The sequence below is a fragment of the Psychrobacter immobilis genome (assembly GCF_003148585.1).
Classification (GTDB): domain Bacteria; phylum Pseudomonadota; class Gammaproteobacteria; order Pseudomonadales; family Moraxellaceae; genus Psychrobacter; species Psychrobacter immobilis.
Genome location: NZ_QGGM01000005.1, coordinates 115,344 through 173,014 on the forward strand (window position 1 = coordinate 115,344; position 57,671 = coordinate 173,014).

Here is a 57,671-nt window from a genome sequence, read left to right on the forward strand (position 1 = left end):
CATGGGCTCATGGTGGTATGCGCTAAAAGATACCACTGGCATGTAAACGTATAAAAGCTTTGAATAATAAATATTGAATAAGGTGTTTTTATTTTAAAAGCGGTCGTTACAGTGACCTATCATAGCAACGGATTGTTGTGATAGGGCGCGATAGACAATTGATTCGCTACTGTCTGTCGCGCGTCAACCATAGAATAGAGCTTGTTTAAAAAATAATGAGGTTTTACAGGGAGCGTAAATATGAACATGAAGCTCAATGATGCTGTCGAAGGACAGTATCATAATAAGCGAGTATTTCTCACCGTCATAGTAGCCGTCGTCATCTATCTGGCTTTTGCTTGGCTATCTACCAGCCGTGCCCCAGACCAATCTTGGGGCGCCTTATCTTTACTACCAACATTACTAGTATTAGTCACTGCCATTGTCTCTAGGCGACCATTCGAATCCATGATCGCAGGCTGTGTCGCTGGCCTTGTGATGCTCAATCCTTTTGATTTGGTCTCCCCTTTTGCAGACAACATGTCGATGGTGCTAGGTAATGAGACCATTATTTGGATTGTTCTCGTCTGTGGTCTGATGGGCGGTCTCATTCAGCTGCTTGAGATCAGTGGGTGTCTAGATGGCTTTAGTGAATGGCTACAAAAAATCATTAAGTCGCGCCGTCAGTCATTATTGGCCACCTTTGCTTTGGGCGTGGTGGTTTTCATTGATGATTATTTAAACTGTCTAGCCGTATCAACCTCCGTCAAAAAACTCACTGACGTCTATAACGTCTCTCGTGAGAAGCTTGCTTATATCGTCGATTCAACTGCCGCACCGATGTGTATTATCGTGCCTATTTCTACTTGGGCGGTCTACTTTGCCGGTCTTTTAGAAGAAAACGGCGTGGCTGGCGATGGTGAAGGTATTGGGCTTTATATCAGCGCGATTCCTTATATGGCATATGCTTGGTTTGCACTTTTGATTGTATTCTTGGTCGCCTATGGCATTTTGGGTGACTGGGGACCGATGAAAAAAGCCGAGGCACGCGCCAAAGCGGGTAATCCTGTTCCTGAAGCATTTGTCGAAGAGCAACTGATCTCAAACGTCCAAGCCAAGCGTAAGCTATCGTTCAAAGCCAATATCGCAAACTTTGCTTTCCCAATGATTTTGTTAATTGTCTCGACGGTCTACTTCGAAATCGATCTCTTACGCGGTGCATTATTGACCTGTTTTGTGACCGTCGTTGTCTATTGGATGCAAGGCATTTTAAGTTTTGAGACGCAAGTTGAAGCCATCTTTAAAGGCTTTAAAGTCATGCTTTATCCGCTCTCAACCGTCATCGGCGGTTTTTTCTTAAAAGCCATTAATGATGAGCTTGGTATGACCTCATATGTGATTGAAGCTATCACGCCTTATATGACGATTATTATTTTCCCTGCCGTAATTTTTGCCGTCATGGCTTTTTTAACTTTTGCCACATCATCAAGCTGGGGACTGTATGTCCTTGCCATGCCGATTGTCTTTCCAATCTCTATTGCACTAGGCGTTAGCACCCCCCTTATGATTGGCGCATTGTTATCAGCATCATCATTTGGTAGTCATGCTTGCTTCTTTAGTGATTCATCGCTACTTGCCGCGCAAGGTGCTGGCTGCTCCCCCATGCAGCATGCCTTTACCCAGTTCCCCTATGCCATGCTCGGCGCGGGCTTATCCGTCGTCACCTTCTTAGGATTGGGTTATATGATGGCTTAAGCCAACCTTAGCGCTATTATTGTAATCATTGACTAACGGGCAATGAGAGATGGTTCGTTAGTCAATAAAAACAGCCCTTTTATATGGTAGTCACTAATAAATACGATAAGGATTTAGATCATGCGAAATGTTACCGTTGCTACGACTCAAATGGCATGTAGTTGGAATATACAACAAAATATTGCCACTGCGACTGACTTGGTCACCAAAGCCGCCAAAGCGGGTGCCAATATCATTTTGCTACAAGAGTTGTTTGAGACGCCTTACTTCTGCCAAGTTCATGACTTTGATTATTTTAAACTGGCAACTTCAGTCGAAGATAATGCAGCTATCAATCACTTCAAGCAGTTGGCTAAAGACTTAGAAGTGGTATTACCGATTAGCTTTTATGAAAAATCAGGCAATACCTTTTTTAATAGCGTGACCGTGATTGATGCCGATGGCGAGATACTTGGCACTTATCGTAAAACGCATATACCAGATGGCATTCCTTATGCCGAAAAATTCTACTTTACCCCCAGCGATACTGGATTCAAGGTTTGGCAAACCAAGTATGCCAAAATCGGTGTCGGTATTTGCTGGGATCAACGGTTCCCTGAATGCGCTCGTAGCATGGCATTGATGGGCGCAGAAATACTGTTTTATCCGACTGCTATTGGTGATGAGCCAGCATTGGACATCGACTCAAAAGGTCATTGGCAACGCTGTATGCAGGGTCATGCTGCCGCTAATCTCATGCCAGTCGTAGCAGCCAATCGTATTGGCACTGAAACCATCAGCCAAAATAGCAATGACAGCACCATGCAATTCTATGGTGGCTCGTTTATCACGGATGGCCGCGGTGAGATCATCCAAGAAGCATCTAAAGATAAAGAAGAGATACTTAGTACGACTTTTGACTTAGATCAACTGGCTATCGAACGTCAGCAATGGGGCGTTTTCCGTGATCGTCGTCCATCGATGTATGGCACGTTGCTGACTCATGGATAAATTTTGTTAACAAGCAAGCTCACTCGCGCTATGGTCAAATAAGGTGCTCTATATGTCATTATTACCGAACCGATTAATCACTGACTCAACACCACAGCAAGACGGCTTTTACATGCCAGCAGAATTTGAGCCGATACAAAAAATATGGATGGTGTGGCCTTACCGTGCTGATAACTGGCGACAGCAAGCCGCTCCTGCTCAGAAATCTTATGCTGATGTTGCATTGGCAATCAACAGATTTTGTGAGGTTGGCGTACTGGTCAATCCTGATAATTATCAATCATGCCGCGATAGTCTACCTGCTGACATCGACGTCATATCCGTGCCCAGCAACGATGCTTGGGCGCGTGATACTGTCCCGACATTTTTAATCAATGATAAAGGCGAGCTACGCGCTTGTGATTGGACATTCAATGCATGGGGCGGCGACTATGACGGACTATACTCGCCATGGGATGACGATGATAAGCTGGCTGAACGCTTATGTGACCATCTAGATATCAAACGCTATCGAACGGATGACTTTGTGATGGAAGGCGGTGCATTTCATGTCGATGGTGAAGGCACCGTTCTGACCACCCGTATGTGTTTGCTCAGCCATGGACGTAACCCGCACCTAACCGAAGATCAAATTGAAGACACGTTAAAAGCCTATCTCAATGTGCAAAAAGTACTGTGGATTGATGACGGTATCGATCCTGACGAAACCACTGGTCATATTGATGATATTGCCTGCTTTGCGCGCCCTGGTGAAGTGGTTTGTTTATACACTGATGATTCTGAGCATCCGTTTTATAAAGCAACGCAAAAAGCCTATGAGCAGCTCTCAAATATGACCGATGCCAAAGGTCGCCGCCTAAAAGTCCATAAGCTTTGCTGTACCAAGCAACCTGTTACTTTACCTGAGAACTATGATATTGAGCAGTCTGACGATGCCAAGGCGCGTCATACTGGCGATGTTTGTATCGCTTCATATGCCAATTTTTTAATTTGTAATGAGGCTATCATCGTACCGCAATATGATGATGAAAATGATTCATTAGCCATCGAGCAGCTTGAAAAAGTATTTCCTCAGCATCAAGTAGTGGGAGTACGCACAAAGGAGATTGTCTTTGGCGGTGGTAATATTCACTGTATTACGCAGCAGCAGCCAAAATCATCAATTAAAAGCATTAACTAAAATCATCAATTAAAAGCACGCGCATAAAAATATAGACCCAAATGGATTTTCAACCCAATAATATTTTAGAATAAAGGACATAGCTATGAGCGATTATCAAGTTAATAACCCAGCCACTGGCGAAGTAGAAGCCACCTACCCTACGGCAACTGAGCAGGACATCCAGAACGCTATTGCACAAGCCGATACCGCTTATCAAGATTGGCGTCAGGTTTCATTGGGTGAGCGCAGTGCCATACTTCATAAAATTGCCGATATCTATCTTGAACGTCAAGACGAGCTGGCTCGCATCGTTGCCAATGAGATGGGCAAGCCCGTTGCACAAGCAAAAGGTGAAATCGGTCTAGTTGCCGATATCTATCGCTATTATGCAGACAACGCTGAGCAGCTACTAGCACCTAGTACCATTGATGTTGATTCAGGGTCAGCTTCGGTAGAAAAACGTCCTGTGGGCGCTCTATTAGGTATCATGCCGTGGAACTACCCGCACTATCAAGTGGCACGTTTTGTCGCACCAAACTTTATGGCAGGCAATACCGTTATTCTAAAGCATGCGCCGCAATGTCCTAAGACTGCAGAAGCCATCGCTGATATCCTAAAAGATGCTGGTTTACCAGAGGGTGTCTATAACAATGTGTTTGCCACCAATGAGCAAGCGGCAACAATCATCGAAGACAGCCGCGTACAAGGCGTTTCGCTAACAGGTTCTGAGCGAGCTGGGCAAGCGGTTGCTAAAATAGCAGGCGGCGCGCTGAAGAAAGTCGTGCTAGAGCTTGGCGGTTCAGACGCCTTTATCGTTGCAGCTGATGCTGATATCGAACAAGCTATAAAAGGGGCTATTTCTGGTCGTTTTGGCAATACAGGACAAGCGTGTAATGCTGCCAAACGCCTTATCGTCGTCGAATCTGTGTATGATAAATTCGTTGAAGGGTTTACTAATGCCGTAAGCAATATGGCACTCGCTGATCCACTTAATGAAGATACCTTCATTGGTCCAATGTCTTCAAAGGCAGCCGCAGTTAACTTGCAAGAACAGCTCGATAGCGCCATTCAAGCAGGCGCGACCATATTGGTCGAAGGCGGCATGGTCAAAGACAAGCCGGGTGCGTGGTTTAAGCCTGCGGTATTGACAGATGTAACTGAATCCATGGCTGTCTATCGTGAGGAGCTATTTGGTCCTGTGGCGGTCGTCTACAAAGCTTGTGATATCGATCATGCCATCAAGATAGCTAATGATGTGCCTTTCGGACTTGGCGCTTCTATCCAAACGCAAGATGCTGCGCTAGCCGCTGAGATTGCTGAGCAATTAGAAGTCGGTATGGTCACTATCAATGCGCCTTCTGGTAGCGAAGCCAATACCCCGTTTGGCGGCGTTAAACGCTCAGGATTTGGTCGCGAGCTTGGCACCCTTGGTATTACTGAGTTTTTAAACTATAAATTGATTCGTGATAAGTCGTAATCGATAGAGTCATTTTTAGAAAAATAAAAAGCCTAACATTGACTGTTAGGCTTTTTTTGTAGGACAATTTTATTAAAAATAACCCATCAAAAAAACTATTGCTTAGGTGGGTTGTCTTTTAACCACAACTGATTGACGATTTTTAATTCACGTAGCTCTTCTGCCATAATTGACTCGCTAATACCTGGATACTTCACCCTTGCATAGCCATATAACGCAATGCCTAAGACTGTCCAGCCAAAGAAAATCCACCACTCGATAGGGGTTAGTGCAGATGGCATACCTGGCATATACAGCATGAGTATTCCAAAACTTAGCGCAATCGTGACCATACCAACGAGCTTACCTGCTGGTATTCTAAATGGGCGTACCATATCAGGCTCGCGGTAGCGAAGTACTAAGAATGAGATAGCGACACAGGTATAAGCAATAACGATACCAAAACCACCAGCATCTACGATCCACACCAGCATTTTACGACCAAACAAGGGTGCTAGAGTCGCCAAACCACCAATCAATAAAATGGCATTCGACGGCGTCTTATACTTTGGATGTAGCTTGCTTAAAAATGCGGGCAACATACGTGCTTTTGACATGGCATAAAGTAGTCGGCTACCACCAATCAAGAAGGCATTCCAACTTGATAAAATACCAAGCACACCGCCAATGACTAATAAAATACCTGCCCACTTGCCATGCCAAGCATTGGTCATCGCATCCGCAGTGGCGAGCGTTGAGTTTTCGGCTTGTAAGAGTGGCAAGGTCGTGCCAACACTCCAAGCGATACCCACATACCACATTACCGCAACGACAATCGATAAAATCAAAAATTTACCAATATTGGGACGCGTTAAATCAATTTCTTCTGCCGCTTGCGGAATAACGTCAAAGCCGACAAACATAAACGGCACCATGATAATAACGGCCATCATACCGCCAATACCACCGATGAATGCAGGTGCTTGCACTGAGTTTGAGCCTTCAGGATTGAACATGACTGCGCCAATGAACAGCAACGTACCAACAAATAAGATGCCCAATACGGCCGTCTTTTGGAACCACGCACTGACTTCCATACCGCGGATATTTAGCCAAGTGACGATGACTGAGCCTAGCATCCCGACGCCCACCCAAGTGGCATAAACATCCCAACCAGCGATGGTCCAGAGATACCCTTGATTGTAATTGGGGATAAAATACTCTACGACTGTCGGCAAGGCAACCGCCTCAAACGCGACCACCGAAAAATACCCAAATAAAATACTCCATGAGCAGATAAAGGAGACATTTACCCCCAGTGCTCTATGCGTATAGGTATGCTCACCGCCCGTAATCGGCATCGATGCGGCAAGCTCGGCATACGTCACACCAATCAGTATCACTGCCAAACCGCCTATCAAGAACGCCAGCATTGCGCCCCACGTCCCGGCAGATAAAATCCAACCACCAGCCAAGACTACCCAGCCCCAACCAACCATAGCACCGAATGCTAAGGCGATAATATCTAGCGTCCCTAACGATTTTTTTAATTCAGACATAACCTGCTCCTTGTCTGTGTGTCATCCGTGTTAACCCTTGACGGTCACACTATTTTTTGTTTAGTGGGATAGTACCCATCATAATTATCATATATACCTTTTGATCCAAGCTGTTCGGCACTACTTGTTTCATATTCAAATAGTACAAACAGCAACGGCGTCTTGACTTGCAAGGCGCCGTTGTAAAAAATGTACTCAAAGCGAGTGCCATATGGGCAATCTTGCTGTGCTATTAAAGATAACCTTCTAACCAAGATCGAGGCTTGATTAAAAGTGATGTATTTCACTATAAATAAACACTGAATACCTATTAAGCGGTTAGGATACCTTTGATAATATCTAGACCTTCTTGGAGCACTTCATCTTCAACCGTCAATGGCACCATCACACGAATGGCGTTGCCATACATACCGCAAGACGCTAATAATAAACCTTGCTCAAACGCTTTGGCTTTTAGGTTAGTAGTCGCTTCCACATCAGGCTTGCCATCACTATCGATTAGCTCAAACGCTAGCATGGCGCCTTTATGGCGTATATGACCGATACTGCTTAAGTTTAAGCCCTTTAAGAAAGCTTCGATTTTGTCGCCAATCTCAATACTGCGCTCAAGTAGGTTTTCTTCTTCGATAACTTCCATGACAGCGAGTGCAGCCACACAAGCCAGTGGGTTACCAGAGTATGTACCGCCCAAACCGCCGACTTGCGGCGCATCCATGATATCGGCGCGACCGATAACGGTAGAGATAGGATAACCACCTGCCAAGCTCTTAGCACTGGTCATTAGATCTGGCTCAACGCCCAACTGCTCGGTGGCAAACAACGTACCCGTACGGGCAAAACCACACTGCACTTCATCAAAAATCAAGACAATGCCATGTTCGTCGCAGATATCGCGTAGAGATTTGGCAAATGATGGGGTGACTTGATGGAAACCACCCTCGCCTTGTACTGGCTCGATAATCATCGCCGCCACTTCGCTAGGATCGATATCCGCTTGGAAAATCATCTCAAGGCTATGCAGCGCTTGTGCTTCTGTGACATTTAGCTCTTCAGCTGGGAATAGCGCATGGAATACAGGGCCTGGCATTGGACCAAAGTTCTTTTTGTACGGCAGCACTTTACCTGTCAAACTCATGCACATTAAAGTACGACCATGCCAACCACCAACGAAAGAGATAATACCTGGGCGACCAGTTTTCGCACGAGCAATCTTGATACAGTTTTCGACCGCTTCTGCACCAGTGGTTAAAAAGAAGGCTTTTTTCTCACCGCTGATAGGCGCTTTTTCGCAAAGTTTTTCGGCAAGATCTACATAGCATTCATAGTTGATCATTTGCGCCGCAGTATGGGTAAACTTGTCAAGTTGCTCATGCACGCGCTGGGTAATTTTTGGATGGCTGTGACCAGTATTCAGTACTGAGATACCACCAACGAAGTCAATATAACGATTGCCTTCAACATCCCAAACTTCTGAGTTTTTGGCTTTTTCTGCAAAGATGGGATAGGCAACGCCAAGTCCTGTTGGTAACACAGCTTTACGGCGCTCAAGTAGTGATTTATTGGTAGTCGTCATGGGAATGTCCTTTTCTTTATTTTTAACATAAGTGCCAATGATTGAATGGCGGTTTTGAGGAATGGTTTATCTAATAGTTAACAGTTATTAGTTGCTAGCTATAAAGGGGATTCATGGTGCTGAATCCCGTTCGATACGGTGTGACAATTAAAACCTTAAAAGAGAGCGCATGTCGCTAAACGATTAGCTGACGTCAGAGCACCAGTATTTGGTCACGACATATTCTTCGATGCCGTATTTTGAGCCTTCGCGGCCAAAGCCAGACTGCTTAACACCGCCAAATGGGGCGACCTCGGTAGAAATCAGACCCGTATTATGACCAATAATGCCGTATTCAAGACCTTCGGTAACGCGCCATGAACGTGCATAATTGCCACTGTAGAAATAGGCAGCCAAGCCGTAGATAGTATCGTTGGCCTGACGAATAACGTCTGCCTCATCTTTAAAAGTAAAGATAGTGGCGATAGGGCCAAAGATTTCTTCGTGCGCGATATCCATCTCAGCACTGATATCGGTAATGACCGTTGGATTGTAAGTAAGCTCTGAGGCGTCATTGGTGCTGCCGCCAGCGATAAGCGTCGCGCCTTTGTCTAAAGCATCTTTGAGTAGCGCTTGCACTTTTTCTAGCGCCTTTTGATTAATCAAAGGACCAATATCCACGCCTTCATCCATGCCGTTACCGACATTTAATTCAGCGACTTTTTTCACAAACACATCTAAGAATTCATCTTTAATGCTATCTTGCACATAGACACGGTTGGCACAAACACAAGTTTGACCAGCGTTACGATATTTAGAGGCGATTAAGCCTTCAGCTGCTTTTTCCAGATCAGCGTCATCAAAGACGATAAATGGCGCATTACCGCCCAGCTCTAACGACAGTTTTTTGATGGTTGTCGCACATTGAGCCATCAAGGTACGACCGACTTCGGTAGAGCCTGTGAATGAAAGCTTATGAATACGTGCATCGCCCGTTAGGATATCGCCAATGGTTGATGATTTGCCCGTCACTACTTGGATAACGCCTGCTGGAATACCTGCTTGCTCAGCCAAGGCAGCCAGTGCCAAGGCAGAAAATGGCGTTTCAGTCGCAGGTTTAATAATCATCGTACAGCCTGCTGCCAATGCTGGTGCGGCTTTACGAGTAATCATCGCTGCTGGGAAATTCCAAGGCGTGATCGCCGCGCAAACGCCAACGGGCTGCTTTAGGACGACATGGCGCAGTTGTGACTGATTGGCAGGGATAACATCGCCATAAACACGCTTGCCTTCTTCGGCAAACCAGCGGATAAAGCTATTGGCATAGCCCACTTCACCGCGCGACTCGTTTAAAGGTTTGCCTTGCTCAGCGGTCATAATGATAGCCAAATCTTCTTTATTGGCATCGATGAGGTCTGCCCACTTTTGTAGTAGATCAGCACGCTCTTTTGGGGTTTTGGCTGCCCAAGTGATTTGGGCTTCATGAGAGGCGGTAACCGCGTCGTTCACATCGTTGGTCGTTAGGCTTGGTACCGTACCGATGATATCGCCGTTAAAAGGATTGCTCACATCAATAGTCGAGTCATCACTAGCGGCATGCCAGCCATCTTTGATGAAACACTGCTGTTTAAGTAGATCTGGGTTCGATAGCTGTAGCGTAGACTGTGACAGTTGTGACATTGTGACGCTCCTTGTCAATTGAGGTTTGCAAATAGGATTCGCAGATTTATAGCGATAAGTGAATGACAATAAATAGAAGGTTATGATTTAAATAATTATTGATAACTTGTTAAGTGTTCAATATACTGAACATCTATTCTATATATGAGACATCATTATAAGAATGATAGCCAGCTATTTGCAACCCCTATTCTCATTTTAATGATGATTTATCGCGTTATTTTTATATTTTCCCAATTTTACTGACTTTTATAGGTTCCTTATGAGCTCAACTGCCGTTCCTGCCTTGGACAAAACCTTTCAGATTTTAGATTTAATTACTGATAGCTCACAGCCTTTAACCGCAGCTCATATTGCTAAAGAGCTCAATCTACCACGTAGCTCAACCCACAATATTTTGCAAAGTCTTTTGACCAAGCATGTCATCTATAAAGACAGCGATAGCCGCTTTCATTTAGGCTCTTATTTGATGTATTGGGCGGGTAAGTATGAACAGCAGCAAGGCGTCATCCAGTTATTTAAAGACCTCATTGTCCAGTATCCGATTCTTCTTCAACATACAGTTACTTTATCTAAGCTTGATTTAGGTGAAGTGGTATTTTTAGCCTGTCATGAAGCTCCTGCCCCGCTTGGCTTTACCTTTCGCGCTGGTGTTCGCGTACCAGCAGTATTCTCTGCTACCGGCAAAGCCATGCTCTCAACCTTCTCTATGGACAGTATAAAATCTATCTACGCTACCGGTTTCCCCGCACCTATTACCCAACACGGTGTTGATAACTTTAGCGATTTGTCCACCGAGTTGACCGCCATTCAAAACAGTCGCATCTCACTCGATGATGGGCAACTGCGCGAAGGGATGTATTGTTTGGGTACTTATATTCGCAATGCGTCAGGCAATGCCGTTGCGGGTATGGCAGTTAGCTTTTTGCAAGGCGAATATGAGTCCAAGCGTGCTGAGGTCAGTGCTGTTCTGATTGAATTAGCGCAGCAAATTGAGCAGCGTTTGGGTTTTATCGATAATAAATAAAGTTAAAACGCTGCTAGTTTCTTGCTTACTTCAAACTCTTTCAGTTATTTTGGTGATAACTGTTAATCTTCTGAAATAAGCCCTGATAAAAATGCTTGCAAATTGTCATTGAGCTTTTGCAAGTAATACCCGCCCTCGACTAAAACAATCAGTGGTTTGTTTAACGCTTTTATCTTTTGTGCCAATATTTTAAATCCTTGCGTACTCACCGCACATCTCGCTTCTGGGTCGTTCTCGTAAACATCAAAACCTAAGACATGCACAATGACATCAGGGTCAAATAGCGTTATCGCTTCAATAGATTTATCAACATACTCAAAAAACCCAGCTTCATCGGTGCCATGTGGCATCGGGAAGTTAATGTTATAGCCTTCACCCACGCCTGTGCCCCTTTCAAACGCATGCCCTGTCACGGCGGGATAAAAGTTAACGGGGTCACCGTGAACCGAGGTATAAAGCACATCGCTGCGATCATAAAATATCTCTTGGATACCCTGTCCGTGATGCATGTCGGTGTCTATGATGGCGATTTTTGCATATTTTTGCCGCAGATGTTCAGTAATGATGGCTGCATTATTTAGATAGCAAAATCCGCCAGCGGCGCTTTTGCGAGCATGATGACCAGGAGGCCGTGAGAAGCAAAGCTGTATATGACTTTCGGCACGCTCGGTATCTGACAAATCATCGTTCAGCAATGCTTCAGCTGCATTGAGTGCAGTCTGCACCGACCAATAAATAGATGTCCAAGAATGCTCGCTGATAGGCGCGCTATCATCCGCTTGATACTTTGCTGCTTTTGCCATGATACCGATACCGGGATTGTCATACGGCAAAAAAATCCCCGTCTGTACCTGCGCGCCCAAGTCTTCCTCGACTGCTATCCAGTCATCATAGCCATGTTTGAGAAAATCCACATAACCAAAATCGTGAACCGCTAATATAGGCCCAATGCCAATATCGGTAACGGTCGTCACCTCTAACCCTAACGCTGCTGGTGCTTTTAAAAACTCGACCATGCGCTCTGGTATCTCTAACGGCTCATGCATCTTTCCATAAGAGAAATAAGGGAGTGGTCTATGTAGACTTAGATTTTCATGGCTATATATCTTCATGCTTAACACTCCTTTGTTTAACATTTTTTCCAATGGCGCTTTTCTTGATGCCTAACTAAACAATCCCATCGGCTTTAAGCTTGGCTATCATGTCGCTATCATAGCCCAAATCAGCAAGCGTACTATCGGTATGCTCGCTCAATTGTGGTGGTGGCGTACGATAAGTGACGGGTGATACGGATAACTTGATAGGATTGCCAAGTGCTCTTACCGGACTACCTTGCTCAGTGAAATTAACGACCATCTCGCGTGCCAGTGCTTGCGGCATGGCCAATGCTTCAGCGACATTATGAATCGCTCCGCACGGGATACCTGCTTGATCTAAAACCTCCAACCAATAAGTACGTGGTTGCTCGGCAAACTTCTTGCTCAGCTCATCACACAGCAGCTCGCGGTTGGCAACACGGTTAGGATTGGTCGTAAAGCGATCATCGGTATGCCAATTAACTGCAAGCACATCGCAAAGTTTGGCAAACTGACTGTCATTACCACAGGCTAAGATAAAGTGCTGCTCGCCCTGACCTGCGAATACTTGATAAGGAACGATATTGGGATGCTGATTGCCCAGTCTGGGCGGCACTTTGCCTGATGCCAAATGGTTCATACCCACATTGGCCAGCATCGCAAGCGCACTATCTAAAAGCGCAACGTCTACCTGTTGACCTAACTCCGTAGTCTCACGAGCAATCAAGGCCGCTTGAATGCCAATCGTCAGCTGCAAGCCTGCAAACAAATCGACCACTGCCACGCCGACTTTATGCGGTTCGCCATCACTAGGACCTGTGATACTCATCAGCCCTGACAACCCTTGGATAATATAATCATAACCAGGGCGCGCGGCATCTGGCCCTGTCTGACCAAACCCTGTCAATGACGCATAAATCAGGCGCGGATTGTGTTGTTTTAGACTGTCATAATCCAAGCCGTATTTTTTTAGACCGCCCACTTTGAAGTTCTCTACCAAGATATCACTATCAGCGGCCAGTTTCTTAATGATGGCCTGCCCTGCATCAGTAGTGATATCGACCGTGAGTGACTTTTTATTACGGTTAATCGTCGCATAATAAGCAGACGTATCATCGCTAAATGTTGGCGGTGCCCAGTGGCGAGTTTCATCGCCAATATGTGGACGCTCAATCTTGATAACTTCGGCACCAAGATCAGCAAGCACTTGTGTACAAGAAGGCCCTGCCAGCACTCTCGATAAATCGAGCACCTTGATGCCGTGCAATGCGCCTTTTGCCAATTCATTGCTGTTATCGCTATTGCTATCGACAGTCATAATAATCCCTTATTGTGTGGCGTATTTTTGATAATAAAATTGTTATTCATGATGTAATTGCTAAGAAATTACATCATGAACAACAACTAAAAAACGTACGCTACTGTTAATGCCCTTTTTAACAAAAAGCCAAGCTGTCACGTACGTCATAGAATACAGTTGCACCAAACATTTTTAGCTAAAAACGCTTAAAAGAACGCTTGGATACCTGTCTGTGCACGGCCTAGGATAAGCGCATGGATATCATGTGTGCCCTCATAAGTGTTGACCGCTTCCAAGTTCATGACGTGACGAATGACATGAAACTCATCAGAGATACCATTACCGCCATGCATGTCACGCGAAATACGTGCGATATCCAGTGCTTTACCGCAGTTGTTACGCTTAATAAGTGAAATCATCTCAGGTGCGGCATTGTCTTCATCCATTAGGCGACCCACACGTAGCGCGGCTTGTAGACCTAGCGTGATTTCAGTCTGCATATTAGCAAGCTTCAACTGCACGAGCTGTGTTGCCGCGAGCGGACGACCAAACTGCTTACGATCTAACGTGTATTGACGAGCCGCTTTCCAGCAAAATTCTGCCGCACCCATCGCGCCCCATGCGATACCGTAACGCGCTTTATTCAAGCAACCAAACGGTCCTTTTAAGCCACGGATATCTGGGAAGGCATTGGCTTCAGGAACGAATACTCTGTCCATGACAATCTCACCCGTGACAGAGGCACGTAATGAGAACTTGCCTTCGATTTTCGGCGCAGACAAGCCCTTCATGCCTTTGTCTAAAACAAAACCACGAATCTCACCGGCATCATCTTTTGCCCAAACGACAAACACATCAGCGATAGGACTGTTGGTGATCCACATTTTATTGCCTGTCAACTCATAACCGCCATCCACAGCGCGCGCACGTGTCGACATCGATGAAGGATCTGATCCTGAATCAGGCTCAGTCAGACCGAAACAACCGATGTACTCACCTGTGGCAAGCTTAGGCAGATATCTTTCTCTTTGTTCTTCAGTGCCGTATGCATGGATAGGATGCATGACCAAGCTTGACTGTACACTCATCGCTGAACGATAGCCTGAGTCAACGGCTTCAACTTCTTTGGCAATTAAACCGTAAGCGACACTAGACAAGCCAGCACAACCATAACCTTCGATAGTCACGCCAAGTAAGCCCATCTCACCCATTTGACGCATGATATTACGGTCAAAATTCTCATGACGATTGGCTTCAACGATGCCAGGCATCAGTTCTTTTTGAAAGAACTGGCGGGCGCTGTCCGTGACCATGCGCTCTTCGTCAGTAAGCTGATCGCGTAATAAAAACGGATCTTCCCAATCGAAACTTGGACGCGTAGATGTTGCCATGTGGATCTCCTTGATGTCAGTCTTCCTGACCGACGATTAGTAATTAATGAATAAATTAGCTTAATAGTTTATTGACTTACCAATTCCGCTGTGCGAAACTTAGTTTCATAATTTAAAACCATTTAAGCAAAGTTTTACCGCGCTGTAAACCTTTATCAAAAAAAATGAGTATAAAATGACGAAACCCTTATCAACAGCTACTCCGCTACTCGATCGAATGACGACCATTCTTGAACAAAGTAAGGACGATAATGATCGTCAGTTCGTTACGGCACTGGGTCGCGGTCTGTCTTTACTCGCAGCATTTGAACATGATGATCGACTCACCCATCAGCAATTGTGTCAGATGACAGCTCTGCCAAAGGCAACCATCACTCGCCTGATTCACACATTAATAACGCTTGGATTTTTACGCATGACCGAGCACGGACAGTATCAACTAGGCAGTAGTGCTGTACGTCTAAGTGCTACCGCATGGAGTCGCCACGATATAGTCACAGCGGCTGAGCCATTACTGCGGCAGTTCGCTAGTGAGAATGAAGTATCAGTAAACTTGGCAACCGAAGTCGAAGGAGAAATGCGCTATCACGCTTGTTGTCGTAGCCCTGCTCGCTTATCAGTCAATTTGCAAGTTGGCTCAGCAGTGCCGGTCGCCCGTACTGCGATTGGGCGCGCTTTTTATGCGGCTAGCTCGCCAGCGAGACAGGCTGTCATCATGAGTAATCTACAAGAACAGTTATCTACCGAGGATTATAACCATGCACAAACTGCCCTAGCCAGCGCTGCAGCGCACTATGCAGAGCATGGCTATACGATATCAGATGGTGAGTTTTCTACTGATATATTGGCAGTAGCGGTTGGGGTCTTTGATGTTGCGACTGGACAATACGCCTATTCGCTCAATGCCAGTGTGCCAAGTGCCAACTGGGAATCAGAAGAATATGCAGCGATGATTGTGCCAAAATTGCAGGCGTTGGCGGAGCGGATTGGTAGTGGTGTTTAAAAGAGAACAAATGATAAATCTATAGTACAAGCATCATGGCTTAGTTGATGGGTTTTGTCTTATGAAAGATGCTTTATTTTAACTCATCAAACCGCAGCCCAAATTTCAGCAGATACTTACGCAATCTGTCGCTATCGTTCGGGCTTTTTAGCTTATCGCGTGAGTTGGCATACAGATAGCGCCCAGCCGCCGCTTGGTTTTTATGACGTATACACACCTCAATCACATACGCCAGTTGCACCGCATCAAACGGATCAATAGTTGTCAGAATCTCTTCATCGAGATATTTTCTTAAAATATTATGGCTACCCTGCTCGATGGTTTCACTATCTAGAGTAGTATCGGGGCTATTTTTAGTCCTGCCATTACCGCCATTTAAGCTATTAGAGCCGTTTGAACTGTCAGGCAATTCCCAAAGATGCGTTAAGCGTTCAATCTCCGCTTGCACATCATCATTGCGAATCACTTTACTCTCAGCAAGTGTAGTCAAACGAATCATGCTGGCAGTCAAATCACGAAAGTTCCCCTGCCATGTTGCATCCGCACTCATCGCAAAAGATTCATACAGCTGCCTTGCTTCTGGGGTAAATCGATAGTGCTGCTGCTGCTCGCTACCCAAGCGCGCTAGCTCGTAATCGATATTGGCAGGTAAATCTTCCAACCTGTCTTTGAGTGATGGCAAAAAGAACGTCCATGTATTGAGACGCGCAAACAAATCCGCCCGAAACTCGCCATTAGCAACTGCTTGTCGCAAGTCTTTATTGGTACCTGCCATCAGCTGAAATGACACGCTAATCGGCTTATCACTACCGAGCGGATAAAAGCGCTGCTCCTCAAGTGCGGTCAATAGCATCGCTTGCTCATCAAGCCCTAATTCGCCAATCTCATCTAAGAATAACAATCCACCATCAGCTGATTTTAGCAGCCCATCACGGCTCGTCGCAGCGCCCGTAAATGCCCCTTTGACATGACCGAATAACACACTCATGGCAGTGTCACCACGCAGCGTGGCGCAGTTGACCTCGATGAATTGTTCAAGCGTGTTCTTACCTTGCGTGCTACTGGCTTTGGCTTTTTTGAGCGCATAGATTTGGCCTGCCAATTGTGACTTGCCTGCCCCTGTTGCGCCCATTAGCAGTATGGGTGCAGTTGATCGGGTGGCTACCTTTTCGATATCGGAGATAAGCTTTTGATAAGCGGCGTTTTGGGTGACTAGATTGGCTTGCAAGGTTTGCCAATGTTGCTGTTTTTCTGCCTCAAAGCGTTCACGTAAGCCATCATAGCGCGAGACATCCAAGTCAATCACTTGATAGCGACCTTGCGGATCGGCTTGATCAGGTCTTGGGCAAGGGGAAGTCTGAATCAAATCTGCGGGGATAAAGCCCGCCTCTACCAATAAAAACCAACAAATTTGCGCCACGTGCGTACCTGTGGTCAAATGCAATAAGTAATCGGTACTATCCTGAAAATCAAATCCTGCGGCAAAATCATACAGCTCAGCATAAACATCGGCAAAATCCCACGGGCTAATCAAAGCCACATGATGACCAATAACGGTAGTGTTCGGACTGACTTTCGCCATGTCATCTTTAATAATTTTAAACAGCCGCTTATCGCGCTTGCTATATAAGATATGCAGCTCATCGACGAGCAACTCATCATGCAGGCCTAAACTGACGGTTGGTCGCCAACGCTGCCAACGCTTGTCATTAAAGCCATTGTCTAAAGTAGTGCCGAGGAAGCCGATGACGGCAGTTTTGTTGTTCGAATCACTGTTCATAATATTACTTATCGCTGATTATCATTAATAAATAGTATATTATTTTCTATCTAGTTAGATATATTTCTATATATTTTTAGCCCATGGTTAAATAAATATTTTTATTCGAAAAAAATACAAAAATTAAACCATTTACTATCAATTACTTATGACTAAATACTGAATATCTTAAAAACTTGGCATGTCCTTAGCATTATATAAAGTAAGAATTATCTTCAATAATAAACAAACTTTGCAACGCTAAGGAATACAACATGCAACCAACCACTCATAACATCATTCAAGACGGTGGAACGCCGATTAGACTCTGGACTAAGGGCGTGCCTGTCGATCCAAAAGCGCACGACCAATTGATCAAAGCCTCAAAAATGCCATTTGTATATAAATGGCTTGCGGTGATGCCCGATGTACACGTTGGGATTGGCGCGACTATCGGTACGGTATTGCCAACCAAAGAAGCGATCATTCCGGCTGCCGTTGGTGTCGATATTGGCTGCGGAATGATGGCCGTACAAACCACCCTAACCGCAAACGATTTGCCAGACAGTTTGCTTGGTCTGCGTACGGAGCTTGAAAAAGCCATTCCACATGGTCGTAGTAAAACGCGGGGTCGCGGATCACGCCGTGATGTTGGCGCGTGGGCGAACCCTGACGACACCGTCATGAACGGTTGGGGAACGCTGGTTGATGACTTTAACTATATAACCCAAAAGCATCCTCGCCTAAAAAACACCAATAACCTTAACCATTTGGGTACGCTGGGTACGGGTAACCATTTCGTCGAGGTGTGCCTTGATGAAACCAACCAAGTTTGGATCATGCTGCACTCAGGCTCACGCGGTGTGGGTAATGCCATTGGTCGCTACTTTATTGAGCTGGCACGTGAGGACATGCGCAAGTGGTTTATCAACTTGCCAGATAAAGATTTGGCTTACTTTGCCGAAGGTACAGAGCATTTCGATGATTATTGGTTTGCGGTTGGTTGGGCGCAGCGTTTTGCTTTTAAAAACCGCGAAATCATGATGGAAAAAGCCGTCAAAGCCCTACGCCATATCATACCTAAGCCGTTTGATGCAGCCGTAAAAGCGGTGAACTGTCATCATAACTATGTAGAAAAAGAGCAACATTACGGCGAAGAAGTATTTGTGACCCGCAAAGGTGCGGTACGTGCCCGCGTTGGTGAATACGGAATTATTCCAGGGTCAATGGGTGCCAAATCATTCATCGTGCGCGGTAAAGGGAACGAAGAATCGTTTTGCTCTTGCTCCCATGGTGCAGGTCGTATCATGTCACGTACCGAGGCGAAAAAGGTATTTACAGTCGCCGATCAAATTGCACAGACTGCGGGCGTAGAATGCCGAAAGGACGCGGATGTAATTGATGAGATTCCAGCGGCTTATAAAAATATTGATGACGTAATGCAAGCACAAAGCGATTTGGTAGAAGTGGTGCATACACTGCGTCAGGTGGTTTGTGTTAAGGGGTGAGATGCTTTAATAAAAGGTTTAGGGAATCTTTTTAGCTTCGCAAGAGCCAAGCTGTGCTTGGCTGGAATTAGAAAAAGCAAAAGCTTAAAAAGCATGGCCTCAACATTTGAGTTCTTTAAATACTGCTACATATGCTTTTCATAATTTTGTTTTCATTAAGAACTTAGCTCGGTGCTCGTCCCTCGCACAAAAGAAAATACCTTACGTATTAGTCGTAGGCTACAGCTTTAGCCCAACATCTTGAACTTGCAGATTTATAAAGCTGGGTTAAAACTCAGCCTACTTTCACTACTTATTACACATTCACGGCCAATAATTTTAACAGATAAGTTTACTGCACTATGTGCAACCAACTCATGAGCAAAGCTATAAAAGTTGGAGAGTTATTTATAGAAGTTCTTATTAAGTCTTCTGAAAGAGACTTAAGCATTTCTGCAGGCATTTCACGGATTGCTTCCTGAATCCGTTGTTTTTGATTGCTATCTATATCTTCAGAACTGTTGACTTCTCTTGATAATAGCGCTTTCAAAGTATCTTCCTTAAACTGTACATTGATAGTGTTTAATATTGCTGAAAGCCCACCGTCATTCTCTATAAAATCAATACCTTTATGAGTTATAACAATTAACCTTACATCATCAATTGAAATTGGACAATCTCCAAGCCCAGTTTTAGATTGTTTAAAATTAATAAGCCCATGCTCTCTAAGATAAAAAGTGTTTTTAACAATATCGGACTCTGTAAAAGCTTCAACAATTTCTTTGCCAATTATATCTATCTCCTTCGGATATATTAAGGCAAGACTTTTAAGAATAATATTTTGAAGACTTCTATTTATCACTGTAGATTTCCAATCTATTAAATTTGTAGGATAGTTGAATTATAGCTAGTCATCAACAAAAGAAAATAGTTATTCAAATTAACAAATACGACAAAGGCAATTTTCTTTCATAGAACATATATATTACGATTATAAAAAATAAGAGAGAACCAAAATGAAACTCGCAGAAGCCCTACTTATCCGTAGCGATATGCAAAAGAAGCTAGCACAAATCAAAGGACGCATTCGTAGCAATGTCAAAGTCCAAGAAGGTGACACGCCAAATGAAGACCCAAACGCCCTAATGGTCGATGCCAGCCAAATCATCACCGAGCTGAGCGTGTTAATCGAGCGTATTCACCGCACCAATGCCATTGCTAAGAACAATGACGGTCAATCGATGCTGACGCTGTTGATTGAGCGCGACACCTTAGAGATGCGCCATAAACTATTGGTCGATGCAATAGCCGCCACGCATACCGAAACGGATCGTTATAGCCATCGTGAGATTAAATACAATGTCATGGTATCGGTGGCTAGTTTACAAAAGCAAGCCGACGATATCGCCATGAAACTGCGGCAAATCAATATTGTGATTCAGTCCAATAACTGGCAAATCGACTTAGTAGAATAGTTAATTTTAGATCACCAACTTTATAGAGAAATGACTATAAAACACCCTTTTGGAACCGACTGGGCGAGTGTTAAGACCCCGCACTCCACAACAGGGGGTTGAACAAATACTGCAGTGGCTACTTGACGTTGCGGGCAAACGTCTTTTTTACTTTTCATGCCCCGTACCTGTCACTTATCACACAGCACTATTTAGACCTTATCACCAGACACTGACAATCGGTTTCAATCTTATTTTTAATGCAACCCAAAATGCATCGGAAGCATTTCATTGAGTCTATTTTAAAAACATCACAAATCAATAGTCGTCCGAACTATAAAGACATTTATCATGACTAAAACAAAACCAAAAACCCTAAAAATCGACGGCAGCACAGGCGAAGGTGGCGGGCAAATCATTCGCACTGCCCTATCGTTATCTATGCTCACAGGCACACCAATCGAGATCACCAATATCCGTGCTGGGCGAACCAAATCAGGATTGATGCGTCAACACTTGATGTGCGTACAAACCTCGCAGCAAATATCAAATGCCACCGTGACAGGTGCGGTTTTGGGCAGTATGACGTTCACCTTTACGCCAAGTACAGTGAAATCGGGCGATTATACGTTTGATATCGGCTCAGCTGGCAGTACCAGTTTGGTGCTACAAACACTATTGCCAGCATTATTGTTTGCCAATACCAACACGCAAACGGTATCAACCGTAACAATAAAAGGCGGCACGCACAATCCGCTCGCGCCAACCACGGACTTTTTGCAGCAAGCGTTCGTCCCTGCAGTAGCGAAATTAGGTATGCACGTGGATATCGAGTTTGTACAAGCAGGGTTTGCGCCTATTGGTGGCGGCATGATTAAAGCGGCGATAACGCCATTTATGCGCCATGCAAGCGCTTCACAATTTAACCTGACTAAACGCGGTAAGCTTAACTGTATAGAGCTGGTCGCGAGCGTGCTCAATCTAGAGTACGACATTTGCAAACGCGAGCTTGCCTGTGCTCAAGCATCATTGGTTGAAGCAGGTATTGATAAGACACTAATTACGACTAAAAGCTTTAAATTGCAAGGCATTGGTGAAGGCAATAGCTGTTATGCACAAGTCAGTCATGAGGTTTCTGACACCCAAAATCATAAAGAACATCACGCCGAGGTGTTTACTTTACTAGGAGAAAAACGCAGCTCGGCGGAAAAGATAGGTTGTCGTTTATCAGGCTTAGTCAAACGTTATGTATTTAACACCGACTCACTGGTCGATGAATACTTAACCGACCAATTACTCTTACCGTTGGCGTTAGCAGGCGGTGGCGAGTTTACCGCGCGTGTCGTTAGTAAGCACGCTGAAACCCAAGCATGGCTCATTCAGCAATTTTTGCCCGTTGAGATTAAGCTTACAGTGATCGACGAGCAGAAAACTTTGGTACAAGTTGTCTGTTAAAATCACGCCACTAGCAACATCAACAGTAGCACTCTGTTACCCAATTACTGCTATGCAGTGATATCATATGTGTATGATGTAGGCGATAAATCTGAGCGCTTTGTCAGTGTCTAACAATAATGGTTCTAAGAGGGTGGTTTTTACCCTACTCTCTCTTTGAACCATTGTCACCTTTTTAATATTTATGTATTACTGTTGAGTGTAGCCATGCCCCAATCTCGTACCAATCTAAATCCTGAACCTAAAACCAACTCTCCGTATTTGGTCGGCTTATTGCTGCGTTATAGCACCTTTGGCGCTGCTATATTAATATTTTTAGCAGGTCTACTACTGCTAAATTGGTGGTTAATTATTCTCGGTGGGTTTGGGGTATGCTTGGGGATTTATGACGTCATACAATCAAAGCATGCTATTTTGAAAAACTATCCTGTTGCCGGACATATTCGTTATGTGCTTGAAGACTTTCGTCCTGAAATTCGTCAATATTTACTAGAAAATGACAAAGAGCAAGTACCGTTTTCACGCCAGCAGCGGGCGCTCATTTACCAACGTGCTAAGAATGTCAGTGACACCAATGCCTTTGGTACGCTAGATAATTTATACACCAATGGTAAAGAATGGTTTTTACAATCAGCGATTAGCCAACCTCTAGAAAATAAAGATTTTCGTATTATGGTTGGCGGTGAGCGTTGTCAGCAGCCGCATGATATGTCGGTATTTAATATCTCGGCGATGAGCTTTGGCAGCTTATCGGCTAACGCGATCATGGCGCTCAATCAAGGCGCAAAAATGGGCGGCTTTACTCATGATACGGGTGAAGGGGCTATCAGCCCTTATCATCGCAAGTTCGGTGGTGATTTGATTTGGGAGCTAGGTACAGGGTATTTTGGTTGCCGTGATGATAGTGGCAATTTTGACCCGCAGTCTTTTGCCGAAAAAGCGGTTGATCGGCAAGTAAAAATGATTGAAATCAAATTATCCCAAGGGGCAAAACCTGGTAAAGGTGGCGTGCTACCCGCGGAGAAAATCACCCAAGAAATCGCTGATACCCGTCAAGTACCGACAGGTCAAGATTGTGTGTCGCCCTCGTCGCATACAGCCTTTAGCACCCCGCGAGAATTGGTGGCTTTTTGGCAACAACTGCGCGAGTTATCAGGCGGCAAACCTGTGGGCTTCAAACTTTGTGTTGGTCAGCCTTGGCAGTTTATGGCCATTGTGAAAGCCATGATCGAAACCGACAACTACCCTGATTTCATCGTCATCGATGGCGCAGAAGGCGGTACTGGCGCGGCTCCTGTCGAATTTATGGACAATGTCGGCATGCCGATGGTTGAAGGGTTTTTATTAATACACAATACTTTGGTCGGCGCAGGCATTCGCGATAAAATCAAACTTGGCGTGAGTGGTAAAATCGTCTCTGGTTTCGATATTGCCCGTATGATTGCCTTGGGCGCAGACTGGTGTAATTCAGCGCGCGGCTTTATGTTTGCCGTTGGCTGTATTCAATCACGTTCGTGCCATACCAACACTTGCCCGACGGGCGTTGCCACCCAAGACCCGTATCGTCAAAAAGCGCTGGATGTACCAAGCAAAGCTGAGCGCGTCGCAAGCTTCCATAAAAACACCCTAAAATCCCTAGCCAGTATCGTTGGCGCGGTCGGCTTACAACACCCAAGCCAATTACAACCGTATCATATCGCGCGCCGCCTCGATGATGGGCAGATAAAACTATTATCGAAGTTCTTTTATTTTACGGATAAGGGAGCGCTACTCAATAATAGCGCCCGCGCAGATGTGTTTAATCAGATGTGGGTCATGGCGAACCCAGATAGCTTTTTAGCCAATGATGACGCCCTCATTGCTTATAATAAAGACTCACGGGATAAAGGCAGAGAAACCACCACATCGGTGGAACAGAGCCTTGGCAACTTTGCAAGTATCACAGGCGGTGGGCAGTTAATCGGTAACGTCAACAATACTTTTCGCGATGTTCCACTTAGCAATGATGAGAAATAGTGATTAGTATTTCACTATCCATGAGCGTTTATATTTTACTCTTTATCAAAAAGACAGATGATTGATGCCAAATTTCGCTCTTCCCTTACCTTTAGGAGCAGTCGCCCTACTCTTGCTAAGTGTCAGTGCTTGCCAACCGATAAGCACTGATGCTGCTGACAACAAGACACAAAACTGGTCATGCCAGACTCAGGATGCACCATTTTCTTATAGTGTTTGTAGCATTGACGCTCAAGCCTTGATAGATGGTCGCTACTCATTAAAATTATTTTGGCAGCAGCCTGATAGTACGAAATCGTTGCTAACCTTTGAGACGTTATTAGCCATATTGCCCTCAAATCAAGCGCTGAACTTTGCCATGAATGCCGGCATGTACAATGAGAACTATGCACCGATTGGCTATACCATCATTGATGGTGAAGAGATCAAATCGCTAAATCTCAAAGAAGGCGGTGGCAATTTTCATTTACTGCCCAATGGCGTGATGTGGTGGGATAAATTGGGCAACGTGCAAATTACGGAAAGTAACGCCTTTGACGATCAGCTTAACAGTAGTAAGGCACAGCCTTGGTATGCCACCCAATCAGGTCCTATGTTGGTTATCAATAACGAGATACATCCGCAATTTAATCCTGATAGTACTTCACTCAAGATTCGTAATGGCGCAGGTGTTTGTGATGACGGTCACATAAAATTTGTCAGTAGCGATGAACCGGTGACATTTTATCAATTTGCATCGTTGTTTAAGAATGACTTAAACTGTCCGAATGCTCTGTTTTTAGATGGCGGGATTGCGTCGGCATTATATGCGCCCAGCATTGATAAGCATGATAAAAAAGAGATGGGCGTGATGGTTGGATTGGTTGAAAATAAAGATTAGGCGATATATTTGTTTTTAAAGACGTATCCATTTTTCAAATAGTGATAAAAATAAGATAAATCGCACTGAATAAAAAGCACTTGAGACGACTTTGTCATCCAAGTGCTTTTTTTATTAATAGCAACAGTTAATGGCTAACAGTAGCTAAAATTAACCGCCCAAACTCATCTTGGGACCAAACGGTTCATAATGAACGCTATCAACACCGTGATCTAGCGTCACTAGCCCATCGATCATGCTTTCCATAAATGGCATCGAGCCACAGACATAAATATCAGCAGGCTTAGGTAATTGAGCAAGCCACGCCTCATCTAATAGTTGTCCAGACTCAAAATAGAAGACATGCTTATCTACAGTCTCAGCCTTTTCTAACAGCGTCTCCACTTCAGTATTGAAAGCGTGATGCGCATCATTTTGGCAAGCATAAACCCAGATAATAGGTCGTTTTGGATTGGCTAATACTTGTGCCTCCAACATAGATAGCACAGGGGTTACACCAACACCCGCACTCATCAATACTAGCGGAATCTCATTTTGCTGTACCAAGTCTTGATTGAGCGCAAAGTCACCTGCTGGTGCCGATAATAAAACCGTGTCACCCACTTCTAATTGGTCGTGCATATAGTTAGAGACCAAACCATGATGCTCATTGCGATTGTCACGTCTGACCGCAAACTGAATGCCTGCATCGGTACTAGCAGAGTACAAAGAGTAATGACGTAGCGCAACATGGTCACTGTCTTTTGGATCTGTTTTCACTGTGATGTACTGACCTGCGGTTAAAGTCAATTTGCTCAGGTCAATCTGTTGATGACTTTCTGCATTATCTTTGGCTGGTACAACTGTAAAGGCCGCAATATCGGTAGCAGCTGCTACCTTTTTAGTCACTACAAAAGGCGCAAAACCCTGCCACATCGCCTCCTTATACATGCCATGTTCAATCTGGATAAATACTGAGGCAATCTCATCATAAGCTTCAGTCCAAGCATCGATGATATCGTCATTGGCAGCCTCGCCCAGCACTTCCTTGATTGCACCGATTAAATGCTTACCAACGATAGGATAATGCTCAGGCAAAATCTGTAAAGCACGATGCTTGTGGCTGATTTGCGTGACTTGTGGCAATAACGTCGCTAATTTATCCAAGTGCTTAGCAGCGGCTAACACGGTCGTTGCAAGAGCCGTCTGTTGACGACCCAATTTTTGATTGGTTTCGTTAAATATGTCCAACAGCTCGGGATGCTCTTCAAACATGTTTTTATAAAACACCGTGGTGATTGCCGTTCCATGCTCTTCAAGGACGGGAACAGTTGCGGTGACGATTTCTAAAGTCTTTGGTGAAGCCATACTGTCTCTCTTATTAGTACCAATTCCAAAAAATATGAGGAGCACCGTCAAACTCGTTTAGTCTACTGAATGTAGTACTTGCACGCGCTTTTTTGCTACTAAAATGGTTGAAAATGGCATAAGTTCATTACATTGATTGGTTGATTAACATATGAAAAATGAAGTGCTTAAATAAGCAACGACGACTGATTTTTACAAACGATTATCAAATTCTTGTCATCAAATTTTTTGCCTAACCAGTCAAAACGCCCCTATAAGATTCATTTAAAATGAATGTTATCATATTTTGCTCCTTATACCAATGCCGTATGACTGCAAAACTGATTATTTTTGACAAAAAAGCAGCCGCTATGCTGTCATAACGGCTGCTTTTTTCAAAAATATGGGGATTAACAGGTTTTCTAAGTTAGGGCGTATCTTTATCCACACGTCAAAATTAACGCGCTAGATAATTGGTCATCTCTTCTACCCCATGTAAGGTCATCGGATACATTTTATTGTCGAATAGTTTCTTAATTTCAACGATGGTTTGGGTATATTGCCAGTACGCTGGATCTTCAGGGTTGAGCCAAGCGACTTTATCGAAATGCGCGAGCACCCGCTTAAGCCAAACAATACCCGCCTCATTGTTCATATATTCAACGCTGCCACCAACTGTCATCAGCTCATATGGCGACATTGACGCATCACCGACGAAGATAACGCGATATTCGCGACCGTATTTATTGAGCAGCTCATACGTTGGCATCGGCGCACTATGGCGACGATTATTATCCTTCCACACATAGTCATATAAACAGTTATGAAAGTAAAAAAACTCTAAGGTTTTAAATTCATTTCTAGCCGCTGAAAATAGTTTTTCTAAGGCTTCAACATGAACATCCATACTGCCGCCCACATCGAACAGCATCAATACTTTGACGCGATTACGGCGTTCAGCTTGCATATGGATATCGAGCACGCCTTTTTTTGCGGTGCGTTTAATAGTCTCATGAATGTCTAGCTCATCGGCGCTACCGGTACGAGCAAACTGACGTAGATTACGCAGCGCCATCTGAATTTGTCGAGTACCAAGCTGACTGTCATCATCAAGGTTGCGGTATTTACGCTGCTCCCAGACTTTAGCCGCGCTACGTTTACGCGATTCACCGCCAACGCGTACGCCTTCTGGATGGTCACCATAGGCACCAAATGGCGATGTACCGCCTGTACCAACCCACTTACTACCGCCTTGATGACGCTCTTTTTGCTCTTTAAGTCGTTCTTCAAGCGCTTTCATTAGCTCCTCTAACGAGCCGTATTTTTTGAGCAGTCGGCGCTGCTCTTCGGTTAGGTTTTTTGGATCTAACTTTAAGTCAAGCCACTCTTTAGGAATGTCCGTTAACTTAGCCAATAGCTCATCCATATCCAGGCTGTCGACGCCTTCAAAATAATCTGCCATTGCTCGGTCAAACTTATCAAAATGGCGCTCGTCTTTGACCATACAAAGCCGAATCAGTCGGTACATATCCTCACGACTGGCAAAGGTAGACAGCTCTGGATTTTCAGGATGCGGCTGCATCATCAGCCCTTGATCTAACGCGGCATTTAGGTCAAGCAGCTCGCGCGTACTGACTGGCACGCCATAAGTACGCAAGGTATAGAATAATTTTATGAACATAATTATGCCTTTAGTGGAGAAGCATTATTTGACTCTTGAATTGAACTTATAAGCGATAAATTAGTAGTCCAAAAAGTATTACCCTCAACACTTTCAATCAGTGCCTCTAAATTCTCTTCATAACCGCTAAGAGGATTTTTATTAGTGTTATCGTTATCCATCATATTTGAAAGATACTGTTTATGTCCGTTTAGAATAATCACCAACTCCTCAAAAGATACTTTTAAGAAACCATCAATATATTCATGGTCAAACTCTAAAGTAGTGTCTACAATCCACGAATGAATACTAAATTGAGAACTATCGAGTCCTAAGCTAGGCAAAAAAACATCTCTAACATATTCAGACTTGCGTGATAATTGGTACGCAGCTTTTTTCAATACAAAATTTCTGTACTCATATATCTCTTTAACGCTACTTTTTACATAAGTAGATTTAAGCTCAATAACTAAAATCTTATCTTCCGATACTACGATCGCATCTATTTCACCTACTCCAGACTCTGAAGGCTCATACTGACTGTAGACTCTGCCTTTACATTTAGCTAATAACCCAGCTAAATTTTGCTCCATTAAGTCTGTTTCAGATTTCAAACTGGCTCTGTTTTTATATAATTTTCTAAAAGTATTTATGGTGGCTGTATTGAAGTTCTTTTGAAAAGTCACCCATGGCAGTGAAAACATATAACCATCAAGCTTATAAAAAGATTTTTCCCCATAAGAAGAGCTTTCGCCTTCTCGCAAATCTTGCGACCAAAAATCCAAAATACGGCTCATCTCTCTCTTTTTTGAATTTCCGCTACCTTCTAATATCCAATCTGACATGCTAATAGCTTTATCTTTCATTTTTGCATGATTTAAAGGCATTCTATCTTTACCTTCAGAGAATCCTTTTATCGCTAACCTTTCCAATGCTATGAAAGGATGCATTTCGGCATTACGAGCCATATCTTTAAATGGTTGAACAAAATTATATTCAAAATGAGCCTGAATCATTAGCATAGTGAATATCAAAGTAGATAAATCATATACTTCGCCAAAGTCAGCTTTCTTAATTCCATACACTTCTTCTAACTGTAAAATAATACCTTGCGTTTTTGCTAAAGCTTCTAGATTTGCTTTGAAATTAACTCCTTTATCTAACTGAATAAGATAAGGGCTTTTTTCTAAAGAATTAAAACCTCTGTATAACCAATAAATAGATAAAATAGTTAGCTTATCTGAAAATAAATCAGGTTCTTTACTACTAGATTTAAGCTTTAGTTGATTATTCTCTAAATGGTAATTTGTCTCTAAATCAAAACAATAAGAGTCTATAACTTGATCTCGATACAAATTAATCTCAATCTGACAAGCTACCATTCTTTTAAAACTATCATAACTAGTTATAAGCTTATCATTTAAATTTTGACCTAATACAAAAGGCATCATAGTACCTTTAAAAATTAACGCTAATGTTTTTTCTGTGAATTCCTTTTTTTGAATGTTAGCACTAGTAATAATGTGATTGAACGCTTTCCATACATTTTCAACTGGTATATATTCTTCAACACCATATTGATAAGGGATTTTGGTATAAAAATTATCTATACTTTTTGGACTTAGTATCAAATACTCACAAGCATATAAACTGCTAAATATCATAGCAGTTACTTGGTCAAACTGTGTTTGATTCTTAAGCTCTTTATAAGCATTACAACGTTCTTGATACTGTAGTTGTATGTATTCAACTGTAAGTAGAAACTCCTTGAACTCTAACAAATCAGTCTGATTATTTATCTCGCTCAAAACCACCCAAGAACAATGGTCAGCGTTCGCAATGATGCCTGACTGACGTATTGCTTTGACTACACTGTTTCGATTGCGTTCTAATAACTTGATCACTATGTCTTTATTAATTGATGTTGAACGAATATATTGACTTAGAGCAAGAATAAAACTCTCACTATTCATCTGCTCCGTTGTCACGTTTTCTATAAAGTTAGATCTCCAAAAGTCATCCAACTTATCAGATACGCTATTAAACTTACTTGAAGTACTACTTTTAAAAAGCAACACATCAAGTGTATTTAATAATGATTCATCATTACTACTTCCTAAAACGAAAGCGTTAAACTGCTCATCGAAATACAATGTACTTTTCCTTTTAACGACGCATCATATTGGCAAAACGCTGTAATAAACTCACATCTGCTTCGTTTTTGAGCAACGCACCATATAGTGGCGGGATAGATTTCTCACCGCGCAGATTTTCTTCTAATTCGTCCTGAGCCATATCATCAGCAAGTAACAAGGTTAACCAATCAACCAGCTCAGACGTTGATGGTGGCTTTTTAAGCCCTTGAACATTGCGCAGCTTATAAAAAATATCGAGCGCATCGTTGACCAGCTTTTCTTGAATATCAGGGAAATGCACGTCAATGATTTGACGCATGGTTTCTTCTTCTGGGAAGTCAATATAATGGAAAAAACAACGACGCAAAAAGGCATCTGGCAGCTCTTTTTCATTGTTCGAGGTGATGATAACCACTGGACGCTGTGCCGCGGTAATGGTCTCACCTGTCTCATAAACATAAAAAGACATTTTATCGAGCTCATGAAGCAAGTCATTCGGGAATTCGATATCAGCTTTATCAATTTCATCAATCAATAGCACACTGCGCTCTTTACTGGTAAATGCCTCCCATAGCTTACCGGGTTTGATATAATTGCCAATCTCATAAACCTTATCATCACCCAATTGCGAATCACGCAAGCGCGATACTGCATCGTACTCATACAACCCTTGCTCGGCTTTCGTGGTTGACTTGATATGCCACGTAATCAGCGGCATACCCAAACTTTCAGCGACCTCCTCCGCCAATAATGTCTTACCAGTGCCCGGCTCGCCTTTAATCAATAATGGTTTTTGTAACGTCATCGCGGCGTTGACCGCCAACTGCAAATCATCAGTGGCAATATAGTTTTGCGTACCAGTAAAGCTTTTTTTCGTTTTATCAGTCGTGGTCATAATCAAGTCTCAGTTATTGTTATAGATTAGGGCTGTCAAGAGCCAGAAAAGGCTTAAAGGCAATTGATGGCAAATAAATAATCATTTAGATTAGCACAGCATGATTGATTGCCAAAATACTCATGCGTTCGCAGTTGTTGAAAAATAATAGATGCCTTGAACGCTTTTTGACGGTTGATCGACACAGTCATAAAACGTTTTTTCATAAAAAAAGACACGCATGGTGTCTTTTTTATGGTGCTTTTCATTCACAGTATTTTTTATTGATAGCATTTTTTATGTAGCTATCATAACCTAAAGCACAGAGCCAATCATCGCTAGCAAAACTTTAATATCACTTTACTGACTTCGCTTTACTGATGGCACTTTATTGATGTTGCTTTACTACTTATCAAGCTTTTCCATATTAGGCTTTTTAGCTAAACTGCTGTCTTTTTTTAAGCTAACGTCTGCTTTAGGATTAGCCGCTAAAGGCGTTTTATTAGACGGTTCAGCCACAGTGGCTTGGTCGGTTAAAGTCGTACCTTCTGTCAAATAATTGCCAGTCGTCAGCTGCATGGTCGCTTGTGTATCTTCTGCAGTACGACTGCGCGCTTTGTCTAGACTTGACTCAAAAGCACCGCGAATAAGCTGCCAGACGAAGCCCACAAACAAGCCGACCACTAACACCACAAGTATCGGCAGCATATTGGTAATCGCGCCAGCCGTGTCCTTCATCATAATCGCATAAACCACGGCGATACTAGCGGGGGCAATCACACTTGGATCGCCAAGGGCAGTACCTGGTGCCAATAACACAGCAAACAATATCATCCAACTCATACCGCCCAACGGCCGCGGCAGCATACGAGCGACCAGCAACCACAATACCAACACAATAACGACACCACCCAGATACGCATACATCGGTAAGTCTGCGGGTGGCACGTCTTTTACCAGCTGTCCCCACCAAATAGCAATTTCGCCGAGAATATCACTAATGGCTTCCAGCGGTAAGCTGTTTATAATACCTTTTAACCAGTCCATGCGTGTGTAGTTACCTGCGTTTATAAATTGTGCAGCGCGTTTACGCGCTTAACGATAGACAGTGTGCTGTTTCAACGAACCATAATATCGAATACATTATCGTCAAAAGCAATTAAGACATAAGCACTTGAAACACGACCTTTTGCCTCGCCACGTATTTTTTGTCTTGTCACTCATTTTGTCTTGTCACTCATATAGCCTGCTAGTTTATCACGACTTTCTACCAAAATGCATGAGCGCAAATGTGTCGTAAACTTTTTCTTGCTGGCTGTCATGCAACATAGCCAAAAGAAGCTGATTAAAAACTCGCTTCAAAAACACCCATTAATCATAAATATTGTCTTGTGCTTCGCGCGCACGTAATTCCGCTTGGCGGCGCATCACATCTTGCGGTGGCATTTGTACAAAATACCCTTGCGACTGTAATTTTGCCAGTACCTCTGCTTTATCAACGCGCGCAAGTGTCGGTGTATTGGCTAAGTCCAAGTGCATCACAAATTTACTGCGCCCTAAACTGGCACGGAAATCTTTTGGTAATACGCCAAGCCAATCTTTAAGCTCGTCGGTATCGTCAGGATAATCAGGACGGGCAATATAGACATACATATCGTTATGTTTGGGGAATTTATAAATATCACAATGCATAATAATAACCTATCAGAAACTATCGCCATAGATTAGCATATTTTGGGTGAATATCAGTAGTCGCTTTACGTTTTACGATGGGCATTCATGCTAAATTGACTACTACCTACCAAACGTAAAACGCTTTACTTATCGATACGGTATTGATTATTCTCACAAAAAATCATTTTTGCCAAAATTATTCACTTTAATCGCGTAGATGACTTGTAAAAGCGCCTTGAACCTTTCATAATAAAAGCGTTTTTCAGGAGAGAGTCTTGAGCACGATATCAGGTGCGTTCATATTAATGAGCTAGCGCTGATAATTGCTACTTGACCACCGAAGGCGCATCCACCCTGCCAATCGCTCAGGTAAAAGGACTGAAAAACACATGTCACGACTGTTTCGCTGTCTACCGTCAATTGCGTAGCACACCCAAACATAAGGCATAACAAATCTGGAGAGCGGTAAGGACGGACGACGCCTTACCCACCGAAGGGGAGAAAATGCGACATCATTTAATTTGGTTTTTTAAGGCTGATGCTTTTAAAAACGTGCAATGATGGTTCGTGTTGAAAATCTCAGGTTACAGGACAGATAGGGCTTTTGCTTAAACCGACGTTCAGCGTCTGTTTGGCGGATTGCGCTATTTTTCTGTGCTACCCTTGGTTGCAATGTTTGCACCTTGCAATATTGCTTCTCGCTACTATGATAAGGCACATCAGCCCTCATACTTTGATACTTGTTTTTACGACTGGTTATCGAATGCAGCTGATGTCCACATAAGGATTTGTTATGACCACTACTCAAGATAATACTGCTCAAAGCGCCAACACTTCAGCCCCTAAACGCACACCTCTTTATCAGTCTCACGTTGATAGTGACGGCAAGCTGGTGGATTTTTCTGGTTGGGAATTACCAATCCATTATGGTTCGCAAATCGAAGAGCACGAAGCGGTGCGTACTGATGCTGGTATGTTTGATGTCTCACATATGGTCGTCGCTGATGTCACAGGTAGCGATACCAAAGCATGGCTACAAAAGCTACTGGCCAATGATGTCGATAAACTCAAAACCGTCGGTAAAGCGTTATATTCTGGCATGCTCAACGAGCAAGGTGGCGTCATCGATGACTTAATCGTTTACCTGATGAACGAAGACGCTACTGAATACCGCATCGTCTCAAACGCTGCTACTCGTGATAAAGACATGGCACAATTTGATAAAGTCGCCGAAGGTTTTGACATCAGCATCACTGAGCGTCCAGAGCTTGCGATGATTGCCGTGCAAGGACCAAACGCTGTTGAAAAACTCGCGCAAACCAAACCTAGCTGGGCAGATACTTTAGCTGGTCTTAAGCCTTTCGTTGGTGCTGATTTAACAGACATCGAAGGCAAAGATTGGTTCGTTGCTCGTACCGGCTATACCGGTGAAGATGGCGTCGAAGTCATTATGCATGGTGATGATGCACCAGCATTTTTTGAACAATTAAAAGCCCATGGCATAAAACCTGCCGGTCTTGGTGCGCGTGATACCTTGCGTATGGAAGCTGGCATGAACCTCTATGGTCATGACATGGACGACAACGTCAGTCCTTACGAATGCAACATGGGCTGGACACTCGCGCTTAAAGACGAGCGTGATTTTGTCGGCCGCAAAGCCCTAGTCAGCAAGCGTCAACAGTCCAAAGATGACAACACAGCCATGAAGCAAGTTGGCTTGTTGCTAACGACACGCGGCGTATTGCGTGAAGGCATGACAGTCACCATCAATCAAGGCACGGACAATGAGCAAACTGGCATTATCACCAGTGGCACCTTCTCCCCTAGTCTAAAAAATTCAATTGCGATTGCCCGTGTGCCTGCCAGCGTATCAGATGATGATAGCGTTCAGGTCGATCTGCGCGGCAAAGGCAAGTTCGTTGATGTGCGTGTTCTTAAGCTACCGTTTGTCCGTAATGGCAAACAGCAGTTTGACTCGTAGGCATTATAAACCCTATTATTAACGTCCACTATTTTTGTTAACCATCCTCTATCACTTAGGAGAGAGACCATGAGCAATATCCCAGCAGAACTAAAATACATCGCCAGCCACGAGTGGTTACGCTTAGAAGACGACGGTACTATCACTGTTGGTATCACTGACCATGCTCAAGACCTATTGGGTGACGTGGTATTCGTTGAATTGCCAGACGTGGGCGACATCATCGCCGTTGACGATGAAATCTCTGTAGTTGAATCAGTAAAAGCTGCTTCTGACGTTTATGCGCCTATCTCAGGTGAAGTCGTTGCGATCAACGAAGCCCTAGAAGACGATCCAGAAATCATCAACTCTGACCCATATGGCGAAGGTTGGTTCTTTAGAATGAAGCCTGACAACATCGCTGACTACGAAGCACTGCTAACCGCTGATGAGTACGAAAACGAGCTTTAATATCAGCTTCACTCTCTCGCTTAAAAGCGGTGTTTGATTTAAATGCCGCTACTTATAACCTTAAAAAATATAGCTTGTTATGACAGATATTGGCGTCAGCTGATATCTGTACGCTTTTTCTTAGAATGCTTATCGCTCAATTTATTGCGTCCAATCGCTATCTGATTTATTCATATCAATTACTTGTCAGGCGCTATTAAAGAGACGTACTCAATACTGCCCCAAGTTGATCACTTAATCTCCAGCATGGATTCTCATATGAACCCTGACACTGATAATCAAGCAAACGCTCAAGCAAGTTCTCAAGAAAAATTTGCCACGCCTGATAATACACCGCAGCTGCAAGCGTTTCGCGAAGTGGTTGAATCACGTCGTTCAGTCCGCCGCTTTACCGACACACCGATACCTGACGATGTGTTAGCAGACTGTCTGCGTTTGGCCATGCTTGCGCCAAACTCTAGCAATCTACAGCCGTGGGAATTTTATGTGATTGATGATGCGGACAAGCGCAAACGTGCGGTGAAAAACTGCATGAATCAAAATGCAGCGAAAACCGCCGCTCGTTTAATCGCAGTCGTTGCTCGCACCGATGTGTGGCATGACCATGCCAAGCAAATATTGCGCGAATACCCTGATAAGCCAGTACCCAAAAAGGTCAAAGACTACTATACCAAAGTCGTTGCCATGGACTTCTTACGAGGACCTGCCAATGTGGTATCAGCGGCTAAATGGGGTGCTACTCAAGTGGTCAGACGGGTAAAAGGTCCGATTAAATCACCTTATTATACTTTTGAAGACACCAAAAACTGGGCAACCAACAATACCGCCCTTGCGGCTGAAAACCTAATGCTTGCACTACGCGCGCATGGCTTTGATAGCTGTCCGATGGGTGGCTTTGATGAGCCTGCCATGAAGCGCTTATTAAATTTAAGCGATGATCAACATATCATTATGATGATTGGTGCTGGTGAGCGCGCTGATAATGGCGTTTACAACAGCCAGTTCCGCTTTGACCAAAAACAATTTGTTCATTACGTATAAAATCTTAAACCGTCATTAGTTATTATTACTAGTTATTTTAGCCATCCCTTTATTACTCCCTTAACCAAGGATTGTCATGACTATCTCGCAAAACCCAACGTTTGATACCTTTAAAGGTTTATTCAACGAAGCTGAATTTGTCTATCGTCATCTAGGCTCCAATGATGCCAAACAAGCTGACCTGCTCAGTGCTGTTGGCTATAAAGATATGGCTAGCTTTATTAACGATACTGTACCTGAGCCCGTGCGCTTGCATAAAGAGCTAGATTTGCCAGTGGCGATGAGTGAGCATGCCGCGCTTGCCAAATTGCGTACCATGGCAGATGACATCACTGTTAATAAGAGCTATATCGGACAAGGCTACTCGCCAGTACGTATGCCTGCGGTCATTCAGCGTAACGTCCTTGAAAATCCAGGCTGGTACACAGCTTATACGCCTTATCAGGCAGAGATTGCCCAAGGTCGTCTAGAAGCCTTGCTTAATTTCCAACAAGTATGTATTGATTTGACTGGTCTTGAGCTTGCTGGCGCGTCATTGCTTGATGAAGCAACCGCTGCGGCAGAAGCCATGGCAATGTCAAAGCGTGTCAGCAAAAGCAAATCAACGCAGTTTTTTGTTGATGACCGTATCTATCCACAAACATTAGATGTTATTAATACCCGTGCCAAGTACTTTGGTTGGGAAGTGGTGGTTGGTGATTTCGAACTGGCTAAATCAGGCGATTATTTCGGTGCGCTATTCCAGTACGTCGGTGTTGAAGGCGATGTTAAAGACTTAACCGACGTCATCACTGCTGTGAAGAAAAACAAAACTTATGTGAGTGTCGTCAGTGACATCATGAGTTTGGTATTATTAAAATCACCAGCAGATATGGGCGCAGACGTCGCTTTAGGTAGCACGCAGCGTTTTGGTATTCCAATGGGCTTTGGTGGTCCACATGCTGCTTACTTTGCCTTCTCTGACAAAGCCAAGCGCTCAGCACCTGGTCGTATCATCGGCGTCTCTAAAGACTCGCAAGGCAATACTGCCCTACGTATGGCACTACAAACTCGTGAGCAGCATATCCGCCGCGAAAAAGCCAACTCAAACATCTGTACCTCACAAGTATTGCTTGCCAACCTAGCCGGTATGTATGCCGTTTATCATGGTCCAGGTGGCGTAAAACGTATCGCTACTCGTATCCATGCGTTTGCGACTGCCTTTGCAGATGTCATCAAACATGCTAACGACAGCAACTTAAATGTCGTACATGACCAATTCTTTGACAGCGTTGTGATTGATTGTGGCTCAGAAAAACTGGCCACTCAAATTTTCGAAAATGCTGACAATGTAGGCTATAACTTATGGCGTCTTGGTGAAACCAAATTAAGCGTCGCGTTTAGTGAAACCAGCGATCAACAAGACTTTAGCGTCCTAACTCAACTGTTTGTCAGTAAAGCACATGACCTACCAGAAGACGCTCGCGTTTCTCTTGATAGTGCACACTTGCGTACCGATGCTATTTTATCGCATCCAGTATTTAACTCGCATCATACTGAACATGAAATGCTACGTTATTTAAAATCGCTTGAAGACAAAGATTTAGCAATGAACCGCAGCATGATTTCATTGGGTAGTTGTACCATGAAACTGAATGCCACCAGTGAGATGCTACCGATTACTTGGCCCGAATTTGCTAACGTGCATCCTTTTGCACCACGTGACCAAGTCACAGGCTACGTTGCCATGATTGATAGCTTGCAAGACCAGCTGAAAGCCATTACTGGTTTTGATGATGTGTCTATGCAGCCAAACTCTGGCGCTTCAGGTGAATATGCTGGTCTGCTAGCGATTCGCCGTTATCACGAATCATTGGGTGAAACTGACCGTGATGTTTGTTTAATCCCTCAGTCAGCGCACGGTACCAACCCTGCGACAGCTATGATGATGGGTATGAAAGTAATCGTGGTTAAAACTGATGACAATGGTAACGTTGATATCGATGATCTAACTGCTAAGTGTGAAGAAAACAGTGCCAATCTAGGTGCATTGATGATTACTTATCCATCGACGCATGGCGTGTTTGAAGAAGGCATCCGTAAAATCTGTGACCTCATTCATAAACATGGCGGTCAAGTTTATATGGATGGTGCCAATATGAATGCACAGGTTGGCATGATGCAACCGGCTGACGTTGGCGCTGATGTATTACATATGAACTTGCATAAAACCTTCTGCATCCCGCATGGCGGCGGCGGTCCAGGCATGGGCCCTATCGGCATGAAGTCGCATTTAGCACCCTTTATGGCCAACCATACATTGAGTCCTGTACATAATGCGCAAAAAGACTGCTCGGCCGTATCGGCAGCCCCTTATGGTTCAGCAAGCATCCTACCTATTTCATGGATGTACATTGCCATGATGGGCCGTGATGGTCTGCTAAAAGCGACTGAGCTTGCGCTATTAAATGCTAACTATGTCGCTGCTCAATTAAAAGGCCACTACCCTGTCCTTTATGCGGGCAAAAACGGTCGCGTCGCGCACGAATGTATTATCGATATTCGTCCGTTGAAAGAAGAGACGGGAATCAGTGAAAGCGATATCGCTAAGCGCTTGATGGATTACGGTTTCCACTCACCAACGATGAGCTTCCCAGTTGCGGGTACCTTGATGATTGAACCAACGGAGTCTGAATCTAAAGAAGAATTAGACCGTTTCATCAGTGCCCTAAAATCTATCAAAGCCGAAGCAATGAAAGCCAAAGCTGGCGAAGAGGGTTGGACGTTAGAAGACAACCCACTGGTCAACGCACCACATACCGCTGCGATGGTCACCAACAGCGAATGGACGCACCCATACAGTCGTGACACAGCAGCATTCCCACTGCCTTATATCCGCGCCCATAAGTTCTGGCCAAGCGTAGCACGTGTCGATGACGCTTATGGTGATAAGAACCTCATGTGTTCTTGCCCAAGTATCGAAAACTATATGTAGTTTTCAAATAAGCATGGACAGTTGATATAAAAATAAACCTCCAAGTCAGCAGCTGGCTTGGAGGTTTTTATTTTGCCACTAATATTTAGCGCTATAATAAAATAGCTATCAATCTATTCACATTATTTACTTGGTTAGAATTAACTATGCAGAAAAACAATCTTGTCATTCTCATCCATGGTCTGCACCAAACCGCTTGGATCATGCGACCGCTCGCCAAACGCTTGCAAGCAACAGGATTTGATACTCATCAATTCGGTTATCGTAGTATGCGTGACGGTATCAAAACCAATAGTGCCCGCCTAAATAGCTGGCTAGAAAACCATCATCACCCTGACCAACCGATAGATTTGGTCGGTCATAGTTTGGGCGGCCTGATTATTCGTGATTTTGTCACTACATATCCGCAATGGCAGATAGGACGCTGCGTGACACTTGGGACACCGCATGTAGGGAGTGTATGTGCTGACTATATATGGCGCTTGACCCCATCTGTGGTAGGGAGTTCATACGTCGATGCCTTAGATGGCAGCGTTGCACCTTTACCAAAACATATTACTCTTGGTGTGATTGCGGGTAATCGCCCTTATGGCCTAGGGCAGTTGTTTTTGCAATATCATAATCGCAAACTGCGTAAGACAAATAATATGCCATCAGTAGAACATCTACTACACGATGGCACCGTATATATAGAAGAAACCAAAATAGAGGCTGCCACGGATCATATAGTTTTACCAGTTTCGCATACTGGGATGCTGGTCGATAAAACAGTAGCCGCGCAAACCAAATACTTTTTACAACATGGACAGTTCGAGCATAACAAGCTTACGTCTTGAGAAAAGCATCATCTTTTATCAATGATAGAATCTTATGGCTTATCGAACATTGATACCCATACCCTGCTGCAACTCAGTTTTATGTTTTTTGATGACTGGAATCAGGGTGTTCATGACCCAGTCATTCCGCCAGCCTTTTAAACCTTCTGGCAGCTCGCTTAATTCCTTATCAAAAGCAATTACTTCATACAATTGCCCGAGCCACTTTTTACGCATCAATACATTGTCAGGTACGCCGATAGCTCGTGCATGATCATCGATCGCTTGCTGCACTGCTTTTGACAGTACTTTATTTTTTGAGCGATACGGCGGTAATAGGCAATCAGGATATTCAGCAGGGTGCAGGTTTTTTGCTTGATTTATCACTTTTAGCAGCTCTTCGCCGTATAAGCGCAACATACTGCGATGCATCGTGGTTTTGTGCGCAAGCTCTCGCATATTACTTGGTTTTTCAGTGATGATCTCACGTACTGCTTGTTTTTTAATCACAAACGTACGCGGCTGATTGGTCGAACGCGCCAGCTCCTCGCGCCATGTTGCAACCGCTTGCAGTATCGCCATCTGCTGTGAAGTATAACGATAGTCTGCCATTGTTAGGTACATTGCGCTGTCTTCAACATGCTGAGCATCATACAAATCACTGGCATAAAGCTGGCAATCTGCCCATACATAATCGTACAAACCTTGCTTTTTTAACGCATATTCAAGACTTAAATAAAGCGCTGGCAAAAAGCGTACGTCATCAATCGCATATTGCTCTTGCTCATCTGATAATGGACGCTGTAGCCAGTCCGACTGGCTTTGTTCTTTATCAATGTGCATGTCTAGCTGGTCGTCAAGCGCTTGCTGATAGCCCATTTGCAACTGACCCGTTAAGTAAGACAACGCAATTTGCGTATCAAATATATTGGTCAATGGCGGACAGCCAGAGAGTAGATAAAAAATCCCTAAATCCTCACCACAGGCATGCCAAATCGCTACATCAACTTTGGCCAGTGCCTGCCACAATTCGGTCAGTTGCAACTGAGGGGCATCTAATAGATAAATATGATTGCCGGTATTCAGCTGCACCAATGCCAAGCGCGGATAGTAAGTATCACGTTTGATAAACTCAGTATCTAACGCCACCCGACCACAAGTTGCCAATGCATCGATCACTTCAGCCAAACCATTTTGCTCACGCACCCACGTGACAGCAGCTTCGTCGGCACTATCTAGCAGCGCATCAATATCTGGCTCTGACGGCAGATCTGCTGACTCTATTTTAGAATTGATTGATGGTGCTAATAAATCATCAGAAGCAGCAATGTTAATGTTGTCTGCAAGGTTTGATTGGATGGCAGCAGTCGAAGCTGTTGGAGCATGGTTGGACACGGGCAGATACCTGCATAAATAGGAAAAAATAAAACGCTAAAGGGCGTCTCAATAAAAGTAAATAATAAAATACTAGGGCGTGTCCTCATTTTAAAAATGGTGATAAAAATGAGATAAATTGCAGTTAAACAAGGAAAATAGCGCAGATAATATCGAGATATTAGTCAGCTATTTGACGCCGTTTAGCAAGATTTAGCCATTTTTAACCCATTTAGATAACTATCGATTGAATTGAGGACACGCCCTAGTGAATCAATTATAACAATTTCATGAAATAAAATGGACAAGACTTGGTTTTTATAAAGAAGTTATAGAAAAAATGTCAGTGTGCTATAAAAATGAACGATTTTGCATCGCTTGTCCAAGGGTCATGCTATCAAGATATTCAAGCTCGCCGCCCATTGGTACACCTTGTGCCAAACGTGTGACTTTATTAACATGACGACTAACCGCTGCACTGATAAAGTGCGCGGTGGTCTGCCCTTCGACAGTCGTACCAGTCGCCAATATCAACTCTTCAACAGGCTCTTGCTTGACCCGCCAGACCAGTTGTTCAATATTCAAATCATCAGCGCTAATACCATCAATCGGTGATAAATGACCACCTAACACAAAGTAGCGGCCACGGTAGCCGGCGGTCTGCTCTATCGCCATCACGTCTGCTGCCGTTTCGACTACGCATAGCAAGGAATCATCACGGCGCGGATCTTGGCACAGCGGACAGATTTGATCATCACTGAAGCTGTGGCAGCGTTGGCATTCGACGATATCGCGCATCGCCTCATCAAGCGCTTGGGCAAGTGCCATGCCTTGTGGACGTTTTTTGGTGAGCAAATGCAGCGCCATACGCTGGGCACTTTTTTGACCTACACCCGGCAAAATACGCAGCTGTTTAACCAGCTGATCAAATTTGGCTGTCAGCAAAGCATCTTCCTCTATTTAACTTAATTTATAAATCGTAGCTATAAAAATGGGGTCGTATCGTGTCGATAACAACCCCATTTTGTCTTTAATATGTCGTGTTTGGCTTAAAAAATAATGACTTAGAACATACCTTGCATACCAGGTGGTAGACCCATACCTGAGGTCGCGCCAGCCATGGTTTCTTCGTATAGCGCGTCTGCTTGACGAACGGCGTCATTGATAGCAGCAGCGATAAGATCTTCGATCATATCTGGCTCATCTTCTAGCAAGCTTGGATCGATGGTTAAACGCTTAACCACATGGCGACCTGTCATGGTAACTTTTACCAGACCACTACCCGCTTCAGCTTGTACTTCTTTATTAGCCAGCTCTTTTTTAGCGTTTTCAACGTTTGCTTCGACTTTCTTTTGCATCGTTTGTGCTTGTTGCATTAATGCTTGAATATTCATAGTTGCCTCTTTTGTTTTTTAATCATAAATGATTGATATTTTACTAGGGCGTGTTCTCAATTCAATTGATCATATCTAAACGGGCTAAAAATGGTTAAATCTTGCCAAACATCGTCAAATAGCTGGTTAATATCCCGATATTATCTGCGCTATTTTCCTCGTTTAACTGCAATTTATCTCATTTTTATCACCATTTTTGAAATGAGGACACGCCCTAATATAAAGTGCTAACCGCGATTATACCGTTATCTTTACAAACTGTCTAAACCACGTGCCAAATCTTTGATGATATCTTCTACATCTTCTAAACCGACCGACAAACGAATAAGGCCATCTTTTACGCCCGCTTCTGCGCGCTCTTTTGCACTCAAGCGAAAATGGGTCGTTGTTGCAGGATGAGTAATGGTGGTTTTAGCATCCCCTAAATTATTAGTGATAGAAACCATTTGAGTGGAATCAATGACATGCCAAGCCGCAGATTTCGAATCAGAGCTAGCCGACGGTTTCACTTCAAAACCCATGATAGCACCATAGCCATCTGTCATATGATGTTGACGCGTCGCAAGCTCATGAGCAGGATGATCACTCAAACCTGAGAAATGTACGGCACTAACATTGGGATGATTGACCAAAAACTCTGCCACTTGATTGGCATTTTGACAATGCGCTTGCATACGCAGTTTCAGCGTCTCTAACCCTTTGGTAAATACCCATGCGTTAAATGGACTCATACTGATACCGCCTGAACGTACCACAGTAAACGCCTCTTGCATCAGCTTATCGCTACCAACTAGTGCGCCGCCAAGTACTCGCCCCTGACCGTCTAAATATTTAGTGGCAGAATGAATCACCACATCGGCACCCAAATCAAGTGGACGCTGCAAAGCTGGGGTAGCAAAACAATTATCCACAATGAGTAGGATATCATTGGCTTTACACAGCTGGCTTAAATAGCCGATATCACAAATCTGGGCTAATGGATTACTAGGGCTTTCGCAATAGATCACTTTAGTATTTGGTTGAACGGCGTTTGCCCATGCCTCATTATCGAAGCAATCAACGTAGCTGACTTCCACACCGAACTTTGCCATATAATTATTAAATAGACCAATCGATGAGCCAAATAATTGATTGGCAGCAAGCAAATGATCGCCCGCTTTCAGATATGCCAAGCACATGGTCAAAATCGCGCCCATGCCAGAGGCTGTCGCCACTGCGCGCTCTCCGTTTTCAAGCGCTGCCAAACGACGCTCAAAGGTACGCACACTCGGATTGGTATGGCGTGAGTACACGTTACCCGTCTTGTCTCCATTAAAATGTGCCGCGGCATCTGCCGCTGAGGTATAAACGTATGAGCTGGTGGTAAAAATAGCCTCTGAGTGCTCACCCTCATCGGTACGATGTTGCCCTGCCCGTACAGCAATGGTTTGCATACCATAATCGAGATCTAAATTGAGCGCGTCACTGCGCCAGTTTGGATCTAATTTATCTACATTTTTATCATCATGGGCTTGCGACTGACTCATAAATATTCCGTTGCTTTGATTGGTATTTTGATTGATATAAAATGACTGCTTATTCTTGTGATTATCGACCGAATGCATCAGCGTTATCATATCATGTCAACTTATTCCACACAGCTGGTTTCAAGCGATGGCTAAATATTATTTTTGAATACACATCTATCTCTTTCTCAACAACAGATGAAAGAGAGACGATAAGTAAATAATGACTGAATAAGTCGCTGAATCTAACAAAAATAACGTATTTATAATAGGCATAGATGACGACAGCTGATAAGCTTAGCGGCGATTTAATTTTTGCTTTGGGCGATATTGTTATACGCTTCGTAATCAGTGCTATCATCGGTAAAATAAACGATGCACTAGCGCATGTTCTTCATTCAATTGATAGTCTTTTTAATGGGCTAAAACTGAGGACATGCCCTCTCGCTGACTTTCTAACAAATACTTCTTTATGTAAGGCTCACTAAGGTAATTCATTTATGTCGATGTTCAGTATAGAACCAAGCAACTTATCGTTGAGTCTAACACTCGGACTAACCTTAGGTCTTAGTGGATGTCAGGTTTTGCCAAAACAGCCGCACTTACCTGAAAGCCAAGCATTATCAGCACGAGTACATGACTTATATCAACAAGAAGACAATCAAGAAACTGGACAAAGTGACACAGTAGCAACCAATGACGTTGATCTGGTAGCATCGATTAGCGAGCAGAATGATATTCACCCAGATTTATCCGGCTATCACCCCATTGTAACTGGTGCCAATGCTTTTGCTTCTCGTAGTATCTTAACGGACATGTCCACACGTAATATCGATGCGCAGTATTATATTTGGCATAATGACCAAGCTGGTCAGCTACTATTGAAAGATCTGTGGGAAGCGGCTGAACGTGGCATTATTGTACGCTTATTATTAGATGATTTTAATAATGATGCCACCTTCGATCAGCATTTATTACGTTTTTCCAGTCATCCGAACATTGCGGTACGAATCATCAATCCGCTGATGCACCGTAAGTTTCAAACATTAAACTACGTCACAGGTCTGCCACGTATCAATCGCCGCATGCATAATAAAAGCATGACTTTTGATAAGCAGATTACCATCATTGGGGGACGTAATATTGGCAATGAATATTTAAGCAATGACCAAAATAGTCAATTTGCGGATTTGGATGTTTTACTCATCGGTAAAGTCGTCGCAGATATTGACAACAGTTTTTCAAGCTATTGGTCGTCGCCTTTGTCATTTGACATCGAAACGCTAGTGAAACCTGACAACAATACAGCGCCTGATTTCCTAGCGGCACTGGACAAGCTCGGTCAGGACGAAAAAGGTAGCGACAATCATTTGACGGTGTATAAAGAAGCGCTAGAAGAGTCAACGATAGACAGTGACTTGGTCAATAAACGCGTGCCTTTTCGCTGGACAGACATGCAGTTTTTGAGTGATGATGTGGGCAAGCTGACTAAAACGGTACCAGCGGATACCAATTTGGTGCATCAATTGCGTACCTTATTAGGCAGCCCAACCAAAAAGCTAACCATCATTTCCTCTTATTTTGTACCCACCAAAGATGGTGTCAATACTTTAGTGCAATTGGCTGAAGCTGGTATCGAGATTAAGATTTTGACCAATTCATTTGATGCGACCGACGTGACTGCTGTGCATTCTGGCTATAGTCAATGGCGACCTAACTTGCTGCGCGCTGGTGTTAAAATCTACGAGCTAAAATCCACCGCCTCTGAGGAAAAACGCGAAAACAAGCTTTGGAAAGCTCGTAGTCAATCCTCAACCAGTTTACATGCAAAAACGTTTGCCGTTGATGACTATCAAGTATTCATTGGCTCCTATAATGTCGACCCTCGCTCTGCCAATATCAATACAGAGATGGGTGTGATCATCAATGATGATGAGCTGGCAAAACAATTGCATGGTGCGCTGAGCGATGACCTGCTAAACCAAGCTTATGAAGTCAAACTATCAGATAATGGTAAGCTACAGTGGCATACTATGGAAGACGATAAAAAAGTGGTTTATGATTCAGAGCCACGCGTCGATATCAGCGATCATGTCTGGCTGACCATCATGTCATGGCTACCTATTGATTGGTTGCTATAGCTGCCACCATCAAAAGCACTTTAAAACCTAGTCATATTTAAATAATAACAGCGCTATTGAGTGATTCTTTTGCCCAATTTTTTTAGTTTGAGCACTTTTTAGTTGGAGTGCTTTTCATTTAAGCACTTTTCATTCAAGTGCTTTTCATTCAAGTGCTTTTAACTCCGAGGCTTGTTGCCCAATAACTTTTAGCTCAAACGTCTTTATTTTTTCGACAAATCATTATTTTTCATATTGATTTGTCGTTTTTTATTATAGCCGGTTATCCAGATAATAATCGGCTTAACGAATACTATTATATGTGGATGCGCGACCTATTATGCCTTCTCGTTCTCAATATGCAATGATGTCTTCTAAAGACAGAAACACCGTACTGTTTATCTGCTTTAGCAGCGCAGTCGCGTTTTTTGATTTTTTGATTTATTTATATCTAGCAGATATCATGGCGACCGCTTTTTTCCCTGCTAATATCGACCCAGCTATTACAAAGGTGCAAGGGCTTGGTCTATTTGCAATTGGCTATTTGGCACGCCCACTTGGCGGTATCATCGTTGGTCGTTATGGTGATATCAAAGGCCGAAAACCCATACTATTGATCAGTATATTAGTGACGGCGGTCAGCTTGTTGGCGATGGCTTGCTTACCGACCTATGGGCAATGGGGGCTGATTGCACCAACCTTATTTATAGTCTTGAGGCTGATACAAGGCATGGCATTTGGTCTTTATGTGCCACTCGCTTGGGTTTTTGTGGCAGAGCATGTGCCGCGCCAATATTCGTCAGTATCTTGTAGCTATGTCACCGCCAGTTTTTATGTAGGCGTTTTGTTTTCTAATGCCTTTTTTCTTTGGTTAACCAATTCTATGACGACTGAGCAATTGGCTAATTACGGCTGGCGCTTGCCATTTTTTATCGCGGCTATTCTGAGTTTATTACCATTACTGGCGTGGCGATGGATAGATGAGTCACCCTTTTTTCTGGAAATGAAAAACTCAAAACCAAGCGATTATGTTGCCAAACCCTTCAATTTACTCTTTAAGCATTGCAAACATTCGCTATTTATCGGCATGGTTCTCACGCTTATTGTTTCTAGCATCACGACCGTTGTTGTGCTATTACTACCCGATTTGATTGAATTACGTTTTACCTTAGACAGCGATTTATTTGGATTCTCACACAGTCTGGGTATTGTGTTCATGGTTTTTGGTTGTATTTTTTACGGGATAATATCCAACCACCAAAACTTCGGTAAGATTCTGACGGTTGGCTCTATTCTTTTGATCGCTCAGATGTTTGCCTTTTTTTACCATCTGCAAGCCAGCGGTGACTACATCCTCATTATGTATGCGCTTTTAGGCTTTTGTGCTGGCATCGTTGGGATGATACCTGCCATCCTTGTACAGTTATTTCCGACCAATGTACGACTAACAGGAATGGCTTTTTGTTATAATATCGCCTACGGTATTGTTGGAGTGCTTGTGCCTTTTGGACTGGGTTATGCCACTTTGTATGTGAGCTTCTCACCAGCGCTCTACATTGCATTTATCGGTTTTATCGGCATAATAATGGGTATTTATTTTTATAATTTGCCTGAATTTAAAAAAATCGACCACATTATTTAGCTAGTAGCTGCATAAAGATTGAAATTACAAATTTAAGGTGCAATCGTATGTCTCATACATTGCACCTTGTTCATTTATTTAAGACACCAATATTATAAAATATTAAGGCTCAAAACCATGGTTGATATGACCAACAAACGTCTTTCCGTTGCACCCATGATCGACTGGACAACGACGGATTATCGTTATTTTGCTCGGCTTTTCAATCCGCATGTTTATTTGTACACCGAGATGATCAGTACGGGCGCGCTGATACATGGCAATCGAGCACGGCATCTGCGCTTTGATACGCTTGAGCATCCGCTGGTACTACAGCTGGGCGGCGCAGATATTAGCGAGATGACGCAATGTGCTGAATTTGCGCAGCAGCATGGCTATGATGAGGTCAATATCAATGTTGGTTGTCCCTCTGATCGCGTACAGCATAATAAGATTGGTGCTTGCCTCATGGCAGAGCCGCACACGGTTGCCGATTTGGTCAAACACATGCAAGCGGCGGTCGATATCCCAGTAACCGTGAAGCATCGTATTGGTATCGATGATTTTGACAGTTATGAGTTTATGGTGGATTTTGTAGAAAAAGTGGCAGCAGCAGGTTGTACACGCTTTATTGTCCATGCACGTACTGCATGGCTACAAGGGCTTAGCCCCAAGCAAAATCGAGAAATACCACCGCTACGTTATGAGGATGTCTATCGTCTCAAACAAGATTTTCCACAGCTCGATATCGAGATTAATGGCGGCATCGATACTGTTAAAGACATCGAAGCACATTTGCAGCATGTGGATGGCGTGATGATTGGTCGCGCGTTTTATCACAACCCTTACCTATTAGCAGAAACCAATAGCTTATGGAACGAATCAGCACCTAAGCGCTCAGATATTCTAGCGCAGCTGTATCCATATATGGAGGCGCAGATTGCTAAAGGTGAAGCACTGCCAACGATGACAAGACATTATTTAGGGTTGTTTCAAGGACTGACGGGTGCGCGCAAATGGCGACAGGCGTTAAGTGGTAAACCTCAGCTAACAATCGATGATATAAAACGGGCAGCGGATGAGGTGTTACTACTAAATCCTGATGCTTAAGAAAATCCATCATTATGATGACAGCTATAAAAGTGCAATAGTAATGCCGAAATATCCATTATTTATTTAGGCGGTTTGCGCAATATATTGCCACATCGCCGCCCCATTATTCACGATATGCAATAATATCGGCAGTAACAGCGAGCCTGACTTGATACGCGCGTAGCAAAATATCAATGCCAGTACCACAATGGTACTGATTTCATAAATACCATACTGCACATGGATCACCGCAAATATCAAGCTGGTCACGACGCTTGCTACGATTTCCCCTCGATGCCTTGAATAAGTTGACGAGGTAAATTGCTCTGCGATCGCTGACCATAATAGACCACGAAATATCAGCTCTTCATAGATTGGCGCGACAATGACCATTGCAAATATCAACAGCCATACTGAGCTGACAGACTGATATAAAGGGTCGACGAAGAGCAGTGGCGATTTATCAAGCAAATAAGTCAATGCCTGACTGCCAATCATAAATATCAACAGCAGCCCAAGCAATCCCATACCCACCGCAAATGAGAACGGCTTTAGCGCTAAATACTGCCGACTATCGCCGCCTCTTACACGTATCACCAAAAGGCTAATAGCAATTAATAGCACGCAGCCTATGATAATAGAGAGGCTGACCACGGTGCCATCGTTACTACCAAAAAAGAAGATATCAGCCATGGTTGAATTTTTAGCAGCCGGTAAGACCAGCTTGCCAGCGATATATACGCCTAGCAGCTGACTGATAAAAAATGCCGTCAGCATACCAACAGTCAGTAGAAATACACCCAATCGTGAAAATAGCGGCGTGCGCTTAGGCGGCGTATTAAGATTGTATGAACCAGTAGCATTTTTTAGCATAAAGTCATTACTCAAACGGATATTTTGTCAGCTCGCATCTAGGGCGTGTCCTCAATTCAATCGATTATCCTCTAAATGAGTTAAAAATGGCTAAATTTTACCAAACATCGTTAAATAGCTTATCAATATCTCGATATTATTTGCGCTACTTTCCTTGTTTGACGGCAATTTATCTCATTTTGATCACCATTTTTAAAATGAGGACACGCCCTAGCATAAGCAATAATGAGCAGAAATAGTCATCAGCGATTATGTTGGTAGTTGCTGCTCAATCAATGATAATACTTGTTGAGAGACCGACTCTGGATACTCAAGTGGAAACATATGACCACCGGCATGGGTCTCATAAGGAATATTCAAACGCGACTTTATTTGTTGCGGAAATTGGCGTTTTAAAAAGATACTGTCTTGACCGATAATCAAAGTAACAGGCGGCTTTGGTCCATGATTTGGTGCCAGCCAATACCAAGATGGATTGGTGCGAAAGACAGCGACCTCACTGGCTTTCGGAATCGCCAATGTCACTTTGCCATCCGCACGTTCGTGTAGCCCATGCTCGATATAGCCTTGAAAACTGCGTTCATCAAAGTTTTTGAAAAAACCTTTATGCCGCATCTTATCGTATGCATCTGCGCGGCTCTCCCAGACATCACGGCGATGCTTAGACACGCCAGCTGGTGACAATTTATCCATCAGGCGGTTATTCATCATCGGCAATCTATCCGCCGTCTTTGCCAAATGCCATAGCAAACTCACTTTGCCATAAATCCAAGGTGGATCCATGAGTACCGCTTGGGCAAAGTACTGCGGCGCACGATACAATGCCTGCAAGGTACACATTGCACCAAGCGAATGACCCACTGCCACTATTTGCGTCACGCCATGCTTCTCACAGGTATTTTTGACACTATCAATAATCTGCTGTGTAAGGCTGCGCCAATGGTCATCGACTGGATAATCAGGCGTTGCACCCAGCATGGCAATATATTCAATGGTAAAAAATTCTGCTAACTTCTCAAAAAATGGCTGATAAACCGCACTTGGCATCCCATTAGCATGAGCAAAATGCAAGACAGGTTTGTTGGTTATTGTAGAGAAAGGTAAAGCAGTAAAAGTTGGCAAATTAATTTCATCACTCATGACAAGCTCTCTTCGATTTAAGTCGCTATTTAGGGTGTTTTTTATAATCATTGAATCTCATATACAATTGAGGCTGAGCATAATCATACGCTCAGCCTCAACAATCATACACAGTAAATCTCAAACATAACACGCTTAACGCATCTGCGCATTACCTTCTTCTTGCGGTAAAACATCAAGGCTGACACTAGAGCCAATGCCCGCACCCAATTTAACAGCAAAGCGGTCCATGAATAATTGGAACGGATCTGTTGGGCTATAATTGATCACATTATCCAGCTCTAACTGCTTTTCTAAGCTAGCGATGCTGCCTTTCTTATCGGCTAAGCCAAGCTCAATCGACTGCTCGCCTGTCCAGAATAACCCTGAGAACAGCTTATTTTGTTCAGGATTTTTGAGACGATCACCGCGACCCTCTTTCACTGCATTAATGAAATGCTTGTGGGTGTTGTCTAATACTTTTTCGACATGTTTTTCTTCATAATCCGTTAACGGACGTGACAAACTTAATATGTCTTTGTATTCACCAGCAGTAATCGTACGATCTTCTACGCCAACTTTATCCATCAAACCTTTGATGTTATAGCTTGGCATAATCACGCCGATAGAGCCAACCAAACTTGATGGATTCACATAAATCTCATCCGCCGCAGAAGCAATATAATACGCGCCAGAAGCACCCATATCACCAATCACTGCATAGAGTTTTTTGTCTGGATATTCTTTACGCAAATCCATCATAGTCTGCCAAATCTCATCAGACTGTACTGGTGAGCCACCAGGTGAATTGATATCCAATGCTACCGCCTTTGAATTGCTATTTTCAAAAGCACGGGTCAATGCCTCATTGACATCATAAGCGTTGGCCACATCGCCACTACTAATGACACCTTGTAGCTCAACCACGGCTAAATGCGGCTTGCTCGTGTCGACACCATCTAAACCCGTTGGCGCGCTGCTGCTGCAACTACGACCAAGCGTCAGAAATATCAGTAAAATATAACCAAAGGTCAATAGTTTAAAAAAGATACTCCAGCGACGGGCGCGGCGTTGCTCGACCACACTAGCCAATAAAGTGTTTTCAAGCAATCGCCATTCTTGTCCACTCGGCTGGCTTGGCGGCGACATCGGTACTGGCTGATTTGCCGAATTGTCAGGACGTTTGTTAGGGTCTGGTGGCCAGTTGGGCATATAACTTCCTAAGTCAGAAACAGTCTAAAGCAATAAAAAGAGAAGATAGAAATACAGTCAGTAATGAGCTGCTTCTCACTCCAAATACGGTCACAGTCATCTATATTCATAGGCTGCTAAGTATGGTGGTATTTCAATCATGGTTCAATAGTATAACTGGGAAATATCACTATATTGTAACATTGATTAGATAAGCGATATTTTTATGGCGTGATATTGGTAGTATCTACTGCCGCATTGAGAAACAACGTTGCTTCTGGCATTTTGTCATCATAAGTGATCATTTCAGTGATTGTTTGACGACTTATCACATCGTTAGTTATCTGTGATGTGCTATGTCCTAGCCATGTCACATTACGAAAAGTGCGTGGTTGCTCAGGTGGTTCAACTGGACATAACAATCTCCACATTTGCCAAATACGCTGATGGGTATCTGCATTTAATATCACACGTGCCTGAGGCATATTGGCTTGATGAGTCGATGGATGGCTACTTGATGTGAGTGTCTGCGCAGTGGCAGGTATTGATTTGAGTGGATCAGCCGCATTATACTTTAATACCCTTATGGGCAAGCTGGCATCTATAGCCACCGTACAATCCCAAACACTCGGACTGTCTATTTTGCTCCACCCTGTCAATGCTTGTATGGACAAGTCACCATTGCCCAACTGCCATGTTTTGCCTTGTTCACAGCGTTGCACACTGATATTCGTCATGTCCTTGGGTTGGCTAGTGACTTTATAGGCTTGCTGAAATGCAGACCAACGATCAGAGCGTCCTGCTTGCCAATACTGACTAATAGGTAAATGCTGATTAAGCTGAAAAACCGTCAAAGGCAACAGCTCAGAAGCACTAGCATTAGAAGCTAAATACTTCTTATCAGTAGTAAGCGTATCCGTCAATCCAGCACTGCTACTCTGCACAACCATACCCTCTAGTATATCAACTGACAAGCTACCCAACTGCTGCGCCAATGTCATCGACAGCTTATTCGCCGTTAGATTACTGGGCATCGTTCGTGCAGCATTGGGTCTATGGTCAGATAAAAATAGCCAGCTGATGTTTGTCTTATGCGTATTTGTTGTGGATGACTGCTCATTATTGACAACAGGATACTGCAACAAAGCAGCGCTTATATAGGGATCACCCGTTGATAAGATATACAAGGTCGGTATCGTCGTTAGTGATTGCTGATTGGCATATACCGTCATCATTAATAAGGTTAGCAGCGGCAGTGCCAGCCAACGACTGATAAATCCTCGTGGTAGTAGCCATGGCAACATACTTAATAGTACCATCAGCAATATGGCGACATTCACAGGAGTATAAAGCCACGCTTCTGACAATGCAGGTAATGAAGTTAACCACGTTATCAGTTCATGCAATTTCGCGACAATGGCGCTAACGAGCAGCCAAATACTATCAGCAATAGCAGGTGATAAAAGATAGCAAAGCCCGGCCAACAGATTAAGCGGCACAATCACCCAACCAAATAAACCGATAGCAAACAGATTGATGACAAGACCCCACAGCGACGCCTTGCCAAATAATAACAATGTAATAGGTAATAAAGTAATAAATAGCCAAAATTGTAATTTGAATACACGTTTGCCTATTATCCAAACACGATTGAATGCAGTCTCTACTACACTGGCATTATGAGCAGATGCCGTTTCTGATACGACAGCTGATTGCGTATATGATGCATCATCATATTTAAGGAGTAATGCCACTGCGATAAAAGATAGCCAGTACCCTGCCTGCCATAATACGTAGGGATCAAGCCATGCCATCAACACTGCCAATGCAAACAACACCCGCATCGTACTAACCGGCAATAATGTTAAACGTACCAAACCTATCGCGAATAACATCCATGCGGTACGAGCAGCGGGTACATCAAAACCAGTAAATAGCGCATAAATAAAAGCAGCAGCGATCATCACCCACCAGCGCACTTGCCAACGCGGTACATAACGATAAATCCTTGGCCATAGCCGATCAAAAAGCAAAACCGCTGCACCCGCCAGCATAATCGCTAAAAACAACACATGAGTGCCAGAGATAGCCAGCAAATGTGAAATACCAGCCAGTTGATATAGATCTTTGGTCTCACGATTGATTAAACTGCGATCACCTGTGAGCAAACTTAAAGTGACCGCTTTTGCCTGTTGCGCTGCTGTGGTCTGTGTCGACCAATCTTGATAAAAATGCTGGCGTAATTGCCAACGACCTTGGTTGATATAAGTCTGAAAACGCTGCAGATATGAAGAAGAGGAAAATGCTGGCTTTGATACCTCAGTATTGGTGACATTTGATGTGCCAACGGTCAATATATTAGCGACTCCATCAATATGACGACCTCGCAGCCAGCGATAACTGTCAAAACCAGATGGATTGCTCAACGCTTGCTCAGAGGTCGCCAGTGGTGCAAGCGCTAAACTCATAAACAGCTGATCGCCAGGTTGTAAGTAATTTAAGCGGTCAAACGGATTGCTGTCCAAATTTTTCTTGGATGATTGTTTTGATGGTTTTTTTGGATAAGCGTTGAGCAATACACGGTACGTGACATTCTTACCGTTATTCTTATCTGAGTTATTTTCATATAGGTTGTTATTGCTTAGGCTATTATTTTCATCTATTAGAAAGTTACTGGTCATAGCGTCTAAATCTTCAACCGCCAACGCCGATACCAAGGGTGATATATCACTAATGACAGCAACTTGTCGATAGCCACTGTCCGTGGCGACGTCATAAACGCTGTCACTTATCCCTTCGATGGTGACTAATGCTTGCACACGCATTGGCTCAGTGATTTCTGTTAATTCTGCTTGTTGATGGCTAATCAGGGCTTGCAGCGCACTGCCAATGATTAATCCAATTGCCAATACAGCAACTAAAACATGAGTCAAGATACGAAAGAAGAGTTTAGATTTATGTGAAGTATTATATGAAGGATTACGTGAAGAGAGACCAGCAGCATGTTGCGATAAATGGCTGGGTTTTGCAGAAGGTACATTAAACTGGGCAATAACAATCAGGATAATAGCAAAAATAATGAGCGACAAAGATAAGGTGGGAGTATTAAATATATCCATTAACGATGAACTAGTGGGTATCGCCATACTATCTGCGACTGCCAAAACGCCCATCATGGCGATAATAATCAAGCTACCAATCAACCAGTACACCAGCGCTCCTTGCTTGATGAGGTGAATATTAGTTTTTGCCTAAATAAAGCCATTTGTTATGATAAATAGCCACTTAATATGACGAAAATGTACCGAAACACCAAAACACAGATTGATACTAAAACCAGAAACAACAACTGATACGTCATGCAATAGCATTTATATAACTATTACCCTATACTGACTGACATATTGCGATGATGATAATCTGACATCATTATTCTCTATATCCTCAGCTGTACACTTTATGAATAATATTACTTTATAGCAGACCATCAATGCGATTGAGCGGACTGTAGCTAACGATTACAAAAGGCGATCCTGTGCCCCAAAAACGTCTGAAAGACCTGCTTCCTACGCCAGAGAAAATCTTAGAAAGTCGCACCTTAAAACTGTTCGCACCGCATTTGGCTGATCCACGATTATGGCACTTTAATCGACATAGCTTAAATAAAGCGGTCTATATCGGGGTGCTTAGTGCATTTTTCCCATTGCCAGGGCAGATGCTGCTGGCTCTAGTTGGCTCATTAATTTTTCGTGCCAATGTTCCCATGGCGCTCGGCTTGACTTGGATTACCAATCCACTTACGAGCTTGCCCATCTTTTATGCAGGCTATTATATCGGTGCCAAAATCCTTGACGTACCGATGATTAGTCTGCGGCTTATCGGCAGGATGATTGCTGATTTTAGCTTATGGGCACTGTCAGATGGTGCAAATCCATTCATTACCTATCGCGGCACGGTATCGATTGCTGCTTTTTGCATAGGCTTGACGATCTTAGCGATTGTGACCAGCATCATTTGTGGACTGGCATTTAAGGCAGTTTGGCGCTACAAAACCGTCGTGAGCTGGCAAAAACGTCAGCAAGAACCTTCTGATAAATCACCTAAAACCTAATATATGCTGCTGTTCTCAAGTCATGGTAACCATAACGTAGCGAACCACCCTTTACTTTCAACCATTCGCTAACGCCAGCAATCTAGGTTACCATCTGTCCTCGATTATTCTATGCTATGTCTCGATATCACCTTAAGCTGGCTATGACTTAAAAACAAAAGCCATTTTCTCTGTTGATACCAGTCACTCTGCTTCTTTATTCTTTTCTATGGCAGCAAGGATGTTGTCCGTAAGGCTAGTGTCCATCACGAAAACTTCAACCACTTTTTCATCTTTAAGCAATGTATAGCGTTTGCCCGTTGCACTGTCTTGAGCTTTTAGATCATAATCAACGCCAGCCAAAGTAATGGCATCAAAAACGGGTGTTAATAGATCTATTTGTGCCTGTTTATCAATTGTCTCGAATAACCTCACATCCATATAGGGTTTTAAAGGTTCATTGCCTTCTTCGGCACTGCCAAAAGCAGCGATTGGGTCGTCATCTCTATCCATCATAATAATCCTTCTTTAATAAATTGGCGGCATTTTGTAGCCCCATTTTGCGTTTATTTTTATTAAAAACTTATTGCCTGTTGAACATAAATTTTGTCGTTCTAGGGTATATCCTCACTTTAGTAATGATGATAAAAGCGAGACAAATTGCCGTCAAACAAGAGAAATACTACAGATCATAGTGACATTAACCAGCAGTTCAGTTCAACGACGTTTGACAAATTTTAGCCCATGTAGATATCAATTGACTTAAATCAGGACACACCCTACTACTTAATAACAATAACCATTTACGCTATTAAAAATAAAACGTTAAAAAATGCAGCGTTAAAAAACAGTTAATACTGCTCCCAATGACCATTACGTAGCAATAACTGACGATCTGCCAGCGCCGCTAGATTGCGATCATGTGTCACCATTAATAGTGCGGTTTGCATGGTATTTTGCAGCTCTGATAATAATCCAAACACGCTTTGCGCATTGTCATAGTCCAAATTACCAGTTGGCTCGTCTGCCAAAATAAGCGACGGCTTCGTAACCAAAGCACGGGCAATAGCCACACGCTGACGCTCGCCGCCCGATAGCTCACCAGGTCTATGCGCCAGACGGTGCTCAAGTCCGACACTTTCTAGTATCGCAATTGCTTGCTCTCTTGCTGAAGTCGTTGAGACCTCTGGTCGCATCAGTAACGGCATCGCAACGTTTTCAATGGCAGTAAATTCGGCTAATAAATGATGAAACTGATAAATAAACCCCAAATGCTTGTTACGCATGGCACCGCGCTCAGTTTCATTCATGCTATTTAACAATTGACCATGTAGCCAGACCTCACCGCTGGTTGGCGTATCAAGACCACCAAGCAAGTGTA

The 57,671-nt window shown here is 43.5% G+C and carries 45 protein-coding genes and 2 riboswitches (2 of these 47 cut by a window edge); of the genes, 21 read left to right on the forward strand and 24 right to left on the reverse strand.

Annotated elements, in window-relative coordinates:
- The 5 genes from C8D84_RS06275 to C8D84_RS06295 form a co-directional block, all read left to right on the forward strand.
- Positions 1–46 carry the end of an NAD(P)/FAD-dependent oxidoreductase gene (locus C8D84_RS06275; RefSeq protein ID WP_228244501.1) on the forward strand. Its footprint begins 1,331 nt before the window's first position, so 46 of the gene's 1,377 nt are visible here — the last part of the coding sequence; the start codon falls outside the window, past its left edge; it ends in the stop codon at positions 44–46.
- Between the two features lie 194 nt (positions 47–240).
- Positions 241–1,734, forward strand: a complete 1,494-nt coding sequence (locus tag C8D84_RS06280) for a Na+/H+ antiporter NhaC family protein (RefSeq protein ID WP_020443104.1) — start codon at positions 241–243, stop codon at positions 1,732–1,734.
- A gap of 120 nt (positions 1,735–1,854) precedes the next feature.
- The gene (aguB, locus tag C8D84_RS06285) at positions 1,855–2,724 is read left to right on the forward strand and encodes an N-carbamoylputrescine amidase (RefSeq protein ID WP_109590843.1); all 870 of its coding nucleotides are present in this window, start codon (positions 1,855–1,857) and stop codon (positions 2,722–2,724) included.
- Positions 2,725–2,776: 52 nt separating this feature from the next.
- A complete protein-coding gene (aguA, locus tag C8D84_RS06290; RefSeq protein WP_109590845.1) occupies positions 2,777–3,904 on the forward strand; it encodes an agmatine deiminase in 1,128 nt (375 codons plus the stop codon).
- Positions 3,905–3,989: 85 nt separating this feature from the next.
- Entirely contained in the window at positions 3,990–5,363 is a 1,374-nt protein-coding gene (locus C8D84_RS06295) for an NAD-dependent succinate-semialdehyde dehydrogenase (protein WP_109590847.1), read from the forward strand.
- 95 nt (positions 5,364–5,458) lie between these two features.
- On the opposite strand, the gene C8D84_RS06300 is transcribed toward C8D84_RS06295, so the two are convergent.
- The 3 genes from C8D84_RS06300 to C8D84_RS06310 all read right to left on the reverse strand — a co-directional run bounded on the left by C8D84_RS06300 (position 5,459) and on the right by C8D84_RS06310 (position 10,133).
- Positions 5,459–6,901: an APC family permease gene (locus C8D84_RS06300; protein ID WP_109590849.1), complete on the reverse strand. Its 1,443-nt coding sequence runs from the start codon at positions 6,899–6,901 to the stop codon at positions 5,459–5,461.
- 310 nt (positions 6,902–7,211) lie between these two features.
- A complete protein-coding gene (gene gabT, locus C8D84_RS06305; RefSeq protein WP_109590851.1) occupies positions 7,212–8,474 on the reverse strand; it encodes a 4-aminobutyrate--2-oxoglutarate transaminase in 1,263 nt (420 codons plus the stop codon).
- Between the two features lie 183 nt (positions 8,475–8,657).
- Positions 8,658–10,133 carry an NAD-dependent succinate-semialdehyde dehydrogenase gene (locus tag C8D84_RS06310; RefSeq protein WP_170108280.1) on the reverse strand — a complete coding sequence of 492 codons (1,476 nt, stop codon included), beginning with the start codon at positions 10,131–10,133 and terminating at the stop codon, positions 8,658–8,660.
- Positions 10,134–10,395: 262 nt separating this feature from the next.
- Between C8D84_RS06310 and C8D84_RS06315 the strand changes: the two genes are divergently transcribed.
- Complete coding sequence (locus tag C8D84_RS06315; RefSeq protein WP_055123914.1) at positions 10,396–11,160, forward strand: IclR family transcriptional regulator; 765 nt, start codon at positions 10,396–10,398, stop codon at positions 11,158–11,160.
- A gap of 62 nt (positions 11,161–11,222) precedes the next feature.
- Here the strand turns inward: C8D84_RS06315 and C8D84_RS06320 are convergent, their stop codons facing one another.
- The 3 genes from C8D84_RS06320 to C8D84_RS06330 form a co-directional block, all read right to left on the reverse strand.
- A complete protein-coding gene (locus C8D84_RS06320; protein WP_109590853.1) occupies positions 11,223–12,272 on the reverse strand; it encodes a histone deacetylase family protein in 1,050 nt (349 codons plus the stop codon).
- Between the two features lie 55 nt (positions 12,273–12,327).
- Complete coding sequence (locus C8D84_RS06325) at positions 12,328–13,554, reverse strand: CaiB/BaiF CoA transferase family protein (RefSeq protein WP_109590855.1); 1,227 nt, start codon at positions 13,552–13,554, stop codon at positions 12,328–12,330.
- Between the two features lie 188 nt (positions 13,555–13,742).
- On the reverse strand, positions 13,743–14,927 hold the full coding sequence (locus C8D84_RS06330; RefSeq protein ID WP_109590857.1) for an acyl-CoA dehydrogenase: 1,185 nt from the start codon (positions 14,925–14,927) through the stop codon (positions 13,743–13,745).
- 175 nt (positions 14,928–15,102) lie between these two features.
- Between C8D84_RS06330 and C8D84_RS06335 the strand changes: the two genes are divergently transcribed.
- The gene (locus tag C8D84_RS06335) at positions 15,103–15,930 is read left to right on the forward strand and encodes an IclR family transcriptional regulator (RefSeq protein ID WP_109590859.1); all 828 of its coding nucleotides are present in this window, start codon (positions 15,103–15,105) and stop codon (positions 15,928–15,930) included.
- A 73-nt stretch (positions 15,931–16,003) separates the two neighbouring features.
- Here the strand turns inward: C8D84_RS06335 and rtcR are convergent, their stop codons facing one another.
- Complete coding sequence (rtcR, locus tag C8D84_RS06340; protein WP_109590861.1) at positions 16,004–17,710, reverse strand: RNA repair transcriptional activator RtcR; 1,707 nt, start codon at positions 17,708–17,710, stop codon at positions 16,004–16,006.
- A 254-nt stretch (positions 17,711–17,964) separates the two neighbouring features.
- Here rtcR and C8D84_RS06345 point away from each other — a divergent pair, with 254 nt between their 5' ends.
- On the forward strand, positions 17,965–19,197 hold the full coding sequence (locus tag C8D84_RS06345) for an RtcB family protein (RefSeq protein WP_109590863.1): 1,233 nt from the start codon (positions 17,965–17,967) through the stop codon (positions 19,195–19,197).
- A 331-nt stretch (positions 19,198–19,528) separates the two neighbouring features.
- Here the strand turns inward: C8D84_RS06345 and C8D84_RS06350 are convergent, their stop codons facing one another.
- Complete coding sequence (locus C8D84_RS06350; protein WP_109590865.1) at positions 19,529–20,038, reverse strand: hypothetical protein; 510 nt, start codon at positions 20,036–20,038, stop codon at positions 19,529–19,531.
- 154 nt (positions 20,039–20,192) lie between these two features.
- Between C8D84_RS06350 and C8D84_RS06355 the strand changes: the two genes are divergently transcribed.
- The 4 genes from C8D84_RS06355 to C8D84_RS06370 all read left to right on the forward strand — a co-directional run bounded on the left by C8D84_RS06355 (position 20,193) and on the right by C8D84_RS06370 (position 24,981).
- Positions 20,193–20,651, forward strand: coding sequence for a DIP1984 family protein (locus C8D84_RS06355; protein ID WP_087813740.1), 459 nt, complete (start codon positions 20,193–20,195; stop codon positions 20,649–20,651).
- 330 nt (positions 20,652–20,981) lie between these two features.
- The gene (gene rtcA / locus C8D84_RS06360) at positions 20,982–22,085 is read left to right on the forward strand and encodes an RNA 3'-terminal phosphate cyclase (protein ID WP_109590869.1); all 1,104 of its coding nucleotides are present in this window, start codon (positions 20,982–20,984) and stop codon (positions 22,083–22,085) included.
- A 207-nt stretch (positions 22,086–22,292) separates the two neighbouring features.
- Positions 22,293–24,101, forward strand: a complete 1,809-nt coding sequence (locus tag C8D84_RS06365; protein ID WP_109590871.1) for an FMN-binding glutamate synthase family protein — start codon at positions 22,293–22,295, stop codon at positions 24,099–24,101.
- A 64-nt stretch (positions 24,102–24,165) separates the two neighbouring features.
- Positions 24,166–24,981, forward strand: a complete 816-nt coding sequence (locus C8D84_RS06370; protein WP_109590873.1) for a phosphodiester glycosidase family protein — start codon at positions 24,166–24,168, stop codon at positions 24,979–24,981.
- 150 nt (positions 24,982–25,131) lie between these two features.
- On the opposite strand, the gene C8D84_RS06375 is transcribed toward C8D84_RS06370, so the two are convergent.
- From C8D84_RS06375 to C8D84_RS06400, 6 genes are all read right to left on the reverse strand, one after another.
- Complete coding sequence (locus C8D84_RS06375; RefSeq protein WP_109590875.1) at positions 25,132–26,328, reverse strand: globin domain-containing protein; 1,197 nt, start codon at positions 26,326–26,328, stop codon at positions 25,132–25,134.
- A gap of 436 nt (positions 26,329–26,764) precedes the next feature.
- The gene (locus tag C8D84_RS06380; RefSeq protein ID WP_045445449.1) at positions 26,765–27,988 is read right to left on the reverse strand and encodes a vWA domain-containing protein; all 1,224 of its coding nucleotides are present in this window, start codon (positions 27,986–27,988) and stop codon (positions 26,765–26,767) included.
- A 2-nt stretch (positions 27,989–27,990) separates the two neighbouring features.
- Positions 27,991–30,120, reverse strand: a complete 2,130-nt coding sequence (locus tag C8D84_RS06385; RefSeq protein ID WP_109590877.1) for a nuclease-related domain-containing protein — start codon at positions 30,118–30,120, stop codon at positions 27,991–27,993.
- A gap of 13 nt (positions 30,121–30,133) precedes the next feature.
- Entirely contained in the window at positions 30,134–30,997 is an 864-nt protein-coding gene (locus tag C8D84_RS06390; RefSeq protein WP_109590879.1) for an AAA family ATPase, read from the reverse strand.
- A gap of 384 nt (positions 30,998–31,381) precedes the next feature.
- The gene (locus C8D84_RS06395; RefSeq protein WP_045451384.1) at positions 31,382–32,023 is read right to left on the reverse strand and encodes a hypothetical protein; all 642 of its coding nucleotides are present in this window, start codon (positions 32,021–32,023) and stop codon (positions 31,382–31,384) included.
- 324 nt (positions 32,024–32,347) lie between these two features.
- A complete protein-coding gene (locus C8D84_RS06400; RefSeq protein WP_045445437.1) occupies positions 32,348–32,668 on the reverse strand; it encodes a YcgL domain-containing protein in 321 nt (106 codons plus the stop codon).
- Between the two features lie 235 nt (positions 32,669–32,903).
- A riboswitch (glycine riboswitch) is annotated at positions 32,904–33,041 on the forward strand.
- 54 nt (positions 33,042–33,095) lie between these two features.
- Positions 33,096–33,255: riboswitch (glycine riboswitch) on the forward strand.
- A gap of 188 nt (positions 33,256–33,443) precedes the next feature.
- On the opposite strand from C8D84_RS06400, the gene gcvT reads away from it, so the two are divergent.
- The 5 genes from gcvT to C8D84_RS06425 all read left to right on the forward strand — a co-directional run bounded on the left by gcvT (position 33,444) and on the right by C8D84_RS06425 (position 39,932).
- Complete coding sequence (gene gcvT / locus C8D84_RS06405) at positions 33,444–34,631, forward strand: glycine cleavage system aminomethyltransferase GcvT (RefSeq protein WP_109590881.1); 1,188 nt, start codon at positions 33,444–33,446, stop codon at positions 34,629–34,631.
- Positions 34,632–34,700: 69 nt separating this feature from the next.
- Positions 34,701–35,081 carry a glycine cleavage system protein GcvH gene (gene gcvH / locus C8D84_RS06410; RefSeq protein ID WP_011280078.1) on the forward strand — a complete coding sequence of 127 codons (381 nt, stop codon included), beginning with the start codon at positions 34,701–34,703 and terminating at the stop codon, positions 35,079–35,081.
- 258 nt (positions 35,082–35,339) lie between these two features.
- Positions 35,340–36,122, forward strand: coding sequence for a nitroreductase family protein (locus tag C8D84_RS06415; RefSeq protein ID WP_211181256.1), 783 nt, complete (start codon positions 35,340–35,342; stop codon positions 36,120–36,122).
- Between the two features lie 76 nt (positions 36,123–36,198).
- Positions 36,199–39,096 carry an aminomethyl-transferring glycine dehydrogenase gene (gene gcvP, locus C8D84_RS06420; protein WP_109590885.1) on the forward strand — a complete coding sequence of 966 codons (2,898 nt, stop codon included), beginning with the start codon at positions 36,199–36,201 and terminating at the stop codon, positions 39,094–39,096.
- 146 nt (positions 39,097–39,242) lie between these two features.
- On the forward strand, positions 39,243–39,932 hold the full coding sequence (locus tag C8D84_RS06425; RefSeq protein WP_109590887.1) for an esterase/lipase family protein: 690 nt from the start codon (positions 39,243–39,245) through the stop codon (positions 39,930–39,932).
- Between the two features lie 39 nt (positions 39,933–39,971).
- Here C8D84_RS06425 and C8D84_RS06430 read toward each other — a convergent pair whose 3' ends face one another.
- The 4 genes from C8D84_RS06430 to C8D84_RS06445 all read right to left on the reverse strand — a co-directional run bounded on the left by C8D84_RS06430 (position 39,972) and on the right by C8D84_RS06445 (position 44,205).
- Positions 39,972–41,306 carry a ribonuclease D gene (locus tag C8D84_RS06430; RefSeq protein WP_109590889.1) on the reverse strand — a complete coding sequence of 445 codons (1,335 nt, stop codon included), beginning with the start codon at positions 41,304–41,306 and terminating at the stop codon, positions 39,972–39,974.
- A gap of 330 nt (positions 41,307–41,636) precedes the next feature.
- Entirely contained in the window at positions 41,637–42,230 is a 594-nt protein-coding gene (gene recR, locus C8D84_RS06435; protein WP_109590891.1) for a recombination mediator RecR, read from the reverse strand.
- A 119-nt stretch (positions 42,231–42,349) separates the two neighbouring features.
- Complete coding sequence (locus C8D84_RS06440; RefSeq protein ID WP_045445429.1) at positions 42,350–42,679, reverse strand: YbaB/EbfC family nucleoid-associated protein; 330 nt, start codon at positions 42,677–42,679, stop codon at positions 42,350–42,352.
- Positions 42,680–42,930: 251 nt separating this feature from the next.
- The gene (locus C8D84_RS06445; RefSeq protein WP_109590910.1) at positions 42,931–44,205 is read right to left on the reverse strand and encodes an O-succinylhomoserine sulfhydrylase; all 1,275 of its coding nucleotides are present in this window, start codon (positions 44,203–44,205) and stop codon (positions 42,931–42,933) included.
- Positions 44,206–44,684: 479 nt separating this feature from the next.
- Between C8D84_RS06445 and C8D84_RS06455 the strand changes: the two genes are divergently transcribed.
- From C8D84_RS06455 to dusA, 3 genes are all read left to right on the forward strand, one after another.
- A complete protein-coding gene (locus C8D84_RS06455) occupies positions 44,685–46,325 on the forward strand; it encodes a phospholipase D family protein (RefSeq protein WP_060491440.1) in 1,641 nt (546 codons plus the stop codon).
- 319 nt (positions 46,326–46,644) lie between these two features.
- A complete protein-coding gene (locus C8D84_RS06460) occupies positions 46,645–47,946 on the forward strand; it encodes an MFS transporter (protein ID WP_109590912.1) in 1,302 nt (433 codons plus the stop codon).
- Between the two features lie 117 nt (positions 47,947–48,063).
- Complete coding sequence (dusA, locus tag C8D84_RS06465; RefSeq protein WP_109590895.1) at positions 48,064–49,035, forward strand: tRNA dihydrouridine(20/20a) synthase DusA; 972 nt, start codon at positions 48,064–48,066, stop codon at positions 49,033–49,035.
- A gap of 66 nt (positions 49,036–49,101) precedes the next feature.
- On the opposite strand, the gene C8D84_RS06470 is transcribed toward dusA, so the two are convergent.
- From C8D84_RS06470 to C8D84_RS06485, 4 genes are all read right to left on the reverse strand, one after another.
- A complete protein-coding gene (locus tag C8D84_RS06470) occupies positions 49,102–49,890 on the reverse strand; it encodes a CPBP family intramembrane glutamic endopeptidase (protein WP_228244502.1) in 789 nt (262 codons plus the stop codon).
- Positions 49,891–50,139: 249 nt separating this feature from the next.
- Positions 50,140–51,030 (reverse strand): alpha/beta hydrolase, encoded by an 891-nt coding sequence (locus tag C8D84_RS06475; protein WP_109590917.1) that lies wholly within the window; start codon positions 51,028–51,030, stop codon positions 50,140–50,142.
- Between the two features lie 135 nt (positions 51,031–51,165).
- Positions 51,166–52,221, reverse strand: coding sequence for a signal peptide peptidase SppA (gene sppA / locus C8D84_RS06480; RefSeq protein WP_045451362.1), 1,056 nt, complete (start codon positions 52,219–52,221; stop codon positions 51,166–51,168).
- Positions 52,222–52,424: 203 nt separating this feature from the next.
- Positions 52,425–55,412 carry a ComEC/Rec2 family competence protein gene (locus C8D84_RS06485; RefSeq protein ID WP_109590898.1) on the reverse strand — a complete coding sequence of 996 codons (2,988 nt, stop codon included), beginning with the start codon at positions 55,410–55,412 and terminating at the stop codon, positions 52,425–52,427.
- Between the two features lie 323 nt (positions 55,413–55,735).
- Between C8D84_RS06485 and C8D84_RS06490 the strand changes: the two genes are divergently transcribed.
- A complete protein-coding gene (locus C8D84_RS06490) occupies positions 55,736–56,311 on the forward strand; it encodes a DUF2062 domain-containing protein (RefSeq protein WP_228244503.1) in 576 nt (191 codons plus the stop codon).
- A gap of 183 nt (positions 56,312–56,494) precedes the next feature.
- Here the strand turns inward: C8D84_RS06490 and C8D84_RS06495 are convergent, their stop codons facing one another.
- Positions 56,495–56,806 (reverse strand): hypothetical protein, encoded by a 312-nt coding sequence (locus tag C8D84_RS06495; protein WP_228244504.1) that lies wholly within the window; start codon positions 56,804–56,806, stop codon positions 56,495–56,497.
- 335 nt (positions 56,807–57,141) lie between these two features.
- On the reverse strand, positions 57,142–57,671 hold the 3' portion of the coding sequence (lolD, locus tag C8D84_RS06500; protein WP_045451357.1) for a lipoprotein-releasing ABC transporter ATP-binding protein LolD. It continues 151 nt past the right edge of the window; 530 of the gene's 681 nt are visible here — the last part of the coding sequence; its start codon lies beyond the right edge, outside the window; its stop codon occupies positions 57,142–57,144.

Coding starts and splice junctions, on each gene's coding strand:
- C8D84_RS06470 (WP_228244502.1), bottom strand. CDS start 49,890: ATGCTAAAAAATGCTACTGGTTCATACAATCTTAATACGCCGCCTAAG.
- C8D84_RS06390 (WP_109590879.1), bottom strand. CDS start 30,997: ATGACCACGACTGATAAAACGAAAAAAAGCTTTACTGGTACGCAAAAC.
- rtcR (WP_109590861.1), bottom strand. CDS start 17,710: ATGAACAGTGATTCGAACAACAAAACTGCCGTCATCGGCTTCCTCGGC.
- C8D84_RS06495 (WP_228244504.1), bottom strand. CDS start 56,806: ATGATGGATAGAGATGACGACCCAATCGCTGCTTTTGGCAGTGCCGAA.
- C8D84_RS06395 (WP_045451384.1), bottom strand. CDS start 32,023: ATGGACTGGTTAAAAGGTATTATAAACAGCTTACCGCTGGAAGCCATT.
- C8D84_RS06455 (WP_060491440.1), top strand. CDS start 44,685: ATGTCGATGTTCAGTATAGAACCAAGCAACTTATCGTTGAGTCTAACA.
- sppA (WP_045451362.1), bottom strand. CDS start 52,221: ATGCCCAACTGGCCACCAGACCCTAACAAACGTCCTGACAATTCGGCA.
- C8D84_RS06315 (WP_055123914.1), top strand. CDS start 10,396: ATGAGCTCAACTGCCGTTCCTGCCTTGGACAAAACCTTTCAGATTTTA.
- gcvP (WP_109590885.1), top strand. CDS start 36,199: ATGACTATCTCGCAAAACCCAACGTTTGATACCTTTAAAGGTTTATTC.
- C8D84_RS06440 (WP_045445429.1), bottom strand. CDS start 42,679: ATGAATATTCAAGCATTAATGCAACAAGCACAAACGATGCAAAAGAAA.
- C8D84_RS06300 (WP_109590849.1), bottom strand. CDS start 6,901: ATGTCTGAATTAAAAAAATCGTTAGGGACGCTAGATATTATCGCCTTA.
- C8D84_RS06445 (WP_109590910.1), bottom strand. CDS start 44,205: ATGAGTCAGTCGCAAGCCCATGATGATAAAAATGTAGATAAATTAGAT.
- C8D84_RS06280 (WP_020443104.1), top strand. CDS start 241: ATGAACATGAAGCTCAATGATGCTGTCGAAGGACAGTATCATAATAAG.
- C8D84_RS06345 (WP_109590863.1), top strand. CDS start 17,965: ATGCAACCAACCACTCATAACATCATTCAAGACGGTGGAACGCCGATT.
- gcvT (WP_109590881.1), top strand. CDS start 33,444: ATGACCACTACTCAAGATAATACTGCTCAAAGCGCCAACACTTCAGCC.
- C8D84_RS06475 (WP_109590917.1), bottom strand. CDS start 51,030: ATGAGTGATGAAATTAATTTGCCAACTTTTACTGCTTTACCTTTCTCT.
- C8D84_RS06425 (WP_109590887.1), top strand. CDS start 39,243: ATGCAGAAAAACAATCTTGTCATTCTCATCCATGGTCTGCACCAAACC.
- C8D84_RS06355 (WP_087813740.1), top strand. CDS start 20,193: ATGAAACTCGCAGAAGCCCTACTTATCCGTAGCGATATGCAAAAGAAG.
- C8D84_RS06370 (WP_109590873.1), top strand. CDS start 24,166: ATGCCAAATTTCGCTCTTCCCTTACCTTTAGGAGCAGTCGCCCTACTC.
- rtcA (WP_109590869.1), top strand. CDS start 20,982: ATGACTAAAACAAAACCAAAAACCCTAAAAATCGACGGCAGCACAGGC.
- dusA (WP_109590895.1), top strand. CDS start 48,064: ATGGTTGATATGACCAACAAACGTCTTTCCGTTGCACCCATGATCGAC.
- C8D84_RS06400 (WP_045445437.1), bottom strand. CDS start 32,668: ATGCATTGTGATATTTATAAATTCCCCAAACATAACGATATGTATGTC.
- C8D84_RS06320 (WP_109590853.1), bottom strand. CDS start 12,272: ATGAAGATATATAGCCATGAAAATCTAAGTCTACATAGACCACTCCCT.
- C8D84_RS06335 (WP_109590859.1), top strand. CDS start 15,103: ATGACGAAACCCTTATCAACAGCTACTCCGCTACTCGATCGAATGACG.
- gcvH (WP_011280078.1), top strand. CDS start 34,701: ATGAGCAATATCCCAGCAGAACTAAAATACATCGCCAGCCACGAGTGG.
- gabT (WP_109590851.1), bottom strand. CDS start 8,474: ATGACGACTACCAATAAATCACTACTTGAGCGCCGTAAAGCTGTGTTA.
- C8D84_RS06295 (WP_109590847.1), top strand. CDS start 3,990: ATGAGCGATTATCAAGTTAATAACCCAGCCACTGGCGAAGTAGAAGCC.
- C8D84_RS06460 (WP_109590912.1), top strand. CDS start 46,645: ATGCCTTCTCGTTCTCAATATGCAATGATGTCTTCTAAAGACAGAAAC.
- C8D84_RS06330 (WP_109590857.1), bottom strand. CDS start 14,927: ATGGCAACATCTACGCGTCCAAGTTTCGATTGGGAAGATCCGTTTTTA.
- C8D84_RS06365 (WP_109590871.1), top strand. CDS start 22,293: ATGCCCCAATCTCGTACCAATCTAAATCCTGAACCTAAAACCAACTCT.
- C8D84_RS06375 (WP_109590875.1), bottom strand. CDS start 26,328: ATGGCTTCACCAAAGACTTTAGAAATCGTCACCGCAACTGTTCCCGTC.
- C8D84_RS06325 (WP_109590855.1), bottom strand. CDS start 13,554: ATGACTGTCGATAGCAATAGCGATAACAGCAATGAATTGGCAAAAGGC.
- C8D84_RS06380 (WP_045445449.1), bottom strand. CDS start 27,988: ATGTTCATAAAATTATTCTATACCTTGCGTACTTATGGCGTGCCAGTC.
- C8D84_RS06310 (WP_170108280.1), bottom strand. CDS start 10,133: ATGTCACAACTGTCACAGTCTACGCTACAGCTATCGAACCCAGATCTA.
- aguB (WP_109590843.1), top strand. CDS start 1,855: ATGCGAAATGTTACCGTTGCTACGACTCAAATGGCATGTAGTTGGAAT.
- C8D84_RS06415 (WP_211181256.1), top strand. CDS start 35,340: ATGAACCCTGACACTGATAATCAAGCAAACGCTCAAGCAAGTTCTCAA.
- aguA (WP_109590845.1), top strand. CDS start 2,777: ATGTCATTATTACCGAACCGATTAATCACTGACTCAACACCACAGCAA.